Below are 55,891 nucleotides of genomic sequence, written 5' to 3'. Positions count from 1 at the left end.
TGCTGATGGAGCAATCGCGCAGTGCGAATTTGCTTCCGCCCGATTTGGTGAACGGCTTGGTGGTCGGCACTTCGCTGAGCATTCTGCTCACGCCGCTGTTGTTGGCGGGGGCGTATCGGTTGCTGGCGCGGGCGACCAAGCGGGCGCACTGGCTCTCGCGCCTGCGCGCAGCGCACGAGAGCCATCCCGAACTGCGCGACCATGTGATTATCGTCGGCTTCGGGCTGAACGGGCGCAATTTGGCGAACCTGCTGCGCGACTTGGGGCAGCCGTTTGTGGTGGTAGAGATGAACGGCGCGCTGGTGCGCGAGGCGCAGAAGCAGGGCATCCCTGTTATCTACGGCGACGCGGCGCATCCAGAAATCCTGCAGGCGGCGGGGGTGGAACACGCCCGCGCCGTCGTGATTGCCGTCTCCGATCCGATTAGCACGCGCTACACCGTGCGCGCCGTGCGCGAGTTGAACCCCACTGTCTACATCGTCGCGCGCACGCGCTATGTCGCCGAGATTGAACCCCTCTACGCCGCAGGCGCCACCGATGTCATCCCCGAAGAGTTCGAGACCTACATCGAGATTGCGGGGCGCATCATGCGCTTGCTGGGCGTGGAGAACGAGACGCGCCTGCAGTTGATGAATCAGTGCCGCGCCCGCCATTATCAGGTGCTGCAGGAGACCGAAGAAGGCGTATTCGCAAACTGAAGATGGTACTCGCGCTTGACTTGGGCACGACGGCGGTCAAGGCGGCGGTGGTCTCCGCGCAGGGCGAACTGCTGGCGTGGGATTGCGAGCCGCAGCCGCTTCTCTTCACGCCCGACGGCGGGGTGGAGCAAGACCCGCGCATCTGGTGGGCGACGCTCACGCGCCTTGTGCAACGCCTGCTTGCCAACGCGCCCAAACATCGCGACGCCATCCGCGCAGTGTGCTGCACGGCGCAGTGGTCGGGCACGGTTGCGGTGGACGCCGCAGGCGAGCCTCTCGGCAACGCGATACTTTGGATGGACACGCGCGGCGCGCCCTACATCGCCGACCTCATCGACGGCTTCCCCCGCGTGATGGGTTACAACTTGTTCAAGTTGCGCACTTGGCTGCGCCTGACGGGCGGCGCGCCCGCACGCTCAGGCAAAGACCCGCTCGCGCACATCCTGTATCTCAAGCACGCGCAGCCTGAGTGCTACCGCGCTGCGCATAAGTTTCTGGAACCGAAAGACTACCTGAACCTGCGCCTGACGGGACGCATCGCCAGTTCTTACGAGACGCTCGCGCTGCACTGGATTACTGATAACCGCGACATTCGGCGGATTGAGTACCACCCGACGCTGCTGCGCTACGCGGGGCTGCGCCGCGAGCAGTTCCCCGACCTGTATCCCAGCACGGCGATCCTGGGCGCGGTGCTACCGACGGTGGCAGACGAGTGGGGGTTGCCGCGCGAGACGCAGGTGGTCGCAGGCACGCCCGACCTGCACGCAACGGCAATCGGCTCAGGCGGGCTGGACGACTTTCAAGCGCATATGACGCTTAGCACCTCCGCATGGATTAGCTGCCATGTGCCTTTCAAGCGCACGGACATCTTCCGCAACCTCGCGACGCTGCCTGCGGGCATCCCAGGTCGCTACTTTATCGCGAACGAGCAGGAGTCGGCGGGCGCGTGTCTGAACTGGCTGCGCGAGGTGATTTGGGGCGCATCGCCGCCGCCCGACGCCTTTGCGCAGATGGACGCTTGGGCGGCGCAGGCGGACGCAGGCGCAGGTGGGTTGCGCTTCCTGCCGTGGCTGGTCGGCGAGCGCACGCCTGTGGAGAACCCACATGTGCGCGGGGGCTTCTGCCGACTGAGCCTGCAGCACGGGCGGGCGGAGCTGGCGCGCGCCGTGCTGGAGGGCGTCGCGTTGAACGCCCGCTGGCTGCTGGACGCCGTGGAGCGGCTCGCAGGCAGGCGACTGGAACCGATACGGCTGGTGGGCGGCGGGGCGCGTTCGACGGTCTGGGCGCAGATTCTGGCGGATGTGCTGCAGCGCGAGTTGTGGCAGATGGCACAGCCGCAGATGGCGACCGTGCGCGGCGCAGGGATGCTCGCCGCCATCGCGCTGGGCTGGACAGACTGGCAGTCGCTGGAACGCTGTACGCCTGTGCAGGCGCGGTTCGCGCCCGACCCCGCCCGCGTGCGCCTCTATGACGCAATGTACCATGAGTTCCGCGCCCGCTATCGGGTAGAGTCTCGCCGATGGGCATCCTGATTGCGGGCTACTACGGCTACCGCAACTGGGGCGACGAAGGCTCGCTGGCGACCCTGCTGCAAGTGCTGCCGCGCGAATCGGTGTGCGCACTGTCAGGCGACCCCGCGTTCACGGAGGCGACCTATGGGATTCGCGCCCTGCCCCGCATGGAGATTCGCGCGGTGCGCCGTGCCGTGCGCGAGTCGGACGCGCTGATTCTGGGCGGAGGCAGCCTGCTGCAGGACATAACCAGCCTGCGTTCGCTGCTATATTACCTCGCGCTCATCCGATGGGGGCTTCGGGCGCACGGTAGGGTGCTACTGGTGGGTCAGGGTGTGGGACCCTTGCGGCGGTGTGTCGGGCGCAAGCTCGTCGCGCGCCTGTTGCGGCAGGTTCCTTTCCTCAGCGTGCGCGATGCCGACTCCGCGCACCTGCTGGAGAGCCTCGGCGTTTCAGGCGCGACGGTAGACGCCGACCTGACCTGGGCGCTTGCGCCGCAGCCTGCGCATGTAGCGTTGGATGCAGGAGCGCGTTGGGTGGGGCTTGCACCACGCCCGTGGGGCGACGCGCCCGTCAAGCAGGCGTTCGCCGACCTGTGCCGCCACCTACACGCAGATGGCTACCGTGCGCTGCTCATCCCGATGCAGGAGTCGCAAGACCGTGCGCTGTGCGAGGCGATAGCCGCCGAGTCGGGCGCACACCCGCTCCCGCCGCCGCATCATCCTGCGCAGCTGCTCGGCGTGATGGCGCAACTAGAAGCGGTAATCGCCGTGCGCCTGCATGGGGCGATTTTCGCGGCATCAGCGGGCGTGCCCGTGCTATGCGTCAGTTATGACCCGAAAGTGGACGCGCTCGCCGCGCAGCTCGGCGCGCCGACCGTGCCGCTCAGGGCGCTTCAGGCAGGGCTTGTGGAAGCGTGGGCGGCGTTTCCGCGCGACGCGCTCCGCGCGCGCCTGCAGGGAACTGTGCCCGCGCTTCAGCAAACAGCCCAACACCTACTCGCACGGGTACAGGAGTCTACCAAACCTTTCTCGGAACCCGTGCAGGGTATCCTATAGTCCGATGGAGACCCCAATCGGCGCGCACGAGCAGGTCGCAATCTTGGACTTCGGCGGGCAATACACGCAGTTGATTGCGCGGCGCGTGCGCGAGTGCAGTGTGTTCTGCGAGATTCTGCCCTACGATACGCCCCTGCCCGAGTTGCGCGCCCGCCCGCCGAAAGGCATCATCCTGTCGGGCGGTCCCGCAAGCGTGTATGAGCCGAACGCCCCGCGCGTAGACCCTGAACTGTTTATGCTGGGCGTCCCCGTGCTGGGCATCTGCTACGGGCATCAGTTGATGGCGCACATGCTGGGGGGTGTCGTGCAGCCTGCGGCGCAGCGCGAGTACGGGCGCACGCTGCTGACCGTCGTGCATGCCGAGCCGCTGTTCGAGCAGCTGGACTTCCACCTGAGCTGCTGGATGAGCCACGGCGACATGGTGCAGACGCCCCCGCCAGGCTTTATCGTGCTGGCGGAGACCGAGAACACCCCCGTCGCCGCGATGGGCGACCTGATGCGCCACCTGTATGGCGTGCAGTTCCACCCCGAAGTCGCGCACACGCCGTTCGGCATGCACCTGCTGCGCCAGTTCCTGTACGCAGTGTGCGGTTGCAAAGGCGACTGGACGATGCGCAACTTCATCGAAGAGAGCATCGCCCGTATCCGCGAGCAAGTCGGCAGCGAGCGCGTGCTGTGCGCCGTCAGCGGAGGGGTCGACTCCTGCACCGTCGCCGCGCTGGTGCAGCGCGCGATTGGCGAGCAGCTGACCTGCATCTTCGTCGACCACGGGCTGATGCGTGCAGGCGAGGCGGAGCAGGTGCAAATGCTGTTCACGCGGCACTTCCCCAGCCGCCTGATTTTCGTGGACGCGCGCGAGCGGTTCCTAAAGCGCCTGCAAGGCGTCGTTGACCCCGAACAGAAGCGCAAGGTCATCGGCGAGGAGTTCGTGCGCGTATTCGAGGAGCATGCCGACGCGATTGGGCAGTGTCGCTACCTGGCGCAGGGCACGCTGTACCCCGATGTGATTGAGAGCGGCACGCGCCTGGCAGCGAAAATCAAAACGCACCACAATGTCGGCGGGCTGCCCGACTGGATGCGTATGGAACTCATCGAGCCCCTGCGCTACCTGTTCAAGGACGAGGTACGCCGCGTCGCGCAAGAGTTGGGACTGCCCCCCGAAATCGTGTGGCGGCAGCCGTTCCCTGGTCCAGGGCTGGCGGTGCGCGTGCTGGGCGAGGTGACAGCGGAGAAGTTAGCCCTTGTGCGCGCGGCGGACGCCATCCTGAACGAGGAGTTGACGCGCACGGGTTGGGCACAGCGCATATGGCAGGCGTTCGCCGTACTGCCCGAAGTGCGCTCGGTCGGCGTGATGGGCGACCAGCGCACCTACCAGTACCCGATTGTGCTGCGCGTCGTGCATAGCGAGGACGCGATGACCGCCGAGCCTGCCGAGTTGCCGTGGGACTTGCTGCTGCGCATCGCTAATCGCATTAGCAACGAGGTTGCAGGCGTCAACCGCGTGCTGTATGACCTCAGTTCCAAACCGCCTGCCACGATTGAGTGGGAGTAGGGGCGCCACGAAACACGCGCGCCGTTCTGAAGTATGCCCAGCAGGTCGAATCCCACCACTCCTGCACCCTCTCCCCCTTTGTCAAGGGGGGAGAGGGCTGGGGTGAGGGAGGATTCAACACCCACTCCCGAAGTTGAACAGCACGGTCAGCAAGTCCGCGTCGTCCACCGTGCCGTCGCAGTTCAGGTCGGCGGGGTTCAAACCCGTCGCCCCGAAGGCGAACAGCACCTGCAGCAGGTCGGCGTCGTCGATGCACCCGTTGCCGTCCACATCGCCGTTGGAGACGATGCAGGGCGTGAACCAGAAGCCGCCCGTGAGGCTGAACGCGCCGCCTGTGAGCGGGTTGCTGGCGTCGGGCTGCCCCACCGTGCCGCCGAGGTTGAAGGTTCCCCCCGCGGCGAAGGTAATGCCGCCGCCGTCGATTGTCCACCAGCTCAGGTCATACCCGCCGCCCGATTGTGCCGAGGCGACGGCTATTAGCGTCAGCACGCTCATTCACAGCATAAATCCCATACGGACTGCTGGTAGTAACATGAAGTTGCCCTGCTGAGCTGTCTCTGCCGACCATCAGTCGCTGCGTAAAGTAGCCGTCGCCGCCCACATGTAGGCGGTACCACGGGTTCCCCGTATTGATGCCGACATTGCCGTTGAATGCGCCTGTTCGGGTATGCAGGCACCCTGCGTCCGCACTGGTTCGGCGTGTTGCACGCGCTGGCGAAGGGCGCGGCGGAGCTGGGCAGTCGCCCCTCCCCGTTAGAGGGCGTCGCCGTGCTAAGACGCTGGCTCCCACAGGCGGAACAATGCGCTCCCGAATACGAGGCGTGGTTCCTGCGCGACATCGCCGAGTACCTGAGTTTCTCGCGCTACCGCGCCGACGCGGAAGCCGCCCGCTGTTTCGCTCAGCAACGGAGCCAGCCGTGGCGCTCAGAAGACCCAAGCGTCGCGCTCTCCAACGCGCTGGTACAGGTCAACTTGGGGCAACCCGAACAAGCGTTGCACATTCTTACCACGACGCCCGAACTGGCGTGGGATCCTGACGACAGCATCCAGCAACGCATCAACGAAACCAGCGTGTGGATATGCGCGCTGGAAGGGTGCGGATGCTATGCAGACGCCGCGGTGTGGCGCGAGCGGCTCGCACACACGCTGCAGCAGCACGGCAATCACCGCACCCCCTGGATTGTGCGTCGGCTCGCCCCCTCGGCGCTCACCCTCGTAAGCGCCGCTCCTGGGGAGTGAGTATCGTTGTTCCTCGTGGCGTGGCAAAACGCCTCCCTCGGTGACTATAATATCTCTATGAGGCGTCTTTCGGGGCTGTATGTGATTACTGAGCCTGCGCTGCGCGATCCGATTGAGACAGCGCATCAGGTTCTGATGGCGGGCGTGCGATTGCTGCAACTGCGCGACAAGACGGCGACCACGCGCGAACTTGTGCGTGTGGGGCAAGAATTGCGTGCGCTGACGCGCCAGTATGGAGCGCGCTTGATTGTGAACGACCGACTCGATGTCGCGTTGGCAATCGAAGCGGACGGCGTCCACTTGGGGCAAGACGATTTGCCTGTGTTGCTCGCGCGACGGATTGCAGGCGAGCGGTTGCTTATTGGCGTCTCGGCGGAGACAGTAGCAGAAGCGATGGAGGCGGAGTCGGCGGGCGCGGACTATCTCGGCGTGGGACCGATGTTCGCCACATCCACCAAGCCTGACGCAGGCGCGCCCGTTGGTCCCGAACGCCTCCGCGCCATCAAGCAGGCGGTTCACATCCCTGTGTTCGGCATCGGCGGAATCACACTGGAGAACGCGCCTGCCGTGCTGGAAGCGGGCGCAGACGGCATCTGCATCGTGTCGGCGATTGTCGGCGCGCCTGACCCCGCCGCCGCCGCGCGTCAGTTCCTCCGCCTGATAGGTTCAGGCGGCGAATAGGCTCCTCACAAGCCCTCCTATCCCAAGCAGGTATAATCCCCCTGCAGGAGTTTCGAACGCTGAGTCGAAAACTCGGCGCGTTAGAAGGAGGCGTTATCGATGCTGAACGAACATTCAACCACGGGCAAGGCAGCCGTATTGGGCGCGGGCACGATGGGCGCGCAAATCGCCGCGCATTTAGCCAATGTCGGCTGGCGGGTGTTGCTGTTAGACCTGACGCACGACCTCGCCAAGCAGGGGCTGGAGCGCGTGAGCAAACTCAAGCCCGCGCCATTTTATTTACCAGAGCTGGCAAGCCGCATCGAATTAGGAAGCTTTGAGACCGATTTCCCCCGTCTGAAAGAGGCAGACTGGGTGATTGAAGCCGTTGTCGAGAAGCCCGACATCAAACGCGCGTTGTGGACGCGCGTGCAAGACTATGTCGCCCCGCACGCCGTGCTGTCCACCAACACAAGCGGGCTGTCGATTCACGAAATGAGCGACGCCTGCCGCGACGACATCAAGCGACGCTTCCTGGGCACGCACTTTTTCAACCCGCCGCGCTACCTGAAATTGCTGGAGCTTATCCCCCGCCGCGAGACCGACCCCGACATTCTGGAGGGCGTCGCGCGCTTCGCCGAGCGCGTGCTGGGCAAGCGCGTGGTCATCGCCCGCGACACGCCCGGCTTTATCGCGAACCGACTCGGCGTCCATTCGATGATGGTCGTCTTCCCGCTGATGCAGGAGTTCGGGATGACCATCGAGGAGGTGGACGCGCTGACGGGTCCGCTGATTGGCAACCCGCGCAGCGCGACCTTCCGCCTGGCGGACATCGTGGGGCTCGATGTGATGGCGAGCGTGGCGGGCAACCTGCACGAGCGACTGGCGACGGAAGCGGAAAAGCGCGTGTTTACGCTGCCCGAAGTGGTGCAACGGCTGATTGCCGATGGGCGACTGGGCGAGAAGACGGGCGCAGGCTTCTACCGCCGCCAGAAGGACGGCACCATCGAGGCGTTAGACCTGAACACCTACGAGTACCGCCCGCGCCAAAAGGCGAAGTTCCCCCATCTGGAGCCGTTCGAGAAACTGCCGCTGGAGGAGCGACTGCGCACGCTGGTGAACCACGACAGCCGTGAGGGACGCTTCCTGTGGCGCTTGCACGCGGAGACGCTGCGCTATGCCGCGCAGTGCGCACCCGACCTCGCCGACGACCCCATCGCCATCGACCACGCTATCAAGTGGGGCTTCAATCGCGAACTGGGTCCGTTCCAGACCTGGGACGCACTGGGCATACGCGAGACCGCCGAACGCATGGAGCGCGAGGGAATCGCCGTGCCGCAGGTGGTACAAGACCTCCTGCGCTTCGGCAGAACGCGCTTCTACGACACCGCCGACACGGGCGACACGACCGTCTATGTGTGGCTGGGCGCAGGGCAAGTCGCCCCGTACCGACCTGACCCAGAGTTCCTCACGCCGACCAATATGGCGCGCCACTGCCCCGAAGTGGAGCGCAACGCCGACGCCTCCGTCTACGACCTCGGCGACGGCGTGTTCTGTGTCGGCATCCACAGCAAGATGAATGTGCTGGGTCCGGGCGTGATGGAGATGCTCTACAAGGGCGCGGAGCGCGCCGAGCGCGAGGGCGTCGGGCTGGTGGTCACGGGCATCGGCGAACACTTCTCTGTCGGGTTCAACCTGCAGCTGTTTCTGATGATGATTGGCACGGGCGACTTCGACGAGCTGCTAATGGGCGGCAAGGCGTTCCAAGACTCGCTGCTGCGCCTGCGCCATGCGAAGGTTCCTGTTGTGGCGGCGACTTTCGGGTACACGCTGGGCGGCGGATGCGAGTTGGCGATGCACTGCGACCGCGTGGTCGCCAGCGCGGAGACCTACATCGGACTGCCCGAAGTGGGCGTCGGGATTATCCCTGCAGGCGGCGGCACCTCGACGATGCTGTATCGCGCGCTGAACAGCCTGCCCCCGAACGCTGACCCGTACCCTGCCATCCGCCGCGTGATGGAGACGCTCGGCTTCGGCAAGGTCGCCACCAGTGCGCTGGAGGGCGTGCAATACGGCTTCCTGCGACAGGGCGTAGACACCATCTCGGTCAACCCCGACCGCATCCTCTGGCTGGCGAAGCAAGAGGTGCAACACCTCGCCGCGCAGGGCTACACCCCGCCCGAAGAGCCGAAGGTGATGGCGTATGGCAATCAAGTGCTGACCCGCCTGCTGGTCGAGCTGCACAACCTGAAACGCGGCAACTTCATCACCGAGCATGACTTCACGGTCGCCTCGCAGATTGCCTATGTGCTGGCGGGGGGCGATTTGAGCCAGCCCGTCGAGATGCCGCTGTCGTACTTCTACCAGCTGGAGATTCAGGTCGTCGGCTATCTGGCGCAGCAGCCCAAGACTTGGGAGCGCATGCGCCATATGCTCGAAACGGGCAAGCCGCTGCGCAACTGATGGTGTCGGGAGGCGGCGTCTGCAGGAGAGGCTGCCTCCTTGCCGAATCGATGCGCTACGATGTTCGCTCGGGTCGAAAGCGCGGCGCTGCACGGTATCGACGCCTTCACCGTGCAGATTGAAGTCGACCTACAGCAGGGCACGCCATTTTGGACACTGGTCGGGCTGCCTGACACGGCAGTTCAGGAGTCGCGCGACCGCGTGCGCACCGCGATACGCAATTCGGGGCTATACTTCCCGCTGCTGAAACTCACGGTGAACCTTGCGCCCGCCGATGTGCGCAAGGAGGGTCCCGCCTACGACCTGCCGATGGCAATCGGCATCTTGGCGGTCTCCGAGCAGGTTCCGTTAGACGCGCTGGAGGGCACGCTGATTGTCGGCGAGTTGTCGCTGGATGGCGGCGTGCGCCCTGTGAACGGCGTGCTATCGATTGCCCTGCACGCGCGCGAGTCGGGCAAACGGCGGCTGATTGTGCCGCAAGCGAACGCGGCGGAGGCGGCGGTCGTCGGCGGCATCGAGGTGTACGGCGTGGAGACGCTGCTGGACGCCGTGCAGTTGCTGATTAACTCCAAGCACAAGTCGCCCACGCGCGTGGATGTGGACGCGCTGCTGCGCCAGCCCGCCGAGTACGAGGTGGACTTCTCGGAGATTCGCGGGCAGGAGCAGGCGAAGCGCGCGCTGGAGATTGCCGCCGCAGGCGGGCATAATGTGCTGCTGATTGGTCCGCCAGGGTCGGGCAAGACGATGCTGGCGCGGCGGCTGCCGACGATTCTGCCGCCCTTGACGCTGGAGGAGGCGTTGCAGACGACGCGCGTGTATAGCGCGGCGGGGCTGCTGCCCCCGAAAACAGGGCTGATGACCACGCGCCCGTTCCGCTCGCCCCACCACACGACCTCCTACGCCGCGCTGGTGGGCGGCGGCAGTATCCCACGCCCAGGCGAAATCTCGCTAGCGCACAACGGCGTGCTGTTTCTCGACGAGTTGCCTGAGTTCAAACGCGATGTGCTGGAGGCGATGCGCCAGCCGCTGGAAGACGGTGTTGTGTCGGTCTCGCGCGTGCAGGCGGCGGTGCAGTTCCCTGCCCGCTGCATGCTTGTCGCCGCGATGAATCCGTGCCCCTGCGGGTTCTACGGCGACACGCACCAGACCTGCCAGTGCAGCCCCACGATGATACGCAAGTACCTGCAGCGCATTTCGGGACCGCTTTTAGACCGCATCGACATCCACTTGGAGGTGCCGCGCCTCAAGCAAGACGAGTTGCTTACTTTGCAGCCGGGCGAGCCGTCGGCGGCGATTCGCGAGCGAGTCGTGCGCGCCCGCGAGCGGCAACTGGAGCGACTGCGCCCGTATGGGCTTGTGTGCAACGCGCAGATGAGTTCCAAGCTGGTGCGCGAGCAGTGCCCGATTGGGGAAGACGCGCGGGGTTACTTGCGCATGGCGGTACAGCGGCTGGGACTGAGCGCACGCGCCTATGACCGCATCCTCAAAATCGCCCGCACCATCGCCGACCTGGAGGGTTCGGAGTCGATTCAACTCTCCCACATCGCCGAGGCGGTGCAGTATCGAAGCATCGACAGGCGGTTCTGGGGAAGTGGGTAGCGTCGTCAGAGTAGTCTCCAGTACCGCTGCCAGAAAGTGATTTGCGTTTCGGCGTAGCGGCGGGCAAAGTGCAGGTCGGCGGGGTCAATCGCAGGTGGCTCGTGGTCAGTCAGTGTCGGAATGCGGTCGTGCCAGATGAACGATTCGGGCGTTTCGTCGGGCAGGTCTACCCCCACGAGCGTCGCAATCGCGAGCGTCCACATGCGCGGTACGGTGGTCAGGTTGTAGCCCCCGCCGCCCAGCGCAACGATGGGGATGCCCAGCGACTTCGCCCACTGCACCCCACGCAACCAGCCCTGCGCCGTCAAGCACAAATGCCCCAGCGGATCTAAGTAGTGCGGGTCGCAGCCCATCTGCAGCACGAGCGCGTCGGGCTGGAACCGTTCAAACGCGCGGGGCACAACCGCCTCGAACGCCTGCCACCAGAGCGCGTCATCGGTGTAGGGCGCGAGCGGGATGTTGACCGATGTGCCCTCCGCCGCGCCCTCGCCCAACTCGTTCGCCTCGCCTGTGCCAGGAAAGAGCCACCTGCCCCCTTCGTGAATCGAAACGGTCAGCACGCTGGCGTCGTGGTAGAAAATCCACTGCACGCCGTCGCCGTGATGCAGGTCGATGTCCAAGTACGCCACGCGCTCGAACCGTTCGCGCAGGATGTGGACGGCAATCGCTGGGTCGTTGAAGACGCAGAAGCCGCTGGCACGGTTGGGCAACGCATGGTGCAGCCCGCCCGTGATGTTGATGGCAAGCGGCACGCCGTCGCGCACGGCATAAGCGGCGGCGACCGTCGCACGGGTGTATGCCAGCGCCGCCTCCCACATGCCTACAAACGGCGGGTTGTCGCCGTAGGGCGAGAAGCCCCAGCGGTGCGCGTCCAGAATCGGCGCGCCTGCACTCAGCTGGCGCACCACCTCGATATACTCAGGCGTGTGGACGCGGCGCAGTTCCGATTCGTCGATGGCGGGCGGCGTCTGCCGGTCCAAGTGCGCGGTCAGCCCGTACGCCTCCATCAAGGCGCGTAGCAACATCAGCCGCTGCGGTTTCAGCGGGTGCGACTCGCTGAACTGGTACTGCTCGATAACCGCGTCGTAAAAAAATGGCGTCATCGTAGGCAGTATACCCGTGCCTTACGGAGATTCACCACCCCCAGTTGGTCGAGACAGGTTCCCCCGCCTGCTGCGTGAGAGAGGGTTGGCGGTGAGGGCGCAGCCAAGCCGAACTCAAGTCAACCTGACCACGGGGTAGTCCTCCAGCACGAGGCGCATGGTGCGCAGGTCGCGCACGGTGATTAGCAGTCGCTTGTTGGCGTCGATGGCAAACAGCACTTCGAAGCACGGCTCGCCGCGCTGGGCAGGCGGGTTCACTGTCAGGAAGGTGGGCGCGTGTTCGTTCATCCAGAACCGCGTGCGCTCGCGCTGCTGATCCTCCGAGAGGGCGACCACCCGCGCCGCGCCTGACGGGTCGAACACCAACTCCAGCGCGGTTGCCGCCGTGCGCGGCTCGCCCATCTCGAAGATGTCGATGCCCATCTGCGTTTGCCCTGTGTAGGTGGCTTTGACGACCACGCGGCGGATGGGTTCGCGCGTGGGGTAGGGCGTGCCGCGCGGCACGAGGATGTGGTACTCGTACTCGCCTGTGCGCATGTTGCGGTAGCGCAGGGCGTAGTCGTGCTGGATGTAGTCGTAGAGGTCAATCCCTGCGACGAAGGCGGCTGCCCCACGCGCGACGGCGTCCAGCGGGCGGTTCAGACGCACGCGCTCGCTCCCGAAGATTCGGCGCACCATCTGCTGCACCGACGGGATGAGGCTGCTGCCGCCGACCATCAGCACGGCGCGAATCGCCGATTCGGGGTAGCCGCGCTCGTGGGCGTCGGTGAGGGCGCGTTGCAGCGTGCGGTGGATGTGCGTATACGCGTCGTGCTGTTCCAGCAGCGCCTCGAACTCGGCGCGGGTGAACTCGGCGTCCAACACTTCGCCCGTGCGCGGGTGCATGACGCTTAGCGACGCCCGCTCGCGGAACGACAACGCCTCTTTAACGCGCTCGCACTCGGTCAGCAGCAGTCGGCTGATGTCGCGAATAGGCTCCTCGTGGTCGCCGCGTCCGTTGCGTCGCAGCACTTCCTGATACAGCCACGCATCGAGGGTTGCGCCGCCGAGTTCCGCGCCTGCCTTGCCCAGCACGCGGCAGCGTCGCCCCTGCGCGGCGTGCGCTGCCTCTTCCACCAGCAGCACGGCGACATCCAGCGTGCCCCCGCCGAAGTCGAACACGAGGTAGACATCGTGCGGGTGCAGGTCTACCCCGTAGCCCAGCGCGGCGGCGGACGGCTCGTCAATCAGGCGCAGGCGCACGAACCCCGCCGCCTGCGCCACATCGAGCAGCCAGTTCTCGTAATGCTCGTATGCCTCCACAGGCGTCGTGCAGGCGATTTCCTCGTCGTCAGACAGCCCCAGTTCGGCGCGAACGCTGAGGATGACCGCCGTCAGGAAGTCGCGTCCCGCCTGCTGCGCGCTGATGGGCTGCCCATCGATGGTAACTGTGCGTGGGCTGCGCTGCGCGATGTAGCGCTTCATCCAGCGGAAGGTGCGCGGCGAGTCGTAGAGGTTGCGCTGTAGCACTTGGTTGCCAATCCACTGGCGTTGCGCGTCGTAGTGAATCAGCGACGGGATGCTGGGCGTCGGCTCGATTGCGGGCGCGGGGGTCGCCATCCGTCCGTAGTCGGGCACGAAAAGCGGCTCGGCGGCAAAGCCGTTCCACACAGCGACGACCGTGTTGCTTGTGCCGAAGTCAAGCCCGATGCGTCCCGCCATCGTGTGCCTCCACGCCTGCTTTGCGCAGCCGCTTGCCCTTGTAGACGACGCCCGCGAGGCGCACGATGACGAGTTGCCCTGCGTGCGGCTCCGCGTCGGCGCGGAGCGGCATGTGCCGTTCGGGGTCGTAAGGCTCCACCGCGCCGACGGTTCCTTCCATGTGCACCTGCCACGCTTCGAGGGCGCGGAAGAGGTGGCGTGCGGTCTTGAGGGGCGCGTCAGGGGGCAGTGCGCCCTGCTCAGCGAGGTGCAGTTGCGCGTGCAGGTGGCTCAGCGGCGTCGCCAGTTCCGTCAGCAGCGTCTCCAGCGTGGCGTCTGCGGCGGCGGTGGCGCGGGCGTGTTCGGTCTGGCGGGCGTACTCGGCGTGGCGGCGCGCCTGCTCCAGTTGCGCCTCCAGTTCCTGAATGCGCAGGCGCAGGTGGGCAACCTCGCGCGCGGCGTCGGGCGTCGCCGAGTCGCCTTTGCCGAATAAGCGTCGCCACAGGGTTCGCAGTGCCATCTCAGGGCGCCTCGACTTCGATTTCGATGTCGTACTCGCCGACGCTAAACACGGGCAGGTCGAACTCCAAGTCGATGTCGTAGCGGATGTGGTGCTGCGTCAGCAGGCGGATGAATTCTACCCACGCACCGAGGTCGCCGTCGTTGCGGGGTTGGTCTTCCAGCCATTCGAGGTCGCGCCCTGCGAGGTGGGCGGTGGGCGTTTCCAGCAAGCGTCGCAGTGGGGTCGCCCACAGGCGCACGATGTTGGGCATGGCGATTCCCAGCACATCGCCGCTGGGGGCAAGGCGTGGAGCAGCCCCCACCCCAACCCTCCCCGCACGCGGGGAGGGAGCCTCAGCCCCCACCCCAACCCTCCCCGCATGCGGGGAGGGAGGCTCGGCTCCTCCCCCGTGTACGGGGGAGGTTAGGAGGGGGGCAATCGCTCCGTGTGCATCGAAGTTTACGCGCTGCACAGGGGCTGGTTCAGGCGGTCGCCACAGGGCAATCTCGCCTGCGCTTGCGCCCAGCAGCACCCGCCCGCCCGCCGCCCACTGGAGGTGCAGCACCGCACCCTCCAGCGGCTGAAGCCTAACCTCCTTGCCAACGCGCCTCAGGTTGCCCTGAAAGGTATGGAGTTGCACCGCGCCGTCTCGGAACCCAACCGCTACGCAGAATCCCCCATCGGGGCTTTCGGCAACCGCCAACGCTTGTGCGTACCGATTGTGGAGGATGTATCGCTCGTACTCGCCGACTTTCACGCCGACAACAGCAATACGCTCGCCAGAGTCGCTCAGCACCTCAACACCTGTGAAGGAACCGCGCGACGACCATGCGGCAACGCCCCCGTCCAGCGCCACCAGCACTCGGCTGCCTGTGCCGAGGGCGCAATCGTAGACAAGGCGCGGGCGGATTTCGCTGACCCGCTGCCACCGCCCCGCCAGTTCCCACACCTCCAGCACGCGCTGGTGCCGACGGCACAGCAGGCGATGCCCCTGCGGATGGAAGCGCAGGTCGTTCACGGCGACCGCCTCCGCGCGCTGCCGAAGGTGCAGTTCGGGCAGCGTGAAAAAGTGTAGGTGCTTCGCATACGCCGCGACCAGCAGCGGATGGACGGGGTTCGCGCACAGGCTACGCAGGCGGTCGGGTATCTTGGCGATGCGCACGCACCGTCCTGAGTTGAGTTCGTAGACCTCGATGCGGTTCGAGCGTCCCACGATCAGCCACTTCCCGTCGTGGCTGAAGTCGATGGCGCGAACCTGCGCCTCGCCCTGCAACGCAAGCGTGCGCCATTCGGTCAGCATGTCGGCGTGCAGCGGCAGTTGGGTTGGGGGCTTGAGGCGCATCGCATAGGTCGCCAGCGTCTCGAAGAGTCGCTGCTCCTCTTCGGGGAGCGCGCGGGCGTCCCATCGCACGACGGCGAGCCGTTGCAGCAGTTGCCACGCCCAGCGCGGGGGCGCGTGGAGCGCGAGCCGCCACAGGTCGCTCCAGCGCTGCTGGCGCGTAAGCATCTCCAGCACGGTGTGCCACTCACGCTCGGTCAGGTCGCGAGCGCGCTTGCGCAGGTCGCCGCCTGTCAGCAGGCGCATCAGGTCGGCGCGTCCCGTGCGCCGCGCGTGTTCCAGCAGCCGCTGCTGCAGCGTCGGCGGAGCCGCCAGATACGCCGCCGACAGCAGCGCATGATCGGGGTCTAACGCCTCGTAGCGGTCGAACTGCTCCGTGAGGAACAGCACCAGCGCTTGGCGCGTGGCGTCGCTGGGCAGGTAATCGTGCCGCAGGATGAGCGACCGCGCCAGCGCGTCGTCGCGCTCGATAAAAGCGTCGCAGAGCGCGTCGATGGCGGCAGGCTCGCGCAAGCGTCCCAGCAGTTTCATCGCGCGTGGCGACAGCACAGGGTCATCCGCATGGCAGATTTGGAGCAGGATGCGCACGACTTCGGGGCGTGCAAGGTTCACGGCATCGTCCACCTCGTTCAGCAGCGCGGTATAGACGCGCAGGTCTGTCGGCTGGGACGCCACCCAGCGCTGCTCGCGAATAAGGTTCTCCAGCACTTGGGTGGGGTATGCCTCGCTGCGTTTCCGAAAGTCCAGCCACACTTGGCAGATTTGGTGGATGGCGCGCTGGTGTCGCACGCTGCGCAGGCTCTGCAGCGCGGTTTGTGCAAGGTCAGGCTTCTGCTCGGTCGCCGCATACTCCGCGAGGATGGCAACAGCGTCGGTGTCCCCTGCCTCCACCAGCGGGCGTAGTCGCTGCAAGAGGCGTGCGCGGAGCGTATCCCGCAAAAAGAGGTCAATCAGCGAACCAATCAGCATCCCACCGACCCGAAACGCGCCGCGTACAAGGAGATAGGTCACCGCAAGTACCACCACCCCCAGCGTCGGCACGCTCAGACAACCCATCACATACCAGAACGGCGAACCGCCCGACGCGACTAAAATCCCTGTGGCAACCATCGCGAGAAGTCCAGCAACCGGTCCACAGTCATCGCCAAGTTGCTTCCCTCCCTGTTCGCCGAGCGTGCGGTAGTCGCCCAGCAGCCGCGCGCGGTACCAGCGCTCGTCTTCCCGACGCATTCAGATAATCCCCTCCAGTTGCAGGGGCACGAACTGCTTTTCTGCCTCCTTGAGTTCTTGGAACGAGGCGGATTGCGCCCTGCCCTCGCGCAGCCACTGGCGCAGCGACTCAATCACCTCGCGCTGGGCAACCGACAAGGGCACTTGCCGCTTGAGGCTCTGCAGGATGTCGTCGGTGGTGAACTCGCGGTTCTCGCTGAAGCCCAGATACATCGCGTCGATAACCGCCTGCTCAATCTCCGCGCCGACATAGCCTTGCGACTTGCGGGCGAGCGCGTCCAGGTCGTAGTCGCTGGGGATGCGCCCGCGCTTGCGCAGATGCACCGCGAAAATCTCCTTGCGCTCCTCAAAGGTCGGCAGATCCAGGAAAAACACCTCGTCGAAGCGTCCTTTGCGCAGCAGTTCTGGAGGCAGGCTCTGGATGTTGTTGGCGGTGGCGACCACGAACACGGGCGCGGTCTTCTCCTGCATCCAAGTTAGGATGGTACCGAACACGCGCGTGCTGGTGCCGCTGTCCAGCCCGCCGTGCGCGAGCGCCTTCTCCATCTCGTCGATCCACAGCAGGCAGGGAGCGATGGTTTCAGCGAGGCGTAGGGCGCGTCGCGTGCGCTCCTCCGATTCGCCCACGAGGCTGCCGAACAGCGCGCCGACATCGAGGCGCAGCAGTGGCAGCCGCCACAGCCCGCCGATGGTCTTGGCGACGAGGCTCTTGCCCGTGCCAGGGATGCCAATCAGCGCGACGCCTTTGGGGGCAGGCAGCCCGTACTCGCGCGCCTGCTGCGTGAACGCCCGCTCGCGCAACCGCAGCCACTGCTTCAGCACGCCCAGCCCGCCGACATCCTCAATCGTCTCGGAGACCGAGTAGAACTCCAGCGCCTCGCTCTCGCGAATCACCTGCTTTTTCTCTTCGGTGATGAGCGCAATATCGCGGTCGTCCAGTGCGCCGTCGGCGACGATGGCTTTGGCGAACACGCGCTGCGCCTGCGCTGCCGTGAGCCCCAGCGCGGCTTGCAGCAGTTTCTCGCGTCCCAGCGGGGTCAACTGCGACTTCACGCCAGGCGTCTGCAGCAGCCGCTCCAGCACGGCGTCCAGCTCCTGTGCGCTGGGCAGCGGCAGCTCCAGCGGCACGGCTTCGTCGCGCAACTCAGGCGGAATCTGCGCCGTCGGCGTGGTGACAACAATACTCTTGTGCGTGTATTTGAGCCGCTGGGCGACATTGCGCAACTTGCGTTTGACCTGCGGGTTCGCCCACGCCTCGTGGAAGTCTTTCAGCACAAACAGCGCGCTGCCGTCCCACTTGTCGATTTGCTCCAGCGCGGTGAGCGGGTCGCGGGCGCTGGGCAGCGCGCCCTGCACATTCGCCACCGCTTGGAAGCCATCCGCCACATCCCAGCTGATGCACGGGCGACGCATCCGCTCGCACAGTTGGCGCATCAGCTCCAGCGCGCGCTCCTCTTCAACCGTCGTCAGCACAATCAGCGTAAACCGCGCCCGAATGTAGAGTTCCAGCTCGTTGGTTAGCATCGTGCGACCCCCGTTTCATTGTTATTGCCACCGAAGCGGGTCAATCCCGCTAATCACGACCGTGCCGTCGGGTTCGATAATCACCTCGCTGACGGGCGTGAGCTGTAGGTCGTGCAGCCCGTAGCGGGGGGTGAGCAGGTGGACGGTCTTGTTCGCCGAGCCGCGCAAATCGCGCGCCAAGCGCAGCCGCTCGTCGTACCGCCCCGCAATCAGCACATCGATGCACGACAGCAGCGCGGCGGTCTCGCGGAACCGCTGGATTTCGTCCCAAGTGTAGCCCGTGAAGACCAGCACGCTGAGGTCGGTCTCCGCGCGGACGCGCTGCAGCAGGGCGAGCAAGGCGGGGCGTTGCTGGAACGGCTCGCCGCCGCTGACCGTGATGCCCTCAATCGTGCCCTGCAGCGCACGGATGCACTCGAACAGCTCGTCAACGCCTACCCACTGCCCGCCGCGAAAGTCGTGCGTTTCGGGGTTAAAGCAGCCAGGGCAGCCGAGCGTGCAGCCCTGCACCCACACGACGGCGCGGCAGCCAGGTCCGTTCGCGCGACTGTGCGGGATGAACGCATGCAGGCGCAGGCGACGCGAACGGCGCGCCCCCTCAGCCGCCATCGAGGCTACCCCCTGCCCGTGTGCGCGGTCTCGCGTGCCGCAACTTCCTCCTGCACGGTTGAAACGGCGTCGGTGGTCATCGTGCGCGACTCAATCTGGTTGCCCAGCGCTGCCTCCAAGTCGCGCGTGATGTCCAAGCACTTCGCGCCCTCCGCGCCGAAGACCTGAATCTCGACGCGCCCGTCAGGGTGGATAATCACCTCAACCTCTTCTACGCGCATAGTCGTCCTCCTTATTAGCCGACGCGCCGCAGCAGCAGGCGCACGCGCCCGTTCGGTTCGCGCTCCTCCGACGCCAGAGTGAACCCCTGCTCGCTAAGCTTCGCCATCGTCGCATGGTAGGCGTATCGCGGGGTGAGCTGCTTGAGCATCTCTTGTGGCTTGTTGCCCATGCCCCAGAAGTCGCCCACCAACTCGTAGGCGTCGCCGCGCTTGCTGAAATGCACTCGCCGTCGCAGGAACCCTGGCAGCTCGACGCGCACCTGATCGCCCCGCTCCACCTCGTAGGTGTAGCCGAGGTCGTCCAACGCCTTCGTCAGGTACTCCTGCTCCACCATCTGCGTCCGAATCCGCGTGATGTGGGACATCGTTTCTGCCTCCTGCGAATAATTACGGAAAACACAGGGGAGATTCCTGCAAGCGTTTGGAGAAAAATGAGATTTTGTGGAACACACTGTCTATGCGGAATAGAACGCTAGACTCGTATCGGAATCGCACAGGCAACACCCCACCCGTAGCCGATTGGCGTTCCAAGTGTACAAGGGAATGGTGGTGGAGCGGAGGGGATTCGAACCCCCGACCTCTAGAGTGCGATTCTAGCGCTCTCCCAGCTGAGCTACCGCCCCACGGCAGCGTATATTATACCATGCCGTAAGCGCAGGATTCAAGTGGCAGGAGTCGCGCCATTCCCACCGAATCACTTCCCTGCCATGATACAGGACGAACGAGTATCGTCGCTGCCCCCGCTATTGAATGTGGGCTTTTATAACTTCGTGCTGACGGACAAGATTGTCGCGCTGGTGCGCATCGATTCTGCGCCTGTGAAGCGGTTGGTGCAGCAGTTGCGTCGGGAGGGAACGCGCCTGATTGACGCCACGCAAGGACGGCGCACCCGCTGTGTGGTGTTCCTAAGCAGCGGGCAGATAGTGCTGTCCGCGCTGACGCAAGAGACGCTCGCTAAGCGGCTCAGTCGCCCAGAAGCCCTCTTTGCGCCCGAACCGACCGAAGAGGAATTGCCAGAAGCGGAGCCTGCTGAGTAGCCCCGCAGGGTACAATCTACCCGAACAATGCGCACGATTAGCAGGCAAGGGACGGCGACGCCGAAACGGCGAGCCTCTCGGATGAGGCGAGTATTCTGGGCACTCTTCTGGCTCATGTTTTGGACAGGCGGGCTGGTGCTGGGAACCGCGCTGGGCTATCTCCATTTCGCTAGCGAGGGAACCGTCAGCCGCGCCGTCGTCGCCTACATCACGGGCGAGACCAAGCCCGAAAACGCCTTCCCCGGCAAGCGCAAGCTCACCATCCTTGTGGTCGGCGCGGACGAGAACCGCGATCACCGCAAGCGTGTGGTGGACACGATGGCGCGCACCGACACCATCCTCGTCGCGCAGGTGGATTTTGTTAACCAGCGCATTAATGCGCTCTCCATCCCGCGCGATACGCTCGTGCGCATCCCCCGCCACGGCTGGGGCAAAATCAACTCCGCGCACGCGCTCGGCGGTCCCCGCTTGCTGGTGGAGACCGTCAGCACCCTGCTGGGCAACCTGCAGATCGACGAAGTGGTCATCGTCAGCTACAAAGCCTTCGAGGAAGCCATCGACGCGCTCGGCGGGGTCACTATCGAGGTGGAGAAGCGTATGCGTTACCACGATAACTGGGGCGACCTGCATATAGACCTGCAGCCTGGCGTGCAGCGGTTGAACGGCAAGCAAGCGCTGGGCTATGTGCGGTTCCGACACACCGACAGCGACTTCCACCGCATCGAGCGGCAGCAGAAGTTCATGCGCGCGGTCAAAGAGCGGCTCAAAGACCCCAGTGTGTGGATGCGCGCGCCGCAGGTGCTGGCGGCAGGGCTGCGCCACACGCGCACCACGATGGAGTTCGAGCAGCTGCTCGCGCTCGCGCTCTTCGCCCGCCAACTCAGCGACGAGCAAATCCGTACCGAGACGCTGCCCGTGCGCGACGGCGCAGGCACAAGCCTCATCGTCAAGCGCGAGGAAGCGACCCAGCTCATTCGCGAACTCGGCTTCTGGGACACCGACACCTACTCCTACGCCCGATGAGACAGTCTGGACTGACGCAACTGGAAAAGCTCGCGATTGCCGTTGCTGTAATTGTGGTCGTTGCGATTCTCATTCCGCTCTACCGCCAACTGGTAGACCTCAAGCGCACGGCGGACTGCTTGTCGAACCTAAAAGACATTGCGACGGCGATTAACCTGTACCAGCTGGACTACAGCAACACGCTGCCGCTGGCGTACTACGCGAACCCCGACGGCTCGCCGCAGACCGACGCGGCGGGACGCCCGCTCACTTGGGTGCTGTGCATCAGCAGCTACTTGCGCCGCGACCTGCAGCGTGTGCTTCGCTGCCCCGCTGACCCTACAGGTGGCAGCACAGTCATCACCCACCCGCGCGACGCTAGCAAGACCCTGCGCCTCTCCTACGGCTTCTACGCGCCCTTGTCGGGCGCGCGCCTCGAAGACCTGCCCAACCCCAGCATCAGCGTGCTGATTGCCGACAGCCTTGCAGGGGGTCAGCTCGGCTCGCTGAACCCGAACCCGCTGCTGGGCGGCAACGACGGCTTCGTGCTGGGCTACAACGACGCGCTGCTCAAGCCGACCGATGACTCGCGCTTCATCACGCGCTTGGCGGTCTGGCGACGACGCGAGGACGGCAACTGGACGCCCGACAACCTGCGCAGCTTTCACAGCAAGGGCGTCAATGTGCTGCACGCAGACGGACATGTGGGCACACGCATGCGCGGCTTGCTAATTCTACAGCGCAACCCGCAAGGTAAACTCGAATCGCCCTGGACGCTACCCGAACCACGCAAGCAAGACGAGGCGGAGGCGCAACCATGACGCGCGACGAGGCTTGGCGCCTGCTGTGCGAATACACGCAGTCGGAGAACCTGCGCCGCCACGCGCTGGCGGTGGAGGCGTGCATGCGCTACTATGCCCGCATCTTCGGCGAGGACGAAGAACTCTGGGGCGTCGTCGGACTGCTGCACGACTTCGACTACGAACGCTACCCCTCGCTGGAGGAGCATCCGTTTCGCGGGATGGAGATTCTGCGTGCGCGGGGCGCGCCAGAGGTGATTATCCGCGCGGTCGGCGCGCACGCGAACCACACGGGCATCCCGCGCGAGAGCCTGCTGGAGCGCGCTATCTTCGCCTGCGACGAAATCTCGGGCTTCGTGATTGCCGTCGCGCTGGTCAAAGGGCGCACGCTGAGCGCAGTCACCCCCGAATCGGTGCGCAAGCGCATGAAGGAGAAAGGCTTCGCACGAGGAGTCAATCGCGACGACCTGCTGCAAGGCGCGGAGGAGTTGGGCATCCCGTTCGACGAGCATGTGGAGCATGTCGTGCGCGCGCTGCAAGGGATTGCCGACCAGCTGGGACTGAATCCCTGACGATACTCTCTCTCAACGCCTCCCCTCGCTCCGCAAAAACGAGTAAGTAGGCGTCTCATATATCCCGCCGTCAATGTGACCGTAAGTAGGACTCCTTCGCACATAACAATACCTCCGCCCTGTCAAAGTGTCCACTGCTAACAATTCAGAGTGTGCCCCCACAAAGCCTTGCCCGCTGACAACGGGCAACTCCTCAGAACGCGGCATATGCAACACCGAAAGCAGCACCCAACGCCCATCCTCCGTCACATCCAAAGGCAGGATGCTGTGCCACTCGTGCCGCCGACGCTCTATCACCACCCGCGAGCGCCCGTCCCGCCACTCCACCCACACCTGCTGAAGCCCTGCCTCCTGATGCTCTGTGGTGCTTATTGGCTCCACCCGCACCCGAACCCGCTGACACGGAGTATACACAAAGGCACGGTCGCCATCCATTCCAGAATCACCGTAACGATAGCGAGGATTGAGCATCTCCCAGTCGTTGTAGACCGCGTCCAAATCACGCCCCCGCAACACCCGACGACGCCCGCTTACCACATCTTGCTTGTACGCCACCACCTGATGGTAGCCACGCCGAAGCTCTGGCAAGTCCTCTTGATACCAGATGTGCCGACTGTCGGGATACCAACCAAAACGATGTACGCAGTAGGTACTCTCAGTCCCTGCAATCGGACACCTCAAGGTCGCCAAGCGACGCACGCGCCTTGTAGCGCACTCCACCACAATCATTACATCTCTCTATGTCGTCAGTGGAGCCGTAGCCGCACAGGAAGCGGCTGTCGGGAGAGAATTTGAGCCGATGCCAACGGGGGAGTACCAAAGGCTTGGAGTATGGCTGCACCTTGCCACAGTAGGTTGCCTCCAGATCTCTCTCACGCGGAGCTATCCACCCCAGCGCCCACGAAACAGGCAAGGACACAGGCTGCCCGCGCAACTCAGGTACAATTGTCCGCGATGCACTTGGACGAGGCAGTGGAACGGTTCCTGACGCACTTGAGCGCGACGCGCGCGCCGCACACGGTCAAAGCCTACGGAACCGACCTCGCGCAGTTTGCGGAGTATGCCATAGGCACGGGCATCGAGCAGGTACAGCACCTGAACGAGCGGCTCGTGCGCAGCTGGCTCGACTCGTTTCGCGCCGCGAGCCGCCGCACGCGCGAGCGCAAGCTCTACTGCCTGCGGGCGTTCTTCAAGTATTGCCGCACGATGGGCTGGATTGACCACGACCCCAGCGCGGGCGTCGCCCTGCCTGTGCAGAAGCGTCCCCTGCCGCGCTTGCTGACCCAGGCGCAGGCGGAGCAGCTGATGCAAACGCCTGAACCCGACTACGACCCTCTGCGCCTGCGCGACCGCGCGATTTTGGAGATGCTGTACGCGACGGGCGTGCGCGTCAGCGAGCTGGCGGGGCTGGACATCGACGCGCTGGATATGGCGCAGTCGGCGGCGCGCGTGCGCGGCAAGGGCGGACGCGAGCGCATCGTGCTGTTCGGGCAGGCGGCGCACGAGGCGCTTGCCGAGTACCTCCAACGCGCCCGCCCGCAGCTGATGAACCCCCGCACGCCCACCCGCGCGCTGTTTCTGAACGCGCAGGGCGGCAGGCTCACCACGCGCAGCATGCACCGCCTCGTGAAACGCTACGGCGCACAGGTCGGCGTTGCCATCAGCCCGCACGCGCTGCGCCACTCGTTCGCGACCCATATGCTGGACGGCGGGGCAGACCTGCGCACCGTGCAGGAACTGCTCGGACACCGACGCCTGACCACCACGCAGATTTACACGCACCTGACGCTGGACAGGCTGCGCCAGACCGTAAGCCGCGCGCTGCCCAGCCTCACGCTGGAGGACGACGAATGAACCCAACGATGCACGCCACAACCGTATTAGCAGTTCGTCGCGATGGACAGACCGCCTTCGCCGCCGATGGGCAGGTGACCTTCGGCGAGGTGGTGATGAAGCACACCGCGCGCAAAGTGCGCTGGCTCTACCAGAACCGCGTGCTGGCGGGGATTGCAGGCTCCGCCGCCGACGCGCAGGCGCTGATGGATCGGTTTGAGTCGAAACTGGAGTCGGTCGGGGGCAACCTGCGCCGCGCGGCGGTGGAGTTCGCCAAAGACTGGCGCACCGACCGCGTGCTGCGCCACCTGAACGCGCTGATGGTGGTCGCCGACGCCGACACGCTGCTGGTGGTCGCAGGCGACGGGAATGTGCTGGAGCCTGACGAGGGCGTAGTCGGCATCGGCTCAGGCGGGGCGTATGCGCAGGCGGCGGCGCAGGCGCTGCTGAAGCACACGCAGCTGACCGCCCGCGAAATCGCCGAAGAGGCGCTGCGCATCGCCGCGCGGCTGTGCATCTATACCAACGACCACATCACGGTTGAGGTGATGGACGCCCAATGACGCACACCGTCGCACGGGTGCTGGGGTATCTCACCCTGCGCGTGGTGGTCAACAGCATCCGTCGCGCGTTTGCCAACCCGCTCCGCGCCATCCTGACGACATTTGTGCTGGCGTTTTTCCTGTGCGGGTGGGGCGGCGCGCTGATTGGCTCGCTTGCCGAAAACCCCGCCGCACGCGCCCAGCCCGATATGCTCCAGCCGCAGCAGCTGATGCTCCGCTCCATCGGGCTGGTCGTTCTCATCCACTGGTTCTATGTGGTGTTCACGCTGCTGCCGTCCGTGTTTCGCCCTGCGTATGCGCTGGTGCAGGAGAGCGATGTGCATTACCTGTTCACCACCCCGCTGAAGCCGCTGACGCTCTTTCGCGGGATAATCCTCATTCGCGGGCTGTTCGGCGCGCTGTTTTTTCTGATGCTGTTGGCGGTCTATCTCCTGCTGTTCGGTGGCGCGCGGCTGCGTCTGCTGGCGACAGTGCAAGAGCCAGTCGCGCCTGCGATTGCGCTGCTCGGCTACCCCATGATGTACCTGCTGGTATTCAGCACGGCGTTGCTGTGGAGCATCGTGTTGGAGGCGATGGAGCTTACAGGACGCAGTGTGCGGCGGTGGGTGTCGCAAGTGCTGCTCGGTTGGGCAGCGATGAGTTTCGCGCTGACGGCGGGCTACTTGGTGTACCTGCGCCGTCTGCCCGACGAGTTCGCGTTTCTGACCGCGCTCGGCAAAGCGGTGGACTGGCTGCCAGCGTATGTGCTGCTGTTGCCTGTGCGCGGGTTGGCGGACGCTGCAATCGTGCTGTATCAGGGCTTCACGCCTGCGATGGGCGTCAGTTTCGTGCTCTGGCTGGTAGGCGTGCTGACCGCCAATCGGATGCTGGTGCGCTATCAGAACGCGCTCTACGAGGTGGGCGCGTTGCTGGCGCGTAGGGGCGCCGCCGCGCGCGCCTCGCAACGCGACCCGCTCGGAACCTACCTGCAGCGCAGGGCGGAACTTGCCGCCGCCAAGCCGCTGCGCACGCTGCGCTGGCTGGAACGGTGGACACCGCGCGGCGTGTGGGCGTTGTTATGGCGCGACCTGCTGATTACTTGGCGCGCCAGCGGCTGGGCGAACCTACTGATGATCGCGCTGATGGCAGCCGCACCCGTCGGACTCGCGCTGCTGGTTCACTACACCGCGCCCCCTGAACGCGATGTACGCCTCGTGTTGAAAATCGTCTACGCCAGTGCGCAGGCACTGACCGCCTTCTTCATCTCGTTCGGCGCGTTCTACGGCTTCACCGACATGCTCCGCCGCGTGGAGTGGCAAAAGCCGCTGCCGTTCTCGCCCCGCACAGTGATGGTGGTAGAGTCGTTGCCCAGCGTGGTCTTTTTTGCGGCGTCGCAGCTGCTCGCTGCGCTGGTCATCAGCCTGTGGTTCCCCAGCAACTGGCTATTCTGGCTGGGCAGCGGAATTGTGGCGACCACTTGGGCGACCGTGCTGATGATGGTGATGCTCGCGATTGCGCTCATCAACCCCGACCCGACCGACTACACGCAGCGGCTGCTGACAGGCGTGCTGATTGTGCCTGCGCTGCTGCTGACGGGCGCGCCTGGTGCGGCGATTTGGCTGCTAAGCGTCGCGCTGCAGTGGAGCGTGTGGCTGATGGTCGGGCTGGCATGCCTAACGAACTTTTTTGCGGCGCTTGCGCTAACCGCCTTCAACGGCGCACTCTACGAAAAGTTTAGCCCGATAGAATAACACAGGGGCAGGAAGTGCGCCTTCCTGCCCCGCTGACGGTTTGGGTATCCCCCCAGCTCAGTCTGCCGTCTCGCCGAAGAAGGCTTCCACAGGGATCAGCCCCAATTGCAAGGCGCGTCGCAGTAACTGCACACGGTTTTTCACATTGAGCTTCTTATAAATGTTGTCCAGATGGAAATCCACCGTGCGCTTGCTCCGAAAGAGCGCGTCCGCCACTTCCTGTGAGGAGCGTCCCTGCGCGATGAGGCTCAACACCTCGATCTCGCTCTTCGTCAGCCGTACCGGCTTGTTGCGGTTCTGCCAGTTCCATTGGCTCATCGTCGTTCCACCTCGTTCCGTGAGATTTCGCCGCCCGCAGGGGGTGTATTCCATACCCGCGTGCAAATTTCACAGTCGCTTCTCCCCATGCCCTCTTAGACACGCGAAAGCCCTTGTAAGTTCGTAAGCGGTATAATCCCTCGTGTTTATCGACGAGGCGGTGATTGAGGTGGAGGCAGGGCGCGGCGGGGATGGGTGCGTCTCGTTCCGTCGGGAAAAGCATGTGCCGCGCGGCGGTCCCGACGGCGGCGACGGCGGCGACGGCGGCAGCGTTATATTGGTCGCCGACACGCACCTAAGCACCCTGCTCGACTTCCACTACAAGCGTCGCTACAAAGCGGGCAGCGGCGGACACGGCAGCGGCAGCAATTGCAAGGGGCGCAACGGCAAGTCCATCACCCTGCGTGTGCCCGTCGGCACGCTGGTCTACGACGCCGACACAGGCGAACTGCTCGCCGACCTCTCGCGTCCTGGCATGCGGTTCATCGCCGCGCGCGGAGGTAAGGGCGGGCGCGGGAACGCGCACTTCGTCACCCCCACGCGCCAGACGCCCCGCTTCGCCGAAAAGGGGCTGCCTGGCGAACGGCGCACGCTGCGACTGGAGCTGAAACTGCTCGCCGATGTGGGCATCGTCGGCATGCCCAACGCGGGCAAAAGCACGCTGATAAGCCGCATCTCCGCCGCCAAGCCCAAAATCGCCGACTACCCCTTCACAACGCTTGTGCCCAACCTCGGCGTCGTGCGCTACCAAGACCAGAGCTTCGTCGTCGCCGATATACCAGGGCTCATCGAGGGCGCGCACGCGGGCGTCGGGTTAGGGCATCAGTTCCTGCGCCATGTGGAACGCGCGCGGCTGCTGCTGTACCTGCTGGATGTGTCGCCGTTTGCGACCGCGCCGCCGCTGGAGGCGTTCGAGACGCTTCGGTGCGAGCTGCGCCTCTACAACGCGGACTTGGCGCAGAAGCCTGCCCTCGTCGCGCTGAATAAAATCGACACGCTTGCTCCCGACGAACGCGCGGCGGTAGACGCCGTGCGCGGCGCGATTGAGGCGCAAGGCTACGAAGTGTTTCCGATTTCGGCGTACACGGGCGAGGGTATGGAACCACTGCTGGCGCGATTGGCGCAGCGCATCGCCGAGCTGCCCCCGCCTGAGCCGCTGCTGGAGCCGACGCCAGAGGTCGCTAAGCCAGCCCATCAGCCCACGCGCGTCTACAAAGACGGCGAGGTGTTTGTCGTGGAGGGCACGCTGCCGCTGGAGATTGTGCAGCGCACCGACTTCGGCAACCATGAAGCCGTGTTGCGCATGCAGAAGCGGCTCAAGGGGCTGGGCATCTTCCGCCGCCTGCACGAGCTGGGCGCACAGGAGGGCGACACCGTGCGGATTGGCGAGGTGGAATTAGAATACACGCCCGACGAATGAAGGTCAGTATTGTTGTGTCCAGAATCAGGGTGTCTCCGCTGCTCGGCGCTTCCATGCAGCCACCTCAGCCCTGACCTCCTCTATATCTGCCGAACCGCGACGAATAGGAACGCCCCGCTGTTGAAACTCTTCGGCAAGGCTCCACTGGTCGGTTCCCAACAGCTCTGCTGCCTTCGCTAAACTAATATGCTCGTCAAGGTACGCGCCGACCACAATCGCCCAGTGCAAGTCTGGGTCAGACTTCAGGGCGGTCAGGAGTATCTTGGAGATGCGTTCGGGATGCACCTCCCACAACTTTGCCATCTCATCCAACAGCCAGCGTGCTGCCACAGGGACAGTGTACCTCAAGCTGCAGCGCCTTACTGCCCCGCTTCCATCTGTTTCAAGATTGCCTCCAAGCGACGCATGCGTTCGCCGTAGGCTGCCCAGTCGCCGTTTTTGAGCGCGTCCTGCGCCTCGCGGTAGAGGCGATTCGCTTGCCGCGCCAGACTGCGCAGGTCAGCAGGCGCAGTCGGCGCGGTCGGCGGGGCGGTGGTCTCGCCGTCTCGCGCGACCCGCGGCGGCGTGCGACCCGCGCGCTCGGCAAGCAACAACTGCAGTCCCTCCTCCACCGTGTCCGTCATCACCACGCGGTCGCCGCTGGCAAGCACCACCTTCGTCAGCTCTGGAATGGCGCCCTCCGAACGTGCCCGCAAATAAATCGGCTTGAGGTACAGCATCGACTGCCCCAACGGCACGACCACCAGACTGCCCCGAATCACTTGCGAGCCTTGCTGATCCCACAGATTGACCTGCAGAGCGATGTCAGGGTTCTGGATAATCCGCGCATCGATCTGCTCGGGACCGTACACCAGACGCTGACTGGGAAAACGATACAGCACCAGTTCGCCGTAGCGGTCGGGGTCGCAGTGCGCCACCAGCCACGCCACCAAGTTTTTGCGCTGCTGCGGGGTGAACGGCAGGGTCAGCAGGAAGCGCGGCTGTTGCTCGCCGGGCAACTGCATAATCACATAGTAGGGCGTCATCGGTACGGTCTCGTTGTTCTCCAGTATTTCGCGGGCGATTGCCCACGCATCCGCCTTGTTGAAAAACACGCGGGCGTCGGTCGTGTTGTAGAGTTCCAGCAATTGCGCCTGCACCTCGAATAGGTCAACTGGGTAGCGCACATGCTCGCGCAAGCCCGCAGGCATCTCACTCAGCGGCTTGAACACGCCCAGGTACGCCCGCGCGTAGGCGCGGATAATCGGGTCGGTCCCGTCCGCGATGTAGAAGTTCACCGCGCCCGTGTAGGCGTGAATAGTCGCCTTGACCGAGTTGCGCAGGTAGTTGAACTGGCGCACGCCCCGATCGCGCGAGAAGAAGGGGCGGCTGTACGGATAGTTGCGCGTAAGGGTGTAGCCGTCGTAAATCCACACAATCTCGCCGTTGTGAATCACAGGGTAGGCGTCCTCATCCCAGCGCACGAATGGCAGCATCGCCTGCACGCGCTCGCGGATGTTGCGCCGAAACAGCAGGCGCGACTCGGCGGTCAGGTCGCCCGAAAGCAGGATGTTCTGATCCGACAGCCGTATTGCAAACAACATCCGCGTCAGCCAGCCGCCAATCGGCACGCCCCCATCGCCGCTGTAAGTCGTGTAGACATTCTCCTCGCCCCCTTCGCTGGTCGGGCGCGGATAGTCGAACTCCCTAAGCCGAGTGCGCACAATCGAGTAGCGGTCGAGGTTCTCGCCGAAGTAAATAGCGGGGTTTTTCAGGGTGATGAACTCACGGGTCTGCGGAGGCAAATCGCGTATCCAGAACACAGGCTGCCCCTCGGGAGTCGCCTCGTTTACAGGGTTCATCACCACACCGTAGCCGTGCGTATACAGCAGGTGCAAGTTCTGCCAGCGTTTTGCGGCGGGCGGCAGCCCCTCCAAGTTCAATTCGCGCACCGACAGCAGTACCTGACGCAGCGTGCCGTTCACCCGATAGCGGTCGACATCGATGTCCACGAATGCGTAGTAGGGCTTCAGCGCTTGCAGCCCGTTGTACACCTGCCGCAGCGGGCGGAAGTCCCACAAGCGCAGGTTCTCCAGCGTGCCCTCCGCCCCGCGCAGGTCGGTAGCCGTCAAATCCTCGCGCACATCTATCGGCTGCACGCGAATCGTGTCCAACTTATACGCGCGGCGGGTGAAGGTCAAGTGCCGCTCGATATACGCCGTCTCGCGCTCCAACTGGTTCGGCACAACCACGAACCGCTGCACCAGCGGCGGGTAGACCAGCGTCGCCGCAATCCAAAACAGCAGCACGACCGCGAAGCCGCCAATCGGCAGCAGCAGCCCCGCCCCACGCCGCAGGCTAATCAGGCACAACACCGCCGCAATCAGCAGCCCGAACACCGTAATCGTCAGAATCGGCAGCCGCGCATGCACATCCGTGTAGCCCGCCCCAAAAAACTGGTCATGCTCCGAAAACACCAAGTCGTACCGCGCCAGCCACAGATACCACGCGAACGACAACAGAAACAGCGTCGCCAGAATCAGCATGTGCGGCTTCACCGACGGCAGAAAGGTCGGCATCCCGCCCAGCCAGCCCAACGCGCGATTGAAATAATAGAACGCGCCTATGCCCACCAGCGCAACCAGCGTCGTGAAGACCACCAGCCCCGATACGAACGACAAAAACGGCAGCCGAAACACATAGAAGCCGACATCCTGCCCGAACAGTGGGTCCTTGACGCCGAACGATTGCGCGTTTTGGAACAGCATCAGGTCGTTCCAGTACGCGCTCGCGCTTAGACCCACGAACAGCGCGAACACCCCCGCGCCCAGAATCAGCAGGTAGTAGGTTCCCCGACGCACGGCGCGTGTGATGCGCACGATGCGCCCGCCGCGCACCGCCAAGTCGGGCGCGTCTGCCGCCCCTGCCACACGATTCGCAATCACCAAGTTCACCAGCGCGAACAGGAAAAAGCCAATCGCCGCCGCCAGAAACAGCACCCAGCGCAACGCGAGAATGCGCCCGAAAATCTGGGGGTACTTCACATCATGCACAAACCACAAGTAGTCCGTGTACAGGTTGACGAATGTGCCCCCAAACAGCATCACGAGCAGGACGACAGCAATGACGCCTGTCGCGATTCTCTGACGGGTTTCCATAAGAAGTATTGTACCCCGCGCGTGTTGGGTGCAATCTAAACGCGGTCAGTAGACAGTTTACGCCTAACTTTGCTTGCACACAGGCTCGCTCAGGCGCCTCACACCCACATAGCAATTCTACCCGCTACCAGCTTCCTGCACCCACTCAGACACCTCCACTTGGGCGACTCGGGCGCTCTTTAGCGGGGTACGGAGGATTGCCGCCACGCACGAGGGAGACTACGGGAGTTGGTATCCTTGGAGCATCCGAACGATTTCTGGGTCGCCGCGGCGCTTTGCCAGCTCCAGCGCGGTTTCGCCGAGTGCGCTGCGGGCGTTGGGGTCGGCGCCGCGCTTGAGTAGCAGGCGCACCGTGTCGCGATGCCCGTTCTCGGTGGCGAGCATCAGCAGGGTGCGCCCGTTGCGGTCGCGTAGGTTCGGCGACACACCCCGATCGAGCATCGCCTCCAGCACGCGCGTCCTGCCGTAAATCGCCGCGTAATGCACAGGCGAGTTGCCAGGATGCTGGTTCTCGCGGTCGCCCGACTTGTCGCGGGCATCGAGGCTCGCACCTTTTTCAATGAGTAGCAGCGCGATGTCCTCGTAGCCGCGAAGGATGGCGACGCTCAGCGCGGTCAGCCCTGCGCGTGTGCGGGCGTTCACGACCGCGCCACCTGTCAGCACGCGCCGTACCTGCTCGATGTCGCCCGACTCGACGGCTTGCAGCAGCCGCTCGTTGCGCTCAATTTGCGTCGCACGAATTTGCCGAAACCACGGCGACGCCAACACCGCCACCGTCAGCACGATGGGCAATATGAACAGCCCCAGCACGAGCAGTTTCGATGCGTACTGACGCGCACCTTGCGCCTCATTCGCGGAGCGCATCTGCCAACGCCTCCACAAACCGCGCGTTCTGTTCGGGCGTGCCCGTGTTCACGCGCAAATAGGTCGGCATGCCGAACACCTCGCCTGTGCGCGTTAAGATTCCGCGTTCCAACAGCCGTTGATGCACCTGGGCGCACCGCTCGCCGCCCTCGATGAGCAGGAAGTTAGCGTAAGAGGACACATAGCGCAGCCCCAATCGCTCGCATGCTGTGCTGAATAGGTTCAACCCCTCGCGGTTCAGCGCGCGGGTACGCGCCACATGCGCTTGGTCGCTCAGCGCGGCAGCGGCAGCCACCTGCGCCAGTGTGTTCACATTGAACGGCTCGCGCACGCGCTCCACAGGGTCTAACAACTCTGGTCTGCCCATCGCGTAGCCGATGCGCAGCCCCGCCAGCCCATACGCCTTCGAGAAGGTGCGGAACACCACCACATTCCGCCCCGCCCGCACATAGTCCAGTCCGTTCGGATAATCGGGGTGGTCTACATACTCAAAGTAGGCTTCGTCCAGAATCACCAACACATGGTCGGGGATGCGCTCCAGAAACCGCTCCAGTTCCGCGCGGGAGACAATCGTGCCTGTCGGGTTGTTCGGGTTCGCGATGTAGAGCAGTTTCGTGCGCGCAGTGATGGCATCTGCCATCGCTTCGAGGTCGTGCCGAAAGTCGGGCGTGAGCGGGATTGCCTGCAGGGTCGCCTGATTGAGCTGGGCGGACGCCTCATAGCGCACGAACGACGGCTGTCCCATCATCAGCCCGTCGCCTGGCTCTAAGTACGCCACGCCGAACAGGTGAATCAGTTCGTCCGAGCCGTTGCCGAAAACAAAGTGGTCGGGCGGCAGCCCATAGAACTCGCTGAGTGCGTCGCGCAGCACACTGCACGCACCGTCGGGGTAGCGGTGGATGATGTCCAGCGCGTTCACGAGGGCTTCTTTTGCGCGAGGCGATGCACCCAGCGGGTTCTCGTTCGCCGAGAGTTTGATTAACTCGCTTAGCCCCAGCGACTGCATCAACTGTTCAGGCGTCTTGCCAGGGCGGTAGGGCTGCATGTCGTACACATGCGCACGGGCGCGGACGGGCATACGACAATTGTACCCCATCGCGCCTGCTGTGGTACAATCTCCATGCGCACACGGAGGCATCGAATGCGAATCTTTCTGACGGGTTGTGCGGGATTCATCGGCGCAAAGACCGCCGAACTGTTGCTGGAACAAGGACACGAGGTGATTGGCGTAGACAACCTCAACGACGCCTATGACCCCACCCTCAAGCGGTGGCGACTGAGCCAACTGGAGGGCAAACCCAATTTCCGCTTCCAGCAGGTAGACATCAGCGAGTGGGAACCGACGCGCCAAGTTTTTGAGGCGCACATGCCCTACGATGCGGTGGTGAACTTAGCGGCGCGGGCGGGCGTGCGCCAGAGCGTGCAGAACCCGTGGGTCTATGTCGCCACGAACACCACAGGCGCGCTGAACCTGCTGGAACTGTGTCGCCAGCACGGCATACGCAAGTATGTGTTGGCGTCCACCTCCAGCCTGTACGCCAACAGCGAGCGACCCTTCCGCGAAGATATGCCCACCGACCGCCCGCTTTCGCCCTACGCTGCGTCCAAAAAGGGCGCGGAGACGATGTGCTACACCTATCACCACCTGTACGGGCTGGACATCACCGTATTGCGCTACTTCACCGTGTACGGTCCCGCAGGGCGACCCGATATGAGCATCTTCCGCTTCATCCGCTGGATTGCGGAGGGCGAACCGATTCAGGTGTTCGGCGATGGGCTGCAGGAGCGCGACTTCACCTATGTCGATGACATCGCGCGAGGCACAATAGCTGCGCTCAGACCACTGGGCTACGAAATCATCAATCTCGGCGGCGACCGACCCGTGTCGCTGAAGTGGATCATCGAGACCATCGAGCAACTGGTGGGCAAGCAGGCGGTGTGGCAGACGCAGCCGATGCACCCCGCCGATGTGCAGGCGACCTGGGCGGACATCACCAAAGCGCGCACGCTGCTGGGCTGGGAGCCGCAAGTGAGCATCGAGGAAGGGCTGCGCCGCAGCGTGGAGTGGTATTTCGCCAACCGCGACTGGGCGAAGGAGGTGGTCTTGCCGTGAGCCAGACGCCAAAGCAAGTGTGCGTCGTCGGGCTGGGCTATGTGGGGCTGCCGCTGGCGGTCGGATTCGCGAAGCACCTGCCCACCATCGGCTTCGATGTCAACGAAACGCGCGTCAAGGAACTGCAGGAAGGCTACGACCGCAACGGCGAGACGCCCGAAGCCGACCTGCGCAACCCGAACCTAACCCTGACCACTGACCCGACCCAGATGCGCGACGCCGATGTCATTATCATCACCGTACCGACGCCCATCGACAAGGCGAAGCGCCCCGACCTGCGCTACCTTATCAGCGCGAGCCAGACCGTCGGACAGCACATGAAACGCGGCGCCATCGTGGTCTACGAATCGACGGTCTATCCCGGCTGCACCGAAGAGGACTGCGCCCCCGTGCTGGAGCAGGCGTCGGGGATGAAAGCAGGCGTCGACTTCAAACTCGGCTACTCCCCAGAGCGCATCAACCCTGGCGACACAGAGCATACACTGGAGACCATCGTCAAGGTCGTAGCAGGGCAGGACGAGGAGACGACCGAGATTCTGGCGCAACTGTACGGCTTGGTGGTCAAAGCGGGCATCCACAAAGCGCCCAACATCCGCACCGCCGAAGCCGCGAAGGTCATCGAGAACACCCAGCGCGACCTGAACATCGCGCTGATGAACGAACTGGCGATGCTGTTCCACACACTGGGGCTGAACACGCGCGATGTGCTGGCGGCGGCGCGCACCAAATGGAACTTCCTGCCGTTTGAGCCAGGGCTGGTCGGCGGGCACTGCATTCCCGTAGACCCGTACTACCTCACGCACAAGGCGCAAGAGGTCGGCTTCCATGCCGAAGTGATTCTCGCGGGGCGACGCACCAACGACACGATGGGCATCTATGTCGCCAAAGAGACGGTCAAGCTGCTGATTCACGCGGGGCGCCCCGTGCGCAACGCGCAGGTGCTGGTGCTGGGTGCGGCGTTCAAGGAGAATGTGCCCGATGTGCGCGACACGCGCGTCAAAGAGCTGGTCGAGGAGCTGCACAGCTTCGGCTGCCGCGTAGAGGTGTGCGATCCTGTGGTGCTGGAGCCCGACCGCAAGTATATCCCCGCGCCGTTTGTGGACGACCCATTTTGCACGCGCAGGGGACACTACGACGCGGTGGTGCTGGCGGTGCCCCACCGCGTCTTCCGCGAGCGCGCCTACAGCGACTACCTGACCCTGATGAGCGCGCTGGCGCAGGGCGTGTTCGTGGATGTCAAGGGCGTCTACCTTAGCGACGCCCGCGCCGACACTTCGGGCAAGGTGCTTTACTGGAATCTCTGAATCGGTCTGGCAGGAATCCATCGCACCCTGTCCAAATTACGGGCTGTTGAACGAAGGAAGGTCTCGTTCCCCATACGGTAGGGCGCACGGCGGTGCGTCCCTACCCTCCTATGTTTCGGTACAATATGCTCCCGATATGGCGCGACGGCAGGTGCAGCAGGTAGGCGGTCTGGTTTCCCGCATGGAATGGCGCGTGCGCCCCGACTCAGAAGCAGGAATCCTCACGCAGGCGAGCCGTTCGCGGCTGGAGGGCAACGCGCGGCTGATTGGCAACGGCGGGTCGGCGACCTACAGTTTCCGTATCCTGGGCGGGATGGACATCGCGTTGCGGCTGACCATTTCGGGCGAGGGTCAGGTGCGCGTGCGCACGCAGGCGGGCGGGCTACTCGCGCGGGCGTTTCGCGGCGGGATTCAGCAGTTGAACCTGACCACGCGCGCGCCTCTCAACCCGCCCGTGCAGACACTGCAGGTGATGGTGGAGACCAAGCGGCGCACGCAGGCGCGCGTCTACGAACTGCAACTGGTCGCCAGCGACCGCGACGAGGATCGCGACGGCATCGGCGACGGCGTTGAGCGGCTACTGGGCGCGCCCGCGAACGCGCTGCGCCCGACCATCCCTGCTACCCCGCGCAGTGGCTACCAGACAGGCGCGGACTACAGCCCGCGACTGGACTTGGCGACCGACGCGGTGATACTGCACAGTTTTGACCCCGCGCGACTGGCGAACTGGAAGGCGCGCGGCTACCCTGTAATCCTGATGGGCGGCTTTCGGGACTACCAGCCGTATGCGGAGGCGAATCCCGACGCCGTGCAGCGCACGCGCGATGGCGCGCCGATGAGCGCCGAGAGCAGCTTCTACCTGACGCCGACGCCCGAACGCATCGAGGCGCTTATTCGCCAGTACCTGCAGATGCTCGACGCGGGCGCGGACGCCGTCTGCCCTGAAGAGCCAGAATACTGGGCAGACGCGGGCTACGAAGCGGCGTTCCGCCAACTCTACGCGGCGCGCTTGGGACGCCCATGGCAGCCGCCCGATGCATCGCACGCCGCCCGCTGGACGGCAGACCGCTTCAAGGCGCAGCTGATGACCGAGGCGGTGCATGCGATCCTGAACGCCGCGCGCGCCCGCAAGCCCAACGCCAAGCGCATGGTCGCCCTGCATAGCCCGCTGAACTACGCCCTGTGGCGGATTTGCCTCGCGCACTATGCACTCATTTTCGGGGATGGCTTTCCAGATTTACCCCCCTCCTTCAGGTTCCCCCCGCTTCGCGAGGGGAACCAAGCCGACGCAGGCGCAGGTGCGGTTCCCCCTGCAGGCAGGGGGAACCTTAAGGAGGGGGTGATTGAGGAAGTCATCGGGCAGGTCTGGTCGGACACGGTGCGCACGCCGCTGCCCTCCGACGGCGAGTATCAAGCCGAGCCATTCGCGACCGCCTACTTGGAGTACGCCTCGCTCGCGGGGCTGCTGCGCGACACGGGCAAGCGGCTCTGGTTCCTGTGCGACCCGCTCTCCGACACCCCCAACCGCCCGCTGGAGGAGCATCGGCAGGTCTACTTCAACACGCTGGTCGCATCGCTGATGTTCCCCGAAGCGACGGGCTACGAGGTACTGCCCTGGCCTGAGCGCATCTTCTGGAATGTGCCTGCCGAGTATGCGACGGTGATTCTGAGCGCGACTCGCGCCTGCGAGGCGATTGCCCAACAATCGGGCGCAACCATTGACGCGGGGGTGGAAGGCATCGGACTGCTGTTCAGCGACTCGATGACGGCGGTGCGTGGCGCGCCCGAAATTGCGCCTGTGGAGGATATGCTCGCGCTGGGCGTTCCGCTCGTGAACGCGGGCATCCCGCTGACGATGCACTCGATGCAGCGGCTGCCTGAACGCGCCCTACCGCGCAGCCTGCGCCTTTTGCTGTGGACGCCCGAAACGGTCAAGCCACTGCGCGAGGCGGAAATGCGCGCCCTTGCCGAGTGGGTGCAAAGCGGCGGCTGGCTGTTTGTCGTCGGCGGCGCGAACGGCTACGACGCCATCCCCGACATGCCGTGGCAACAGGCAGGGCAGCCGACGCCCGTCCACTGGCTGCTGCAGATGCTCGGCAAACCGCTGACGCTGGAGACCGTCCTGCCCGAGCCTGCTCCGCCCGAAGCGTGGCGCACGCTCGGCGTTCACGGCACAGAACCTGCGCAAGGCGTCTTCAACCGCCGCTGGGTGGACATCGATCTCTCGGACTATCGGGGGCAGACGGTGTTCGTGCGGTTCAGCGACAGCATCCCCGACACGGGTTGGGGCGCGCTGCTGCGTCAAGCGCGCTTGGAAGCAGACGGCAGGACGCTCGCAGCGTTTTTCACAGGCTCGCCCGCCGAGCCGCTCTTTCTGCACACGAACCACCGCAGCCGCCTGAACGCCAACGGCGAGCGGTTCGCCGACCGCGACGCCTTTTTCGTGTACCGCTTCCCGCTGCCGCAGGCGCGCGCGATTACGCTACGGCTGGAGTTAGCGCAGGAGTGGCGGCTGGACATCAGCACGCAGCCGCCGTACCGTGAGCATCTGGTCGCGCCGACGCGCACCGATTTGCCCGCCATTCGCCTGCGCGACGACGAGGTAATCACGCGCTACCAGACGCCTGACGCCGAGCCGTTCTACACTTACGACGGCGCGCCTGTCGGGGTGAGCCTGCGCGCGGGACGCGGGGGGATTGTGCTGCTGGGCGTGTCGGGCAGGGCGTTCGGCAACGCTTACGGCGGCGCGCGGGACTGGCGGGCGACTGTGCGGCATGTGTGCGGGCTGGCAGGCGTGCGCTATCGCGAGCGGGCGCGCATCGTCGCTCGGCGCGGCGAGTGGGTCGCTGCCTACGGCACTTACCGCACGACCACCCTGCGCGGAACCTACTTGGACGCGCTGGATCCGCGCCTGCCCATCCTGACCGACCCGCCGCTGAACCCGCGCATGCCACGCCTGCTGCTGCAAGTAGACAACCGCCTGCGTAGTGCGGGGCTGCTGCACACCAACGCGCAGGTGCTGCTGCGCCACGAGGCAGGTGGGCAGTTAGCGTACCTTGTGCGCGGACCCGAGGGCATAAACGGCGTCGCACGGTTCAGCCTGCGTGGGCTGCAAGGACGCGCAAGCCTGACCGACACGCTGGGCAACCCGCTGCCCCACAACGCCGAGCGCGAAGGCGGTACATTGCTCGTGCGCTGGAACCTCAGCCCTGATGGGCAGGTGCTGACCATTCGCTAAGTGCAGGTACACTCTCACGCGATGAGTCGCGCCACGCTTTGGCTGTGGCTGACAGTAATCGCGCTGCGCCTTGCCTACGCGCCGCTGGCGACGCAGATTGACCCCCTGCTGCGGGCGAACCCGCTGCACGGGGACGCCATCCTGCACGACCAGATGGCATGGCGGCTCGTTAGCACAGGTGAGTACCGGCTGGACAAGGGGCTGATGACCGCGCCTGCGTACATCTACCTGATGGCGGGCGTGTACGCGCTGGCGGGGCACGCGCCGATGGCGGTGCGCCTGCTGAACGCGCTGCTGGGGCTGCTTGCGCTGTGGGGGCTGTGGCGGCTGACCCATCGGCTGGCGGGCGAACGCGCGGCGAACCTCGCGCTGCTGCTCGGCGCGCTGCACCCCCACCTGCTGATGATTACGGGCTGGCTCTATACCGAGAACCTCGCACTACCGCTGATGGTGTGGGCGGTGTACGGCTTGCTGTATTGGCGAAGCGGGTGGGGCTGGGCGGCATCGGGCGCACTGTTGGGACTGCTCGCGCTCACGCGGGCGAACCTCCTGCCCTTCGTGGCGATCGCAGGCGCATGGCAACTGTGGCACGAACGGAACTGGCACGCGCCTGCGCTGACCGTGGCGACTGCGCTGTTGACTGTTGCGCCGTATGTCGCCTACATCTCCGCGCGTTACGGCGCGTTCATCCCCATTGGGCGCGGGGGGTATGTGCTGCTGTGGGCGAACAACGCGCATGCCGACGGCGGCTACGACCCGCACTTTCTGGAGCGCAGGCTCACCCTCGGCGGCGAGACCAAGCTCGTGCGCGAGTGGCTAAGTGCAACCGACCCTGTCGAACGCGACCGTCAAGCGATGCGCCTCGCGCTGCAGTGGATACGCGAGAACCCCGTGCAGTGGCTGTGGCTGCTGGGGCGCAAACTCGCGCTGACGCTCTCGGCGTTCGGACTGCAGAACCCCGAAAATCGGGGGGTCGCCGCGGCGTTGCGTCTCGCCGATGGCGTCTACTGGCTCTTCCTCGCGCTGGCAGGCTACGGGTTGTGGCGGCTACGGCAAGCGAGCCGCGCGTTTGCTCTGCTCGCCGCGCTGTTTCTGGGCTGGACGCTGCTGACGATACTGCTCTACGCGGGGGGGAGCCGCCCGCTGCTGCCCGCGCAGCCGCTTATAACGCTCGGCGCGGCGGTCGGCGTCTGCGCGTTGTGGGCACGGCGGCAGGCGCAGATGTAGGGAGGTACCTTGGGTATACTCCTGCTATGCCCCAAGCGGTGGTGTATCTTGCGGACAGCCGTGCGATGCCCGAAGTGGCGACGGAGAGCGGTGGGTTTGATTCATGCCGCTTCCCGCAGCGCGCGCTCAATCTCGCCCAGTTGCGTGCGGATACGCGCGTCGTAGACCCCCTGCTCGGTCTCGATAACGCAACCGCCTTGATCCACGCGCCTGTCCTCTACGATTTCGATGCTCTCGATGCCTTCAACGACCTGTAGTAGCGAGGGACGATTCTGGCGCAGGAGGTCTACATCCAGGGGGTTCGCGCGGATGCGCAGGCGTCCGATGCCCTGCACGCGGCGGAGCGCGTCGCGCACAATCGCCAGCACATGCGCGGGCTGCAGCTTGAGTTCCTCGCGCACGACCTTGCGGGCGACCTCCAGCGCGAGGTCGAGCATCTGCGATTCGGCGTGTTGCAGGTACGCCTCGTGCTGCGCGTGGACGCCTTGAATAACTCGCTGCAACTGGGCGCGAAGCGTTTCGATGGTGTGCTGGAGTTCGGCGTCGGCGTGCTGATGCGCCTCGCGCGCGCCGTCGTGGTAGCCTTCGTCGTAGCCGCGTTGGTAGCCCTCGCGGCGCGCCTGTTCGCGGATGCGCTCGGCGTCTTGGATGGCTTTGAGGCGAATGGCTTCTGCTTCGGCGCGGACGGCGTCCAAATCAGGCATTTGTTCTCCCGTCGGCAGTGTGTATTCAGGGAAGGGTGAGTGCGGGCTTGGGCGGTCGCTTGACTGCGCGCGGACAGCAGCGGGCGCAAGCAGCTCGGTCAGCCCCGCTGAGATGGGAGCGTCCGCCTGCTGCATAGTATCTTCTAAGGTCGGGAATGGCGAGCGCATTTTAGATAAGCATCTCCTCCTCGCCGCCGCGCGAGATGACAATCTCGCCTGCCTCTTCCATGCGCCGCACGATGCTGACAATCCGCTGCTGCGCCTCCTCCACATCGCGCACGCGCACAGGTCCCATAAACTCCAACTCCTCTTTGAGCATGTTCGTCGCGCGCTCGGACATGTTGCGGAAGATTTTGTCTTTGAGCGCGTCGCTGGCGCCCTTGAGCGCGAGCGCAAGCTCCTTCATATCCACCTCTTTCAGAATCTGTTGGATGGCGCGGTCGTCCAGTTGCAGCAGGTCTTCGAAGGTGAACATGAGTTTGCGCACCTCTTCGGCGAGTTCGGGGTTATTGTCGGTCAGGTAGTCAAAAATCATACGCTCGGTGTTGCGGTCGACCCACTGGATGACCTCCACGAGCGACTTGACGCCGCCAGCGGCGGTGAGTTCTTGGCTGGCGAGGCTGGAGAGCTTGCGCTGCAGCACATTTTCCACGCGGCGGATGACTTCGGGGGGCGTGCTGCCCATCGTGGCGAGCCGCTCGGCGACTTCAGGACGCAGTTCAGGCGGTAGGCTGCCCAATACCGCCGCCGCTGCCTGCGGGTCTAAGTACGCCAGCACCAGCGCGATCGTCTGTGGATGCTCATCCTGCAGGAAGGTGCTGAGCTGCGCGGGATGCACGCGCTTGATAGAATCGAACGGCAGCATCTGCATCGCGCGCGTGAGTTTCGCCAGAATCTCTTGTGCGCGTTCGGGTCCGTAGGCGCGTTCGAGCATCTCGCGGGCGTGGTCTAAACCACCCTCTAAGGCGAGATTCTGCGCCAAGCAGACCTCGTAGAACTCCTGAATGACCTGCTGGCGCACTTCGGCGGGGACGCTGCCCAGCCGCGCGATTTCAAGGCTGAGTTCCTCCACTTCGGCGTCGTTCAGATGGGGCAGCACTTTGGAGGCGATTTCTGTGCCCAACGCGACCAACACAATCGCCGCCTTCTGCTTGCCTGTCAGTTTCTTCTCGCCTGGTTTCAGCATGGTTTAGGATTTCATCCAGTTGCGCAGCAGCGCCGCCAGATGTTCAGGTTTATTTTCGGCGAACCGCTGGATTTCCAGCAGCTCGGGCTGGGTGCGCTCGCGGATGCGCTCGGCGAGTTCCTCCTCGATCACCGACGGTCCGCGCCGTCGGCGCACGATGACTGTGCCATCGGGACCGACCTCCTCGACCAGCGTGACGCCCTCGTCGTCGACGACGGCGTTCAGGGCGTGTTCGGAACCGTCGGTAATCGCGCCTGCGGGGGCGACACCTTCCACTCCGATTGCACCGCCGCCCGGCAAGGCTGCCAACGCCTTCGGCTGCGGCGCAGGCTTGCGTATCTGCTTGCCAATCACCCGCGCGAGGAAGATTGCCACAATCAGTAGCAGGATGACGGGCAGCAGTCGCCACAGCAACGCCTGCCGTTGGGCAGCCTCGCGCGCCTGTTGCTCTTTCGCGGCTTGGTCTGCCAGCGAGGTATCGAACTTGACGCGCTGCACGGTCACGATGCGATTTGGCTGGTTCGGCGCGACGCCGACGGTGGTTTCGAGCCAGTTGCGCACGGCGGTCAACGCCTCGTCGGGCACGCTCTCGTCGACCAACGTTGCCACGCTCAGCCGCTCGATGCGCCCAGGCGCGCGGATGATATGCTCCACCTGCTTGTTGATTTCGTAGTTGCGCACGCGGTCTTCGCGGTTGTATTCGCCGCCGCCCCCACCTAATGGCGCGGCGGGGTACATCGGGTTCTCGGCGCGGTTGCCTGCGATGCCTGCCGCGCCGCCTGCCACAGGCGGGTTGCCGCTGAGGCGCTCGGTGGCGGTCGTCTCGCTAATCACGGCGGCGCGGTTCGGGTCTAACGGCTCCACGCGCTGCGCCTGCACCTCCTCTTTGTCCAAGTCCAGTTCCACTTGCACCATCACGCTGGATTTGTTAGGTCCCAGCACGCGGTCTAAGTGTTGTTGGAGTTGGCGGCGCAGTTCTTCGGCGTAGGCGCGTTCTGCCTCGCGACGCGTGCGCAGCAGTTCGTTGTCTACTGCATACTGGTCGCCGCCTTGCCACAGCGGGCGCGCCTCCGCGTCCACCACCGTTACCTGTTCGGGCTTCAGCCCCTCCACGCTGTGGCACACCAGATGCACGATTCCGCGCACCTGCTCGCGGGTCAGCGTCGCGTTCGGCTTGAGGGCGACCACCACGCTGGCGGTCGGCTCCGTGCGCGAGTCGGCGAACGGCGAGTCGTTGCCAGGCGTGATATGCACCCGCGCGCTCTCCACAGGCTCCAGGTGCCGAATAGTGTTCGCCAGTTCCTCTTCCAGCGCGATGCGCAGGGTGGTCTGCTCCATCGATTGCGTCATGCCGAAGGGGGTTTTTTCGAGGCGTGCGTAGCCGGGCGCGCCCGTTTTGGGCAAGCCTTTGGACGCGAGTTCCAGTCGCGCTTCCTCGGCGCGCGCTTCGGGCACTTCAATGACGCTGCCGCCGCCTGAAGTGCGGGCGGGGATATTCTTCTCGCGCAGGGCTTGCACCACCGCCGCCGAGTCCGCAGGCGACAGCCCCGTATACAGCGTCGTGTAGGTCGGCGTGCTTGCCCAAAAGCCCAGCGCGACGAACAGCATCGTCAGCCCCAGCACGCCGCCAATCAGCGCGATTCGCGTCGTGCGGGGCAAAGTCGCCCATCGTTCCCGAAGTCGGTTCAGCGCGTTCTGCATAGGCTATCACACCTGCAACCGCATGACCTCCTGATACGCCTCCAGCACCTTGTTGCGCACCTGCAGGGTCAGTTGGAAGGCGAGGCTGGCGCGCTCCATCGCCAGCACCAGCGTCTGCTCGTCCACAGGCTCGCCGCGGGCGAAGCGTTGCGCCAAGTCCGCCGAACGCTGCTGCGCCTCGTTGACCTGCCCGATAATCTCGCGCAGCATCGCGCCGAAGTCGGCATAAGGCGCGCCCTCTGTCGGCGTACTCTCAGGCTGTAGCCACTTCGGCGGCTCAATCTCGCGAATCTGGATGCGCGGCAACTCCCGCACGATGCCCTTGATTTCCATACGCCTTCACCTCACACGCGCCCGATGTCCAGCGTGCGCAGAAACATATCCTTCGCCGCGTTGAACGCCTGAATGTTCGCCTCATACGCGCGGCTGGCGGTAATCACGTCCACCATCTCGTGTACGATGTCCACATTCGGGTAGGCGACATACCCGTTGGCGTCGGCGTCGGGGTGGCTGGGGTCGTAGACCATGCGCGGCGGGCTGGGGTCTTGCGCAATTTGCACCACGCGCACCCCGCCTGGCATGCGCGGCGTCGGCGCTATCGGCGCGAAAATGGCGACCTTGCGACGGTAGGGCTGTCCGTCGGGCGTGCGGGTGGTGTTCGCGTTCGCGAGGTTGTCGGCAATCAAGTCCATTCGCAGTCGCTCCGCCGACAGTCCGCTTGCGCTTACCCGAAGCGTGCTAATCAGTCCCATCGTTCACCTCCTTATTGCCCGCGTCCCTCGCGGATGGCGGTCTGAAGCCCGCGGATTTGGCTGTTGGCAATCCGCGCCAGCATCGCGTAGCGCAGTTGGTTCTCGGCGAGTTGCGCCAGTTCGTATTCGGGGTCAATCGTGTTGCCGTCGGTGCGCATGGGCGTTGGCTGGGGCGTCGGGGTGGCGGCGTGCGGTTGCGCCGTCGGCGGCAGGCTGATGTGGCGCGGGTCAGTCGTGCGCAGCGGCAGCACGCCCGCTTGCAGGGCGCGTTGCACGCTTGGCGCGGGCGTCCATTCGCCTTCAGGCAAGTCCAGCCGCACGAAGTTCGGCGTGTTCGCGTTCGCCAAGTTGTGCGCCAGCAGTTTGTGGCGTGTCGTGGCGCGGTTCATCGCTCGCTCGCTCGCCTGCAAGGTCGGCGTGTCCCAAAAAGTACGATACCCGTTGATGCGCATTCCGCTTCGCTCCTCTCGCGTCCGTGCCAGTATGGCAAACATCCTGTTTGCGCCTGAGGGTGCGGGAACCGCACTGCCTCCCGAAAATCTGCTTACGGATTATCGGCGCGGGCAGGCGAAAGGTTTAGTAAGGGCGAACGGCTGTTCGCCCTTACTGCACCGCCAGCCAGTGTTCGAGGCGGTCGATGTCCGTGCCGACTTCGGGGTAGGGGGTCAGGATGGCTTTGACGGGCACATGCAGGATGTGGGCGACGCGCCGTTCAATCTGCTCGACGCTCAGCAGGCGGGGCGAGAGGTACTGCGCCAGCAGGAAGCGGATGAGTAGCCCGACGCCAATCTGCAGCGCGAGGCGCACAGGCTGCTTGCGGGCGCGATATAGCAATTCGAGGCGGTGCAGTTCGCGCAGGGCGACCGCCCGCTGCGCCCAGAACAAGTTGCCGCCCGTGAGTTCGCCCTCGCGCAGGCGCACAGTGGTGCGCTTCAGTTGCGGGAACCGCTCGCGGCACAGGTCGGCGGGCACAACAGCGTAGGTCAGCGCCGCGCCGCTGGCGAGGCTCTCCTGCAGGAAGAAGCGCACGCTCTCAGGCGTTAGGAACGGCAGGTCAACGGTCGCAAACAGCGCGGAGTCGGTCGGGCAGCGCTCCAGTCCGAGGCGCACATTCTCCAGCAGGCTGTCGCGTGGGGGCAGGGTGGTGTAGCCCTCGCCTGCGGGCGCGTCGCCAATCAGCAGGATGTCGCCGATGGCGTCTACCTGGCGCAGGGCGCGCACCACATGCAGGTACATCGGCGCGTCGCCGACGGGCACTTCGGCGCGGGTGCGTGCGCCTGTGCGCTGTTGCCATTCGGCGTCTATCGCGCCGCCTGCCAAGATAATAGCGGTGGTGGGGGTCATCAGGGGAGAGTGTACCTGCTTGGCTACGCGCCACACAAGCGGCGGAGCCCTTCAACGGTTTGACTGCTCAACCAGCCGTTTTGCTCACACTCCTCAAGGAACTCCAGAAATGGCTTGCAGCCGACACCCTCAGCGGTACACTGACTGATGAGGCGTTTGTCATTCGTCAGCACCTGCCCGCCCAGATGGTGTGCGCATGTTATGAGAGAGTGGTCGGCAGGACTCAACCCGCCAACCCGCGGCAGGGGCACATCGAGCGGCGGCTTACCTAACGGATGAACCGTAATTGCGCCCTGCATCATCGCATCGATAGCACTCTGTAAGACGGAACTTGCGGCTTCCGCTTCACCCTGCACAAGTTCCGTCGTACAAAGCGTGTAGGGTACGCTCTGTAGAACCTCTTGGAGGCAACCCGCCTTGCATAGGTAGTTGAAGACATCGTTATCTACCCACAGCACTCCCATGCGGTTCGCCTCCGTGCAACAGCGCATTCACGCGCTCAAAAAACTCCGTCGCCCTGTGCGCGTCCATCGTGGCTGCCGTGAGGTATTCCTGAACGGCGTAGAGGGTACGCTCCAGCGTAGCAGCGGCAGCCGAGGCAGTCATCTGCTCCTCGCGGTAGGCGTGCAGCACGAGTGCGCGGGCGCGTTCGCTCAGGGTGGGCACTTTCGGCGGTTCCAGCGGCTCGTCGTAGAAGGCGCGCTCCATCTCCTTGAGCAAAGACGCGCCTTCGCCCAACGCCCAGTCGCGCTCTGATTCGTGAATGTAGCCCAGATTGTACAGTCGCCACGCCAGCGCGTGCGGGCTGACCTGCAGCCGTCGTGTCATCACCAGCCAGCCGTACATCGGCAGTTGCTTGCGCTTGCGCGAGAAGCCGTACTCATCGTACATCCGCTCAATCAGCGGCTTGGGCATCAGGAACGCGGCGGCGAAGGCGTTCGCCTGACGCTCTTCGGGCGTGTTCGCACGGAAGAGGTCGCGCTCCCAGATTTCGGCGCGGTTGCGATGGAGTAGCAAGTGCCCGTACTCGTGCGCCAGCGTGAAGCGTTGGCGCAGGGATGGCTTTGCGCGGTTGATGAGGGCTACCGCTGACTCATACTCGGGTACGAAGAGAACCGCGCCGTCGACATCGTGTTCAGGCAGGTCCGCGCCAACGACACGCAGCCCAGACTCCTCTACGACCGTCGCCAAGTCAGCGATTGGCTCGATGCCCAACTGCAGGCGGTGTCGCTCCTGCTCGGCGATGGTTTCTATCTGCACAAGTTCGTCCTGCAGACAGCGCGATGGCTGAAGCGTGTAGACTGGGGCGCGTATGCCTTGCTTGCCGACCAACGCTTCAATCTCCAGGTAGCGTCGGCATCGCTCCAGCCACAGTTGAAGCGCGGGAAGATTTTCTGGAGTCTCGATGGCGCGCAGGCGCGCTTCCAGCGGGTTCTCGTCAGCATGCAGGAAGGTCTCCAGCGGCGCGCCCAGCGCGTGCGCCAGTGCGACCAGTGTGTCCAAACGCGGCGCATTCTGACCCGACTCGATTTCCGAGAGGGTGGAGACGCCGATTCCTGCCCGACGCGCCAGTTCCGATAGGCTCCAGCCCCTGCGCTCCCGCAGCGAGCGCACGCGCTTACTCACCACCTCCGCAAGCGACGGGGTTTTGACTGTCTCGCTCATCGTAGCGTACCTCTGTGGGGATTATACCCTATTCCGAAGGAATTCGTGCGCCCAACCCGTAAACCATTCGGACTTCCGAAAGCCGTTGAGCAGAGGCATGCTTCAGGGTTGTATACTTGCGGATGGACTTCGTGCGTTGTCAATTGCGCCGCCTGCCAGCACAACAGCGGTTGTGGGGGTTATTGGGGGAAAGGGTATCTCGTCAGGCTGCAGGTAGAGCGCAATCGCTTCGCGGGTGTTCTCAAGCGCGTCCGCTTCGGTCTCGCTTGCAGAGGCGCAGCCAGGCAACTCTGGGCGCCAACGCTGCCCGTTCGCCTGTCTCGGGGTTCTGCTCCAATACGACGCGCCAGCGTCGCTGCCCAACTTTGGTTGCCATCGGAACTGTAGGAGAACACTAAGGTTCCTCCAGCAGGCGTCGAACGCGCAGGGCGCGGTCGGGGCGGGCAAGCGGGGCAATCGTGTCGCGGGGCGACAGTACAAGGCGCGTGCGGTAGGCGTATCCAAACGGCGCGTCGCGCGACTCGGCAGGGTCGCGGTAGACCTCTAAGCGGCGGTTCTCGATGTCCAGCACCCAGTAGTCGGGGATGCCTGCGCGGGCGTAGAGGCTGGACTTGACCTCGCGGTCGTAGGGCAGGCTGCTCTGGGCGACCTCTATAACCAACACGGCATGTGTGGGATGGGCGTGTTGGAAGTCGCTGGGGCTGCCCGCGACAACGGCAAGATCGGGCTGCGGCTCGCTATCGCCCAGCGACAACGGCGACTGCATCCGCACCACATACCCCTTGCCGAACACACGGCGCAAGCAGTCGTAGAGGCTGTGTGTCGCCGTAACATGCTCAGGACCGATGGGCGCCATCTGCACAATCTCTCCTTCGATGAGTTCGACGCGCTCATCTTCGCGCAGGATGCCGATTTCGGCGAGGCGGTAATATTCCTCGCGCGTGAATAGGCGTCGGGGCAGCGTGTGCCAAGTGCGCTGCGCCCGCTTGCGAAGGCGAGCCGTGCCAAGTTGCGTCATCGGGGGAGAGTGTACCATGCATCGGGAGATGCACCTGCAGAACACCTGAACAGACGCTGAATTTTCGCCAAAACTTTCATTAAGTACGGGGACGCACAGGGTGGTTGGCACAAGAATTGCTCCACTCGGGGTAGCGATGTCCGCTTTTGGCGGATTTTCGAGTCTATTAACAACGGAGGTATAACCATATGAGCAACACAGCGAAGCGATGGGTTTTGATGAGTGTACTGAGCCTTGCCGCCTTTGCGCAGGCGTCAGCGTCGTCGATTACATTTCCCTTCAACACGGTTCACTCAGGCGCAACGCCTGGCGGACCCGCGCCCTGGGCAACGATGACCATCACCAACATCACCGGTGGCGTGCAGATTAGCCTGACCAACAGCGCGACGAACCCTTCGGGACAGTTTATTGGCGAGCTGAACCTGCTGTTCAATGTACTGCCCACCGGCTTTGCAAGCGGCCCCTATGTCCAGACAATTAATCTGGGCAACTACATAGACGCGGGCTTGAGCTTCAATGTGGAGGTGCGCTTCAAAGTTGCTCCGCCCACAGCACGCCTGCTGCCTGGAAACACTTCCACCTTCCAGCTGTTCGGCGTCTCTACAGCCAACTTTGTCGGGGCGAACAACAGCGCGATGGTGCATATACAGAACATCCAACCAGGTGGAGATTCAGGCAAGATTATCGCGCCTGAGCCAGGCAGCTTGATAGCTATCGGCACGGGGCTGGTCAGCCTGCTGGGGCTGCGCCGCCGCAGGAAGTAAGCCTCGACGACGCTCGGAAAGGAACGCAGGCGGGGAAGCGTGTTCGCGCACCCCGCCTGTCGGTTTATACGATGCCAGCCCTCCTCTGAATCTTTATATCCCCTCCCACGCCTCTAAACAAGACGGTTCTCCAAGTCCAGCACCCAGTGGTCGGGGATGCCGGCTTGGGCGTACAGGCTGAACCTGGCATCACGGTCGTAGGGCAGGTTGCGGCTCGCTATCGCCCAGCGACTGGGTCGGGTGTGAACGATGTGTCGGCGCATGCGCCCTATCCACTTGACATCCGCGCGAATGGTGTGCTATAATAGACTCGCGTGGAAGCGTTTCCATAGCCAACGATGGCGACTTGAACTTACGCAGGGACGGTTTTTAGAAGCGTTTCCATAGCAGGTGATGGAGTCATCACGATGCGAGGCAAACCGACGCTACGCGATGTAGCAGCGCGTGCAGGCTGTTCGATAACGACTGTTTCGAACATTCTGCAAGGGCGCAGCCACCTATACCGCGAGGATATGGTGTCACAGGTGCTGCACGCGGCGCACGAGTTGGGCTACCGCCCGAACTCGGTCGCGCGGAGTTTAGCCCGACGACGCACGGCGACAATCGGCGTTGTCTTAGACCCGCAACACGCGCGCCTGACGCACAACCTCTATGCCCACGATGTGCTGGACGGCATCTTGGCGTTTCTGGAGCCGCGCGACTACGACATCCGCCTCATCACCCCCCGCACGAGCGACCCCGCCGCCGTGTGGCGACGGATCGACAACGGTTCCGTCGACGGCGCGGTGCTGATTGCGCCTGTGATGGGGTCGCCCCTGCTGGAATGGCGTCACTACTCACGGTTGCCCGTCGTCGCGGTCGGGAGTACCCTGCCCGAAGAGTACGGCATGTCGTGCATCGATATCGACAACGAGACCACGATGGCGATGCTGACCGAATGGGTGATTCAGCAAGGGCACCGCGCGATTGGGTTCATCAAGGGACACCCGTTGCACTGGAGCGCGCACCAGCGCGAGCAGGCGTTCCGACGCACGATGGCGCGCTACAACCTCCCCATCCGCGAAGAGTGGGTGCAACAGGGCGACTATAGCCCCGAATCGGGCGTGCGTGCAGCGGAGCAACTCCTGCGCCAGTCCGACTTGCCGACCGTCGTGCTGGCGGCAAACGACGACATGGCGATGGGCTTCCTGCAACAGTGTCGCACGCACGAAATCGCCGTGCCCGACCGTATCTCCGTCGCAGGCTTCGACGACTCGCTCTGGGCGCAGCGCATGGGAATCCCCCTCACGACCATCCACCACGACCGCTACCAAGTCGGCTACCTCGCCGCGCAGCAACTGCTGCACCAAATCGAAACGGGCGATACGCACCCGCAACGCACCCTCATCAACGGCACACTGGTCGTGCGCCAAAGCGTGGCGATGGGCTACGCTCTCGCATCGGCGACGATTCCGCAGCCAACATACTCAACCGAAGGAGGTTCAAGATAATGAAGCGAACACTCGTTTCCTTACTCGCAGCGATTACGCTGCTAAGCACGGCGCATGTGCAAACGCGCGATGAGTTCAACGGCGGCTTTAGCCTACAGTGGAGTTGGAAACTCCCCGACAACGACCCGTTCTGTACCCTGTTCGACAACGCCGTCTCGTTCGGCGGCAGCTCGATGACGATTACCACGCGCGACGGCGGGATGTTTCAACAGTTCAACAGCCACAAAAATGTGCCCACCCTGCGCGTCAGTGGCGACATTCCCGAAGAGTGGTACATCGAGACCGTCTTCCGCACCGACTGGAGTACCGTGCCCGTCGTGTTTTACACGCAGGCGGGTATCGTAATCACCACAGGCGCACGAAACTACTTCCAAGTGCTGATTACGCGCGACGCGACGGGGCAGACCGAGACCGTGAACGGCTCCACCAACTCGGAGCAGGACGACAACTTTGCGTGGGGCGCGCGTGTGACGAACACCTGGACGCCTGACGACCAGTGGATGGGCGTGCGGATTGAGCGCGTGGCTGGCGAGGAGCCGTATATCGTCCTCAAGTTCCGCCACTCGCTCACAAACGGTTGGAGGGAGTACGACGGTTTCAACGGCGGACGCTACTACCCCGACAGCCCCTTCTACCAGCACATCATGAGCATGCTGTCGCAGGGCGCGCGAATTGGCGTCTACACCGACAACGCCTGCGGCTGCGGGCTGGCGCAACCGTTCGAGTTCGACTACTTCGAGACGAACCTGCCCCTGCTGCCTGTGGGCGATGTGGACGCCAACGGCATCGTGGACGACGCGGACTTGCTGGCGGTGCTGTTTGCGTTCGGTTCGTCGGGCGACTGCTTGGACGAGGATGTGAACCTTGACGGCACGGTGGACGACGCTGACCTGCTGGCGGTGCTGTTCAACTTCGGTGCAGGAGGCTAATTTTCACCCCCTCCTTGAGGTTCCCCCTGTAAGCAGGGGGAACCGAAGGAGCTGGGTTCATCCTCGCGAGGCGGGAGGGAACTGTGCCCCTGCGCGGTTCCTCTCGCGAAGCGGGAGGGAACTGCACCCCTACGCGGTTCCCCTCGCGAAGCGGGGGGAACCTGCAGGAGGGGGGACAATACATAGGAGGTTAACGATGAGACGCAACGGCTTTACGCTTATTGAACTTTTGGTCGTGATCGCGATTATCGCGATTTTGGCGGCAATCCTGTTCCCTGTGTTTGCGCAGGCGCGTGAGAAGGCGCGGCAGACGCAGTGCGCCTCCAACGCGCGACAGGTCGGTCTGGCGACGAATATGTACCTTCAGGACTACGACGAGACCTTCCCGATTGGCTACCTGAACGCTTTTAGCACGCTGGGGCGCGAGATTATCTGGCACTTCCTGATTTCGCCGTACATGGGCGAGGGCAAGTTCGAGACCTACGCCGACGGCGCGAACAACCAACGCCCCGCCCCACAGGTGCGCAGTTGCCCGTCGGCGACCTACCGCAGCGCACTGGCGTACAGTATGAGCGAGCGCATCGGCGGCAATGGCACGGTCATCAGCGCGAACAATGTGCGCTGGCAGTGTTCCAACAACCTGAACCCCTGCTTGCCTGCCTCGCTGGCGATGTTTACGCACCCCGCCGAGACCATCGTGTACGGCGACGGCACGCAGAACCAGCAGTGGGCGGGCAACTGCGGCGCGTTGTATTGGTGGACTCCTGGCTTGCTCAACGGTTGGGGCGGACAGCCCGCGCGCACCGACGCCGAATGGGACACCATCGACCGCGACTTCAACGGGCTGGGCGCAAATCTGAACGCCGCGTTCCAAGTGCGCTACCGCCACGGCGGCAAGGTCGCCGTGCTGGTGTGGGCGGACGGACATGTGAAGGCGATGCGGCGCGGGGCAATCAAGATCCCGTGGCACTGGCAACTCGGCGGCGACAACCCCGACGAGAACAACCCCAACATTCGGTGAACACTATGCAATATCCACGCAGCATCCAGTTTTCAGGCTACACTTGGCTCGTCAAACGCCACACGACGCCCGTCGGTCCAGGACCGAACCTCTTCTCGGACGCCGAGTGCAATGTGTGGGTAGATGCGCGCGGGCGACTGCACCTGAAAATCACGCGCACGGGCAACCGCTGGGAGTGCGCCGAGGTCATCTGCACCCGCTCGCTGGGCTACGGAACCTACCGCTTCTACCTCGAGAGCGAAGTGCATGACCTTGACCCGAAGGTCGTGCTGGGGCTGTTCACTTGGAGCGACACGCGCGACTTCGGCTACCGCGAAATCGACATCGAGTTTGCGCGGTTCCAAGGAGCGACGGGACCCAACGGCTACTACACCATCCGCCCGCACGATCCGGGACACCCCCAGCACACCTTCATGTGGCCTGCAGGCGTGCGTCAGTCGGTACACTGGTTCCGCTGGGAGCCAGGGCGGCTCTATTTTCGCAGTGTGCGTGGGCATCGCCCGCAGCCGTCCAGCGCGAGCGCAATCGTCGCCGAGTGGACTTACACGGGCGGTTTCGTACCCCCGCCCGGCGACGAGAACCCGCGCATGAACCTGTGGCTACTCAACGGTGAGCCGCCTATCAACGGACGCGAGGTGGAGGTAATCGTAAGCCGATTTGAGTTCCAGCCCTTGTAAGTGTGCCATGAGAAGACTTGTGAGCCTAATGTTGGCATCGGCAGCGGTGGCGATTCACGCCCAGCCGCTGATGGACGACTTTTTCGGCGGGTTTGACCCTCAGCACGGCTGGAGTTGGATCGTGCCTGGCAACGCGCCTGCGAACACGCACGACCCTGCACGGGTGAGTTTCACTGCCGAGCAACTGCAGATCACCGCGCGCAGTGGAACGCTGTATCAGGGCGTCAACAGCATCCGTAACCTGCCGAGCGTGTCTGTGCCTGCGTTGCGCGGGGCGTGGGTGCTTGAAACGCGCGTGCGCCTGACGCGGGGCGGCGCGTCGGGCGGCTACATCCAAGCAGGGCTGGTCGCCTTCCGCGACGCCGACCACTACTTCAACCTGCACATGGTGTACCTGCCAGAGCAGAACCACTGGCTGTCGGTCAGCGGCGGGCACGAGTGGGCGGGCGTCTACCAGTGGGCAGGGCTGAGCGGCATGGTGTGGAGCCCCAGCGCGGGCGATACTTTGCGCCTGATGATGCGGTATGAACCCGACACGGGGCGCGTGCGCTTTTTTTACGACCGCGAGGACGGCGCACACTGGCGCGAGTTGGCGGGGTCGCCGCGCCCGCTGAGCGACTTCCCCGCGCTGCAAGCCGTCGCGCAATCGGGCGGGCAGATTGGGCTGTATGTGGACTTGGGCGGCGGCGGAGGCAGCCCCGCGCCCGTCGCTGCCTTCGACTACCTGCAAATCCTCAGCGACTACCACCCCGCCGATGTGAACTGCGACGGCATCGTGGACGACGCCGACCTGCTACAAGTGCTATTCGCCTTCGGCGTGCAGCGGTGCAACCACCCCGCCGACATCAACGGCGACCGCGTGGTGGACGACGCCGACCTGCTGCAGGTGCTGTTCGGTTTCGGTGCGCGCTAATTAGGTACAATTGAACGCCACAGGAGGCGTTCTGGATGCAGGTGTTGACCGAAGCATTGAGTTTTGACGATGTGCTGCTACTGCCCAACCACTCCGAGGTGCTGCCCGACGAGGTGGATGTTAGCACAACGCTGGTGGGTGACATTCGCTTGCGTGTTCCGATTGTCAGTTCGCCGATGGACACCGTGACCGAGGCGCGCATGGCGATTGCGCTGGCGCGGGAGGGGGGCGTCGGCGTGATTCACCGCAATATGCCCATCGAGAAGCAGGCGTTGGAAGTCGATCGCGTCAAGCGCAGCGAACACGGCGTCATCTGGGACCCGATTTACCTCTCGCCGAACCACACCGTGCGCGACGCGCTCGAACTGATGGAGCGCTACCACATCTCAGGCGTGCCCATCACCAACGAAGAGGGCTACTTGGTGGGCATCCTGACCAACCGCGACATCCGATTCGAGACCAACTTCGACCGCCCCATCCACGAGGTGATGACCAGCGAGAACCTGATTACCGCGCCTGTCGGCACAAGCCTTGAGGAAGCCGAGAAAATCCTGCAGAAGCACAAAATCGAGAAACTGCCCATCGTGGACGACCAAGGTAAACTGCGCGGGCTAATCACCATCAAGGACTTGTTGAAGATTCGGCAGCACCCGAACGCCACCAAAGACGATAAGGGGCGTCTGGTGGTCGGCGCGGCGGTGGGACCGATGCGTCAGCCTGTGGAGCGGGCGCGCGCGCTGGCGGAGGCAGGGGTGGACTTCATCGTCATCGACTCGGCGCACGGGCACTCGCAAGGGGTATTGAACGCCGTGCGGCTGATTAAGCGCACGCTGCCCGACCTATTGGTGATTGCGGGCAATGTCGCCACGCGCGAGGGTGTGCGCGCGCTGGCGGAGGCGGGGGCAGATGCGATTCGCGTCGGGCTGGGTGCAGGCTCGATCTGCACCACGCGCGTGGTGGCAGGCGTCGGCGTGCCGCAACTGCACGCCATCATGGAGTGCGCCGCTGAAGCGCAGAAGTGGAATCTGCCGACGATCGCCGACGGCGGCATCCGCTATTCGGGCGACATCGTGAAGGCGTTGGCGGCGGGCGCAAACGCCGTGATGCTGGGCAACCTGCTGGCAGGCTGCGAGGAGTCGCCAGGCGAGATCGAAATCTTCCGCAACCGCGCCTACAAGGTCTATCGCGGCATGGGGTCGGTCGCTGCAATGCGCCAAGGCTCCAGCGACCGCTACTACCAGACCGACCCGCGCAAGATTGTGCCCGAAGGCGTCGAGGGGCGCGTGCCCTATCGCGGTCCCCTGTCCGAGACGATTCACCAACTGGTGGGCGGCTTGCGGTCGGGGATGGGCTATATCGGCGCGCGGAACCTGCAGGAGTTGCGCGAGAAGGCGCGGTTCATCCGCATCACCAACTCAGGGCTGCGCGAGAGCCATCCGCATAGCGTCTCCATCACGCGCGAGCCGCCGAACTATTGGACAGGAGGCGAGGAGTGAGGCGGCAACAAGGCTTCGAAGGCGTCTGGTGGGGCACGCTGACGGCGGGCGCGCAGCGGCTGCGCGTCGTGTTCCGCCTGCAACG

55 protein-coding genes and 1 tRNA gene (2 of these 56 cut by a window edge) are annotated in these 55,891 nt (G+C 64.4%); 29 read left to right on the top strand and 27 right to left on the bottom strand.

The genetic code is table 11. The features are described from left to right. The 4 genes in view from NW848_RS05325 to guaA are tightly spaced (at most 4 nt apart) and all read left to right on the top strand, a layout consistent with a single transcriptional unit that may run on beyond the window. A protein-coding gene (locus NW848_RS05325) for a cation:proton antiporter (RefSeq protein ID WP_414510660.1) crosses the window boundary here: on the top strand, window positions 1-698 show its 3' portion. The gene continues 1,030 nt to the left of window position 1, outside the view; 698 of the gene's 1,728 nt are visible here — the last part of the coding sequence; its start codon lies off the left edge, out of view; it ends in the stop codon at window positions 696-698. 2 nt (window positions 699-700) lie between these two features. Then, window positions 701-2,230, top strand: a complete 1,530-nt coding sequence (locus NW848_RS05320) for a xylulokinase (RefSeq protein WP_414510659.1) — start codon at window positions 701-703, stop codon at window positions 2,228-2,230. Then, window positions 2,218-3,267: a polysaccharide pyruvyl transferase CsaB gene (gene csaB / locus NW848_RS05315; RefSeq protein WP_414510658.1), complete on the top strand. Its 1,050-nt coding sequence runs from the start codon at window positions 2,218-2,220 to the stop codon at window positions 3,265-3,267. Before NW848_RS05320 ends, csaB begins: the two co-directional genes overlap by 13 nt. 4 nt (window positions 3,268-3,271) lie before the next feature. Beyond that, window positions 3,272-4,819 (top strand): glutamine-hydrolyzing GMP synthase, encoded by a 1,548-nt coding sequence (guaA, locus tag NW848_RS05310; protein WP_414510657.1) that lies wholly within the window; start codon window positions 3,272-3,274, stop codon window positions 4,817-4,819. 114 nt (window positions 4,820-4,933) lie between these two features. Here guaA and NW848_RS05305 read toward each other — a convergent pair whose 3' ends face one another. Further along, a complete protein-coding gene (locus NW848_RS05305) occupies window positions 4,934-5,314 on the bottom strand; it encodes a hypothetical protein (protein ID WP_414510656.1) in 381 nt (126 codons plus the stop codon). Window positions 5,315-5,470: 156 nt separating this feature from the next. Between NW848_RS05305 and NW848_RS05300 the strand changes: the two genes are divergently transcribed. The 4 genes from NW848_RS05300 to NW848_RS05285 all read left to right on the top strand — a co-directional run bounded on the left by NW848_RS05300 (window position 5,471) and on the right by NW848_RS05285 (window position 10,780). Next, the gene (locus tag NW848_RS05300) at window positions 5,471-6,058 is read left to right on the top strand and encodes a hypothetical protein (protein ID WP_414510655.1); all 588 of its coding nucleotides are present in this window, start codon (window positions 5,471-5,473) and stop codon (window positions 6,056-6,058) included. A gap of 57 nt (window positions 6,059-6,115) precedes the next feature. Next, window positions 6,116-6,739 carry a thiamine phosphate synthase gene (gene thiE / locus NW848_RS05295; RefSeq protein WP_414510654.1) on the top strand — a complete coding sequence of 208 codons (624 nt, stop codon included), beginning with the start codon at window positions 6,116-6,118 and terminating at the stop codon, window positions 6,737-6,739. Window positions 6,740-6,838: 99 nt separating this feature from the next. Beyond that, window positions 6,839-9,181 (top strand): 3-hydroxyacyl-CoA dehydrogenase/enoyl-CoA hydratase family protein, encoded by a 2,343-nt coding sequence (locus NW848_RS05290; RefSeq protein WP_414510653.1) that lies wholly within the window; start codon window positions 6,839-6,841, stop codon window positions 9,179-9,181. A gap of 60 nt (window positions 9,182-9,241) precedes the next feature. Then, on the top strand, window positions 9,242-10,780 hold the full coding sequence (locus NW848_RS05285) for a YifB family Mg chelatase-like AAA ATPase (protein WP_414510652.1): 1,539 nt from the start codon (window positions 9,242-9,244) through the stop codon (window positions 10,778-10,780). Between the two features lie 5 nt (window positions 10,781-10,785). On the opposite strand, the gene NW848_RS05280 is transcribed toward NW848_RS05285, so the two are convergent. From NW848_RS05280 to NW848_RS05240, 9 genes are all read right to left on the bottom strand, one after another. Further along, window positions 10,786-11,883 (bottom strand): acetoin utilization protein AcuC, encoded by a 1,098-nt coding sequence (locus NW848_RS05280; protein WP_414510651.1) that lies wholly within the window; start codon window positions 11,881-11,883, stop codon window positions 10,786-10,788. Window positions 11,884-11,997: 114 nt separating this feature from the next. Continuing rightward, a complete protein-coding gene (locus NW848_RS05275; RefSeq protein WP_414510650.1) occupies window positions 11,998-13,584 on the bottom strand; it encodes an Hsp70 family protein in 1,587 nt (528 codons plus the stop codon). Continuing rightward, entirely contained in the window at window positions 13,562-14,083 is a 522-nt protein-coding gene (locus tag NW848_RS05270) for a hypothetical protein (RefSeq protein ID WP_414510649.1), read from the bottom strand. The genes NW848_RS05275 and NW848_RS05270 overlap by 23 nt, the downstream gene beginning before the upstream one ends. Window position 14,084: 1 nt before the next feature. Then, window positions 14,085-16,634, bottom strand: coding sequence for a WD40 repeat domain-containing protein (locus NW848_RS05265; protein WP_414510648.1), 2,550 nt, complete (start codon window positions 16,632-16,634; stop codon window positions 14,085-14,087). After that, window positions 16,635-18,158, bottom strand: a complete 1,524-nt coding sequence (locus NW848_RS05260; protein ID WP_414510647.1) for an AAA family ATPase — start codon at window positions 18,156-18,158, stop codon at window positions 16,635-16,637. Window positions 18,159-18,179: 21 nt separating this feature from the next. Then, entirely contained in the window at window positions 18,180-18,767 is a 588-nt protein-coding gene (locus NW848_RS05255; RefSeq protein WP_414510646.1) for a 4Fe-4S single cluster domain-containing protein, read from the bottom strand. A 5-nt stretch (window positions 18,768-18,772) separates the two neighbouring features. Next, window positions 18,773-18,988 carry a DUF2997 domain-containing protein gene (locus NW848_RS05250; RefSeq protein WP_414510645.1) on the bottom strand — a complete coding sequence of 72 codons (216 nt, stop codon included), beginning with the start codon at window positions 18,986-18,988 and terminating at the stop codon, window positions 18,773-18,775. 14 nt (window positions 18,989-19,002) lie between these two features. Further along, entirely contained in the window at window positions 19,003-19,353 is a 351-nt protein-coding gene (locus NW848_RS05245; RefSeq protein WP_414510644.1) for a DUF1257 domain-containing protein, read from the bottom strand. A 182-nt stretch (window positions 19,354-19,535) separates the two neighbouring features. Next, window positions 19,536-19,611 (bottom strand) — tRNA-Ala (locus NW848_RS05240). An 84-nt stretch (window positions 19,612-19,695) separates the two neighbouring features. Here NW848_RS05240 and NW848_RS05235 point away from each other — a divergent pair. From NW848_RS05235 to NW848_RS05220, 4 genes are all read left to right on the top strand, one after another. After that, entirely contained in the window at window positions 19,696-20,025 is a 330-nt protein-coding gene (locus NW848_RS05235; RefSeq protein ID WP_414510643.1) for an extracellular matrix/biofilm biosynthesis regulator RemA family protein, read from the top strand. An 81-nt stretch (window positions 20,026-20,106) separates the two neighbouring features. Beyond that, a complete protein-coding gene (locus NW848_RS05230; RefSeq protein WP_414510642.1) occupies window positions 20,107-21,048 on the top strand; it encodes an LCP family protein in 942 nt (313 codons plus the stop codon). Beyond that, on the top strand, window positions 21,045-21,848 hold the full coding sequence (locus NW848_RS05225; RefSeq protein ID WP_414510641.1) for an H-X9-DG-CTERM domain-containing protein: 804 nt from the start codon (window positions 21,045-21,047) through the stop codon (window positions 21,846-21,848). Before NW848_RS05230 ends, NW848_RS05225 begins: the two co-directional genes overlap by 4 nt. Then, window positions 21,845-22,399, top strand: a complete 555-nt coding sequence (locus NW848_RS05220; protein WP_414510640.1) for an HDIG domain-containing metalloprotein — start codon at window positions 21,845-21,847, stop codon at window positions 22,397-22,399. The genes NW848_RS05225 and NW848_RS05220 overlap by 4 nt, the downstream gene beginning before the upstream one ends. 12 nt (window positions 22,400-22,411) lie before the next feature. Here the strand turns inward: NW848_RS05220 and NW848_RS05215 are convergent, their stop codons facing one another. Further along, window positions 22,412-23,128: a hypothetical protein gene (locus NW848_RS05215; protein ID WP_414510639.1), complete on the bottom strand. Its 717-nt coding sequence runs from the start codon at window positions 23,126-23,128 to the stop codon at window positions 22,412-22,414. Between the two features lie 225 nt (window positions 23,129-23,353). On the opposite strand from NW848_RS05215, the gene NW848_RS05210 reads away from it, so the two are divergent. The 3 genes from NW848_RS05210 to NW848_RS05200 are packed head-to-tail and all read left to right on the top strand — an operon-like array spanning window position 23,354 to window position 26,525. After that, window positions 23,354-24,253: a tyrosine recombinase XerC gene (locus tag NW848_RS05210; protein ID WP_414510638.1), complete on the top strand. Its 900-nt coding sequence runs from the start codon at window positions 23,354-23,356 to the stop codon at window positions 24,251-24,253. Then, entirely contained in the window at window positions 24,250-24,795 is a 546-nt protein-coding gene (gene hslV / locus NW848_RS05205) for an ATP-dependent protease subunit HslV (protein WP_414510637.1), read from the top strand. Before NW848_RS05210 ends, hslV begins: the two co-directional genes overlap by 4 nt. Then, on the top strand, window positions 24,792-26,525 hold the full coding sequence (locus NW848_RS05200) for a putative ABC exporter domain-containing protein (protein ID WP_414510636.1): 1,734 nt from the start codon (window positions 24,792-24,794) through the stop codon (window positions 26,523-26,525). Before hslV ends, NW848_RS05200 begins: the two co-directional genes overlap by 4 nt. Before the next feature lie 57 nt (window positions 26,526-26,582). Here NW848_RS05200 and NW848_RS05195 read toward each other — a convergent pair whose 3' ends face one another. Further along, window positions 26,583-26,843, bottom strand: coding sequence for a helix-turn-helix domain-containing protein (locus NW848_RS05195; RefSeq protein ID WP_414510635.1), 261 nt, complete (start codon window positions 26,841-26,843; stop codon window positions 26,583-26,585). Window positions 26,844-26,985: 142 nt separating this feature from the next. On the opposite strand from NW848_RS05195, the gene obgE reads away from it, so the two are divergent. Next, complete coding sequence (gene obgE / locus NW848_RS05190; protein WP_414510634.1) at window positions 26,986-28,263, top strand: GTPase ObgE; 1,278 nt, start codon at window positions 26,986-26,988, stop codon at window positions 28,261-28,263. Window positions 28,264-28,287: 24 nt separating this feature from the next. On the opposite strand, the gene NW848_RS05185 is transcribed toward obgE, so the two are convergent. The 4 genes from NW848_RS05185 to hisC all read right to left on the bottom strand — a co-directional run bounded on the left by NW848_RS05185 (window position 28,288) and on the right by hisC (window position 33,342). Then, the gene (locus tag NW848_RS05185) at window positions 28,288-28,611 is read right to left on the bottom strand and encodes a UPF0175 family protein (RefSeq protein ID WP_414510633.1); all 324 of its coding nucleotides are present in this window, start codon (window positions 28,609-28,611) and stop codon (window positions 28,288-28,290) included. Window positions 28,612-28,622: 11 nt separating this feature from the next. Then, window positions 28,623-31,400: a UPF0182 family protein gene (locus NW848_RS05180; protein ID WP_414510632.1), complete on the bottom strand. Its 2,778-nt coding sequence runs from the start codon at window positions 31,398-31,400 to the stop codon at window positions 28,623-28,625. Between the two features lie 219 nt (window positions 31,401-31,619). Further along, complete coding sequence (locus NW848_RS05175; RefSeq protein WP_414510631.1) at window positions 31,620-32,264, bottom strand: ankyrin repeat domain-containing protein; 645 nt, start codon at window positions 32,262-32,264, stop codon at window positions 31,620-31,622. Then, a complete protein-coding gene (gene hisC, locus NW848_RS05170; RefSeq protein ID WP_414510630.1) occupies window positions 32,248-33,342 on the bottom strand; it encodes a histidinol-phosphate transaminase in 1,095 nt (364 codons plus the stop codon). Before hisC ends, NW848_RS05175 begins: the two co-directional genes overlap by 17 nt. 63 nt (window positions 33,343-33,405) lie before the next feature. On the opposite strand from hisC, the gene NW848_RS05165 reads away from it, so the two are divergent. The 4 genes from NW848_RS05165 (at window position 33,406) to NW848_RS05150 (ending at window position 40,146) form a co-directional block, all read left to right on the top strand. Continuing rightward, the gene (locus NW848_RS05165) at window positions 33,406-34,377 is read left to right on the top strand and encodes an SDR family NAD(P)-dependent oxidoreductase (protein WP_414510629.1); all 972 of its coding nucleotides are present in this window, start codon (window positions 33,406-33,408) and stop codon (window positions 34,375-34,377) included. Continuing rightward, window positions 34,374-35,681 carry a nucleotide sugar dehydrogenase gene (locus tag NW848_RS05160; protein WP_414510628.1) on the top strand — a complete coding sequence of 436 codons (1,308 nt, stop codon included), beginning with the start codon at window positions 34,374-34,376 and terminating at the stop codon, window positions 35,679-35,681. Before NW848_RS05165 ends, NW848_RS05160 begins: the two co-directional genes overlap by 4 nt. Window positions 35,682-35,817: 136 nt before the next feature. After that, window positions 35,818-38,919: a hypothetical protein gene (locus NW848_RS05155; protein ID WP_414510627.1), complete on the top strand. Its 3,102-nt coding sequence runs from the start codon at window positions 35,818-35,820 to the stop codon at window positions 38,917-38,919. Between the two features lie 21 nt (window positions 38,920-38,940). Then, window positions 38,941-40,146 carry a glycosyltransferase family 39 protein gene (locus NW848_RS05150; RefSeq protein ID WP_414510626.1) on the top strand — a complete coding sequence of 402 codons (1,206 nt, stop codon included), beginning with the start codon at window positions 38,941-38,943 and terminating at the stop codon, window positions 40,144-40,146. Window positions 40,147-40,247: 101 nt separating this feature from the next. On the opposite strand, the gene NW848_RS05145 is transcribed toward NW848_RS05150, so the two are convergent. The 7 genes from NW848_RS05145 to NW848_RS05115 all read right to left on the bottom strand — a co-directional run bounded on the left by NW848_RS05145 (window position 40,248) and on the right by NW848_RS05115 (window position 45,869). Further along, window positions 40,248-41,018, bottom strand: a complete 771-nt coding sequence (locus NW848_RS05145; protein ID WP_414510625.1) for a FliH/SctL family protein — start codon at window positions 41,016-41,018, stop codon at window positions 40,248-40,250. A gap of 1 nt (window position 41,019) precedes the next feature. After that, window positions 41,020-42,036, bottom strand: a complete 1,017-nt coding sequence (gene fliG / locus NW848_RS05140; RefSeq protein ID WP_414510624.1) for a flagellar motor switch protein FliG — start codon at window positions 42,034-42,036, stop codon at window positions 41,020-41,022. Between the two features lie 3 nt (window positions 42,037-42,039). Continuing rightward, window positions 42,040-43,737, bottom strand: a complete 1,698-nt coding sequence (gene fliF, locus NW848_RS05135) for a flagellar basal-body MS-ring/collar protein FliF (RefSeq protein WP_414510623.1) — start codon at window positions 43,735-43,737, stop codon at window positions 42,040-42,042. Between the two features lie 6 nt (window positions 43,738-43,743). Further along, a complete protein-coding gene (gene fliE, locus NW848_RS05130; RefSeq protein WP_414510622.1) occupies window positions 43,744-44,070 on the bottom strand; it encodes a flagellar hook-basal body complex protein FliE in 327 nt (108 codons plus the stop codon). A gap of 11 nt (window positions 44,071-44,081) precedes the next feature. Beyond that, window positions 44,082-44,489: a flagellar basal body rod protein FlgC gene (gene flgC / locus NW848_RS05125; RefSeq protein ID WP_414510621.1), complete on the bottom strand. Its 408-nt coding sequence runs from the start codon at window positions 44,487-44,489 to the stop codon at window positions 44,082-44,084. A gap of 11 nt (window positions 44,490-44,500) precedes the next feature. Further along, window positions 44,501-44,941, bottom strand: a complete 441-nt coding sequence (flgB, locus tag NW848_RS05120; protein ID WP_414510620.1) for a flagellar basal body rod protein FlgB — start codon at window positions 44,939-44,941, stop codon at window positions 44,501-44,503. A 151-nt stretch (window positions 44,942-45,092) separates the two neighbouring features. Beyond that, a complete protein-coding gene (locus NW848_RS05115) occupies window positions 45,093-45,869 on the bottom strand; it encodes an NTP transferase domain-containing protein (RefSeq protein ID WP_414510619.1) in 777 nt (258 codons plus the stop codon). A 23-nt stretch (window positions 45,870-45,892) separates the two neighbouring features. Between NW848_RS05115 and NW848_RS05110 the strand changes: the two genes are divergently transcribed. Further along, entirely contained in the window at window positions 45,893-46,105 is a 213-nt protein-coding gene (locus NW848_RS05110) for a hypothetical protein (protein ID WP_414510618.1), read from the top strand. 169 nt (window positions 46,106-46,274) lie between these two features. On the opposite strand, the gene NW848_RS05105 is transcribed toward NW848_RS05110, so the two are convergent. From NW848_RS05105 to NW848_RS05095, 3 genes are all read right to left on the bottom strand, one after another. Next, the gene (locus tag NW848_RS05105; protein ID WP_414510617.1) at window positions 46,275-47,498 is read right to left on the bottom strand and encodes an ImmA/IrrE family metallo-endopeptidase; all 1,224 of its coding nucleotides are present in this window, start codon (window positions 47,496-47,498) and stop codon (window positions 46,275-46,277) included. Between the two features lie 241 nt (window positions 47,499-47,739). Continuing rightward, the gene (locus NW848_RS05100; protein ID WP_414510616.1) at window positions 47,740-47,874 is read right to left on the bottom strand and encodes a hypothetical protein; all 135 of its coding nucleotides are present in this window, start codon (window positions 47,872-47,874) and stop codon (window positions 47,740-47,742) included. A gap of 18 nt (window positions 47,875-47,892) precedes the next feature. Next, window positions 47,893-48,534, bottom strand: coding sequence for a Uma2 family endonuclease (locus NW848_RS05095; protein ID WP_414510615.1), 642 nt, complete (start codon window positions 48,532-48,534; stop codon window positions 47,893-47,895). 170 nt (window positions 48,535-48,704) lie between these two features. Here NW848_RS05095 and NW848_RS05090 point away from each other — a divergent pair, with 170 nt between their 5' ends. Beyond that, a complete protein-coding gene (locus NW848_RS05090; RefSeq protein WP_414510614.1) occupies window positions 48,705-49,280 on the top strand; it encodes a PEP-CTERM sorting domain-containing protein in 576 nt (191 codons plus the stop codon). A 113-nt stretch (window positions 49,281-49,393) separates the two neighbouring features. Here the strand turns inward: NW848_RS05090 and NW848_RS05085 are convergent, their stop codons facing one another. After that, window positions 49,394-49,543: a hypothetical protein gene (locus tag NW848_RS05085; RefSeq protein ID WP_414510613.1), complete on the bottom strand. Its 150-nt coding sequence runs from the start codon at window positions 49,541-49,543 to the stop codon at window positions 49,394-49,396. Window positions 49,544-49,687: 144 nt separating this feature from the next. Here NW848_RS05085 and NW848_RS05080 point away from each other — a divergent pair, with 144 nt between their 5' ends. The 7 genes from NW848_RS05080 to NW848_RS05050 form a co-directional block, all read left to right on the top strand. Continuing rightward, the gene (locus NW848_RS05080; RefSeq protein ID WP_414510612.1) at window positions 49,688-50,770 is read left to right on the top strand and encodes a LacI family DNA-binding transcriptional regulator; all 1,083 of its coding nucleotides are present in this window, start codon (window positions 49,688-49,690) and stop codon (window positions 50,768-50,770) included. Further along, the gene (locus NW848_RS05075; RefSeq protein ID WP_414510611.1) at window positions 50,770-51,699 is read left to right on the top strand and encodes a hypothetical protein; all 930 of its coding nucleotides are present in this window, start codon (window positions 50,770-50,772) and stop codon (window positions 51,697-51,699) included. Before NW848_RS05080 ends, NW848_RS05075 begins: the two co-directional genes overlap by 1 nt. 196 nt (window positions 51,700-51,895) lie before the next feature. Beyond that, window positions 51,896-52,720 (top strand): DUF1559 domain-containing protein, encoded by an 825-nt coding sequence (locus NW848_RS05070; protein ID WP_414510610.1) that lies wholly within the window; start codon window positions 51,896-51,898, stop codon window positions 52,718-52,720. A gap of 5 nt (window positions 52,721-52,725) precedes the next feature. After that, a complete protein-coding gene (locus tag NW848_RS05065) occupies window positions 52,726-53,397 on the top strand; it encodes a hypothetical protein (RefSeq protein ID WP_414510609.1) in 672 nt (223 codons plus the stop codon). Between the two features lie 19 nt (window positions 53,398-53,416). Then, on the top strand, window positions 53,417-54,310 hold the full coding sequence (locus tag NW848_RS05060; RefSeq protein WP_414510608.1) for a hypothetical protein: 894 nt from the start codon (window positions 53,417-53,419) through the stop codon (window positions 54,308-54,310). A gap of 35 nt (window positions 54,311-54,345) precedes the next feature. After that, complete coding sequence (guaB, locus tag NW848_RS05055) at window positions 54,346-55,806, top strand: IMP dehydrogenase (RefSeq protein ID WP_414510607.1); 1,461 nt, start codon at window positions 54,346-54,348, stop codon at window positions 55,804-55,806. Beyond that, window positions 55,803-55,891 carry the beginning of an alpha/beta hydrolase family protein gene (locus NW848_RS05050; protein WP_414510606.1) on the top strand. Its footprint extends 1,267 nt past the window's final position, so only the first 89 of its 1,356 coding nucleotides appear in the window; it begins with the start codon at window positions 55,803-55,805; the stop codon falls past the right edge of the window. The genes guaB and NW848_RS05050 overlap by 4 nt, the downstream gene beginning before the upstream one ends.

This window comes from Synechococcus sp. RC10A2 (assembly GCF_047502605.1).
This window is presented reverse-complemented; position numbering and strand designations above follow the sequence as displayed.

Coding starts and splice junctions, on each gene's coding strand:
- NW848_RS05320 (WP_414510659.1), top strand. CDS start 701: ATGGTACTCGCGCTTGACTTGGGCACGACGGCGGTCAAGGCGGCGGTG.
- csaB (WP_414510658.1), top strand. CDS start 2,218: ATGGGCATCCTGATTGCGGGCTACTACGGCTACCGCAACTGGGGCGAC.
- guaA (WP_414510657.1), top strand. CDS start 3,272: ATGGAGACCCCAATCGGCGCGCACGAGCAGGTCGCAATCTTGGACTTC.
- NW848_RS05305 (WP_414510656.1), bottom strand. CDS start 5,314: ATGAGCGTGCTGACGCTAATAGCCGTCGCCTCGGCACAATCGGGCGGC.
- NW848_RS05300 (WP_414510655.1), top strand. CDS start 5,471: ATGCGCCTGTTCGGGTATGCAGGCACCCTGCGTCCGCACTGGTTCGGC.
- thiE (WP_414510654.1), top strand. CDS start 6,116: ATGAGGCGTCTTTCGGGGCTGTATGTGATTACTGAGCCTGCGCTGCGC.
- NW848_RS05290 (WP_414510653.1), top strand. CDS start 6,839: ATGCTGAACGAACATTCAACCACGGGCAAGGCAGCCGTATTGGGCGCG.
- NW848_RS05285 (WP_414510652.1), top strand. CDS start 9,242: ATGTTCGCTCGGGTCGAAAGCGCGGCGCTGCACGGTATCGACGCCTTC.
- NW848_RS05280 (WP_414510651.1), bottom strand. CDS start 11,883: ATGACGCCATTTTTTTACGACGCGGTTATCGAGCAGTACCAGTTCAGC.
- NW848_RS05275 (WP_414510650.1), bottom strand. CDS start 13,584: ATGGCGGGACGCATCGGGCTTGACTTCGGCACAAGCAACACGGTCGTC.
- NW848_RS05270 (WP_414510649.1), bottom strand. CDS start 14,083: ATGGCACTGCGAACCCTGTGGCGACGCTTATTCGGCAAAGGCGACTCG.
- NW848_RS05265 (WP_414510648.1), bottom strand. CDS start 16,634: ATGCGTCGGGAAGACGAGCGCTGGTACCGCGCGCGGCTGCTGGGCGAC.
- NW848_RS05260 (WP_414510647.1), bottom strand. CDS start 18,158: ATGCTAACCAACGAGCTGGAACTCTACATTCGGGCGCGGTTTACGCTG.
- NW848_RS05255 (WP_414510646.1), bottom strand. CDS start 18,767: ATGGCGGCTGAGGGGGCGCGCCGTTCGCGTCGCCTGCGCCTGCATGCG.
- NW848_RS05250 (WP_414510645.1), bottom strand. CDS start 18,988: ATGCGCGTAGAAGAGGTTGAGGTGATTATCCACCCTGACGGGCGCGTC.
- NW848_RS05245 (WP_414510644.1), bottom strand. CDS start 19,353: ATGTCCCACATCACGCGGATTCGGACGCAGATGGTGGAGCAGGAGTAC.
- NW848_RS05235 (WP_414510643.1), top strand. CDS start 19,696: ATGATACAGGACGAACGAGTATCGTCGCTGCCCCCGCTATTGAATGTG.
- NW848_RS05230 (WP_414510642.1), top strand. CDS start 20,107: ATGAGGCGAGTATTCTGGGCACTCTTCTGGCTCATGTTTTGGACAGGC.
- NW848_RS05225 (WP_414510641.1), top strand. CDS start 21,045: ATGAGACAGTCTGGACTGACGCAACTGGAAAAGCTCGCGATTGCCGTT.
- NW848_RS05220 (WP_414510640.1), top strand. CDS start 21,845: ATGACGCGCGACGAGGCTTGGCGCCTGCTGTGCGAATACACGCAGTCG.
- NW848_RS05215 (WP_414510639.1), bottom strand. CDS start 23,128: ATGATTGTGGTGGAGTGCGCTACAAGGCGCGTGCGTCGCTTGGCGACC.
- NW848_RS05210 (WP_414510638.1), top strand. CDS start 23,354: ATGCACTTGGACGAGGCAGTGGAACGGTTCCTGACGCACTTGAGCGCG.
- hslV (WP_414510637.1), top strand. CDS start 24,250: ATGAACCCAACGATGCACGCCACAACCGTATTAGCAGTTCGTCGCGAT.
- NW848_RS05200 (WP_414510636.1), top strand. CDS start 24,792: ATGACGCACACCGTCGCACGGGTGCTGGGGTATCTCACCCTGCGCGTG.
- NW848_RS05195 (WP_414510635.1), bottom strand. CDS start 26,843: ATGAGCCAATGGAACTGGCAGAACCGCAACAAGCCGGTACGGCTGACG.
- NW848_RS05180 (WP_414510632.1), bottom strand. CDS start 31,400: ATGGAAACCCGTCAGAGAATCGCGACAGGCGTCATTGCTGTCGTCCTG.
- NW848_RS05175 (WP_414510631.1), bottom strand. CDS start 32,264: ATGCGCTCCGCGAATGAGGCGCAAGGTGCGCGTCAGTACGCATCGAAA.
- hisC (WP_414510630.1), bottom strand. CDS start 33,342: ATGCCCGTCCGCGCCCGTGCGCATGTGTACGACATGCAGCCCTACCGC.
- NW848_RS05165 (WP_414510629.1), top strand. CDS start 33,406: ATGCGAATCTTTCTGACGGGTTGTGCGGGATTCATCGGCGCAAAGACC.
- NW848_RS05155 (WP_414510627.1), top strand. CDS start 35,818: ATGGCGCGACGGCAGGTGCAGCAGGTAGGCGGTCTGGTTTCCCGCATG.
- NW848_RS05150 (WP_414510626.1), top strand. CDS start 38,941: ATGAGTCGCGCCACGCTTTGGCTGTGGCTGACAGTAATCGCGCTGCGC.
- NW848_RS05145 (WP_414510625.1), bottom strand. CDS start 41,018: ATGCGCTCGCCATTCCCGACCTTAGAAGATACTATGCAGCAGGCGGAC.
- fliG (WP_414510624.1), bottom strand. CDS start 42,036: ATGCTGAAACCAGGCGAGAAGAAACTGACAGGCAAGCAGAAGGCGGCG.
- fliF (WP_414510623.1), bottom strand. CDS start 43,737: ATGCAGAACGCGCTGAACCGACTTCGGGAACGATGGGCGACTTTGCCC.
- fliE (WP_414510622.1), bottom strand. CDS start 44,070: ATGGAAATCAAGGGCATCGTGCGGGAGTTGCCGCGCATCCAGATTCGC.
- flgC (WP_414510621.1), bottom strand. CDS start 44,489: ATGGGACTGATTAGCACGCTTCGGGTAAGCGCAAGCGGACTGTCGGCG.
- flgB (WP_414510620.1), bottom strand. CDS start 44,941: ATGCGCATCAACGGGTATCGTACTTTTTGGGACACGCCGACCTTGCAG.
- NW848_RS05105 (WP_414510617.1), bottom strand. CDS start 47,498: ATGAGCGAGACAGTCAAAACCCCGTCGCTTGCGGAGGTGGTGAGTAAG.
- NW848_RS05100 (WP_414510616.1), bottom strand. CDS start 47,874: ATGGCAACCAAAGTTGGGCAGCGACGCTGGCGCGTCGTATTGGAGCAG.
- NW848_RS05095 (WP_414510615.1), bottom strand. CDS start 48,534: ATGGTACACTCTCCCCCGATGACGCAACTTGGCACGGCTCGCCTTCGC.
- NW848_RS05090 (WP_414510614.1), top strand. CDS start 48,705: ATGAGCAACACAGCGAAGCGATGGGTTTTGATGAGTGTACTGAGCCTT.
- NW848_RS05085 (WP_414510613.1), bottom strand. CDS start 49,543: ATGCGCCGACACATCGTTCACACCCGACCCAGTCGCTGGGCGATAGCG.
- NW848_RS05080 (WP_414510612.1), top strand. CDS start 49,688: ATGCGAGGCAAACCGACGCTACGCGATGTAGCAGCGCGTGCAGGCTGT.
- NW848_RS05075 (WP_414510611.1), top strand. CDS start 50,770: ATGAAGCGAACACTCGTTTCCTTACTCGCAGCGATTACGCTGCTAAGC.
- NW848_RS05070 (WP_414510610.1), top strand. CDS start 51,896: ATGAGACGCAACGGCTTTACGCTTATTGAACTTTTGGTCGTGATCGCG.
- NW848_RS05065 (WP_414510609.1), top strand. CDS start 52,726: ATGCAATATCCACGCAGCATCCAGTTTTCAGGCTACACTTGGCTCGTC.
- guaB (WP_414510607.1), top strand. CDS start 54,346: ATGCAGGTGTTGACCGAAGCATTGAGTTTTGACGATGTGCTGCTACTG.